The organism is Bacillus sp. OTU2372 (assembly GCF_038440275.1).
GTDB classification, from domain to species: Bacteria; Bacillota; Bacilli; order Bacillales; family Cytobacillaceae; genus Neobacillus; species Neobacillus bataviensis_B.
On sequence record NZ_JASATK010000001.1, the window covers coordinates 1 to 57671 of the forward strand.

The following is a 57671-nucleotide window of genomic DNA, read 5'->3' on the forward strand; positions in this document are numbered from 1 at the left end:
TGTTTTATGATTAAACTCGTTTTTGCTTCTTCTTCTACATTATCTAGTTTTGAGAGAATGAAAAAAATTTTTTCTCTTGCAAAATATGAAAAAGACATTATAATAAAATAGTGTCGAGAAAATAGTCTGGTAATAATGGCGAGAAGGTCACACCCGTTCCCATACCGAACACGGAAGTTAAGCTTCTCAGCGCCGATGGTAGTTGGAACTTTGTTCCTGTGAGAGTAGGACGTTGCCAGGCTGTAATATTATTCCGCAGTAGCTCAGTGGTAGAGCTATCGGCTGTTAACCGATCGGTCGTAGGTTCGAGTCCTACCTGCGGAGCCATTTTATGGAGAGCTGTCCGAGTGGCCGAAGGAGCACGATTGGAAATCGTGTAGGCGGGTAACCCTGTCTCAAGGGTTCAAATCCCTTGCTCTCCGCCATAATATATCGGGCCCCTTGGTCAAGCGGTTAAGACACCGCCCTTTCACGGCGGTAACACGGGTTCGAATCCCGTAGGGGTCACCAATGTTTTTTTCTAATATCGAAAATAACTCTTATTAAATGGAGGATTAGCTCAGCTGGGAGAGCATCTGCCTTACAAGCAGAGGGTCGGCGGTTCGATCCCGTCATCCTCCACCATAATATTTAAGTTTCTATTATCGCGGGGTGGAGCAACGAGCGTTGCTTCGGTGAATAATCTGCGAGTTGTATCAATCGAGCTTCTGCTTGAATAAGCATTCTGAGATTGATACAGTCCATGTAAACTTGGAGCATGGAAGAACTATATATTTTCTATTATCGCGGGGTGGAGCAGTCCGGTAGCTCGTCGGGCTCATAACCCGAAGGTCGCAGGTTCAAATCCTGTCCCCGCAATTCGGTCTGGTAGTTCAGTTGGTTAGAATGCCTGCCTGTCACGCAGGAGGTCGCGGGTTCGAGTCCCGTCCAGACCGCCATATGATGGCTCAGTAGCTCAGTCGGTAGAGCAAAGGACTGAAAATCCTTGTGTCGGCGGTTCGATTCCGTCCTGAGCCACCATTTATAAGGTTTTGCCGGTGTAGCTCAACTGGTAGAGCAACTGAATCGTAATCAGTAGGTTGGGGGTTCAAGTCCTCTCGTCGGCACCTGAAGCTGGCAAGTTTGTTTTTATAGTGGAGGGGTAGCGAAGTGGCTAAACGCGGCGGACTGTAAATCCGCTCCCTCCGGGTTCGGCGGTTCGAATCCGTCCCCCTCCACCATTTATAGGGGTATAGTTTAAAGGTAGAACGAAGGTCTCCAAAACCTTTGGTGTGGGTTCGATTCCTACTACCCCTGCCAATTATATTGTGGCGATTGTGGCGAAGTGGTTAACGCATCGGATTGTGGTTCCGACATTCGTGGGTTCGATTCCCATCAGTCGCCCCATAATATAACCAATTCTTATAAGCATTGGGCTATAGCCAAGCGGTAAGGCATCGCACTTTGACTGCGACATGCGTTGGTTCAAATCCAGCTAGCCCAGCCATTCTGCGGAAGTAGTTCAGTGGTAGAACACCACCTTGCCAAGGTGGGGGTCGCGGGTTCGAATCCCGTCTTCCGCTCCATAATATCCGGCGGCATAGCCAAGTGGTAAGGCAGAGGTCTGCAAAACCTTTACCACCGGTTCGAATCCGGTTGCCGCCTCCAAAATTTCTAAATAAGCAATAGCCATTATATTTTGCCGGGGTGGCGGAACTGGCAGACGCACAGGACTTAAAATCCTGCGGTAGGTGACTACCGTACCGGTTCGATTCCGGTCCTCGGCATTGCTTTAAACAACATAATACGCCGGTGTGGCGGAATTGGCAGACGCGCACGACTCAAAATCGTGTTCCTCTGGAGTGTCGGTTCGACCCCGACCACCGGTATCAGTTGGTTTGAAAAAACGTTTCCCACTAGGAAACGTTTTTTTGTTTTAACTTAAATTATGTTTGAGTGTATTTTTTATTAAATTAGGAATAATAATTAGATAAATAGATTGGCAGAAAAAAATTATTTCTAAAAAAGGCTCTTCAAAATATAAAGTTTGAGGGAAATCGACAAAATTTGCGGAAATCACTTGACTCCTTAATTCAATTTGTGTAATACTTATTAAGTCAGTTCGTTCAATATTTTGTCAAATATGCGGGTGTAGTTTACTGGTAAAACCTCAGCCTTCCAAGCTGATGTAGTGGGTTCGATTCCCATCACCCGCTCCATACATATTAACTAACGCAGTGTATCGTTACATTAAGAGAACGATGCATTGCGTTTTTTTATATTTACAGGAAACAATAACTGGCGGATGACATTTAATTACTATCTGCAGCAAATCAACTGGCAGCTAAACAAAAAGATGCCGATATTACTGGCATCCAACAATTTGATATGAAGCTTCTCCTCCATGTACCTGTGTAAACATGTTCATTAAGGATTCAGTTAACTTGGCAGCATCCTCATCACTGGATGACGGACGCAGATAAATTATTTGCAAGGCATTCCTTGTATTTACCGTAATAGGGGCCTTATCAGAATCAACAAACGGACTTCCAAATGGTCCAGTTGCATCGGAAGACAGAATTAAATGCTCCAAGGAGTTGCTCCTTCCGTTCAAGCCGTTGTATGCCTCGCCCTCCTTCCCAATCCGAATCACCACAGGAGCTTTTAACAGATCATAGTCGTAAACACCGATGGGAACTTGATATTGTAAGGAGAAAAAATTATTAATATCAATCGCACTATGGATAGAAGAAAGATAATTTTGCTTTTGTATCCTTCTAAATAATGCCTCAGCTGAATGACGATATCGGTTAGGATCCTTTCCTGCTTTTTTAAAAATATTTCTCCATTCCTTTATGCCGGGAAGATTTGTTAGCTGCTTGTTTTCCAAATCAAAAAAGATTGATTCTTGGAAAAGCTGGAGCCTGCCTTTCACCATTTGTGGAGAATCTCCTACCGTTATATTTCTATATTCAATTACCCCAATTTTAAAATCGGGTATTAGTTCGCAGATTTCCGCATTAAAACGAATTTCCAACCATTCCACCTCCAAAATTTAATGAAAATAGTTTATCATAAATAGATGTGCAACTAATAATTCAACAACCTAAATAGATAAAAGTCAAAGACGGAAGGAGGAGATAACAGTGGATATTCATGAATTAAAAGAAGAACTTATTGCCTATAGTAAAGAAATCGGTATTGATAAAATTGGGTTCACGACAGCGTCTCCATTTTCCCAATTAAAGAACCGTTTGTTGAGACAACAGGAACTAGGCTATCAATCGGGTTTCGAAGAGCCTGATATAGATAAGCGAGTAACCCCTGCAATGCTGCTGGAAGGTGCTCAGTCGATTATTTCCATTGCTCTTGCTTACCCCGCGAAAATGACAATGCGGGTTGAAAGCAAAAAGGGGGAAAGAAGAGGAATCTTTAGCAGAGCTTCATGGGGGCTTGACTATCATCATATTCTTCGAGACCGGCTCACTAAACTTGAAGAATTTATCATAAATAAAATACCTAATGCCAAGTTGAAATCAATGGTTGATACAGGAGAACTCTCTGACCGTGCTGTAGCAGAACGAGCAGGGATCGGCTGGAGCGGTAAAAATTGTTCCATTATAACCCCGGAATTTGGCTCTTACGTTTATCTAGGAGAAATGATTACCAATATACCTTTCGAACCGGATACACCGATTGAAGACAATTGTGGCTCTTGTACTAAGTGTTTGGATGCTTGTCCAACTGGTGCTTTAATACAGGGAGGTCAGATTAATGCCAATCGCTGCATTTCCTTTTTAACACAAACAAAAGAGCTTATTCCCGATGAATTCCGACAAAAAATAGGGAACCGTGTTTATGGATGTGACTCATGTCAAACAGCATGTCCGATAAACAAGGGGATAAACTTTCATTTTCATAAAGAAATGGAACCCGATCCTGTAGTGGCAAAACCCTTATTAAAACCAATCCTTAAATTAAGCAATCGTGAATTTAAAAAAAGGTTCGGCTCTATCTCAGGAGCTTGGAGAGGAAAGAAGCCAATCCAGAGGAATGCTATTATCGCACTAGCTCATTTTAAAGATGAAAGTGCCGTTCCCGATTTAATTGACGTCTTAGAAACCGAAGCTAGTCCGGTCACTAGAGGGACGGCGGCTTGGGCGCTTGGGAAAATCGGCGGTGAAACAGCTTATGCGGCCTTAAGAAAAGCCAAAGAACTAGAAACAGATATCGAGGTCCAATCAGAAATAGAAAAAGGCTTAAATTTTTATAACAATTAAAGGGCAAACCAATTGGTTTTGCTCTTTTTTAATAGTTAAATCCAACCTTCTTTCATATGTATGAAGGGAAGGGGGTGGATTGTCTTGCGGCATTTACTTCAAGACTTATTTGAAAAACGGGTAAATCAATTTGTTTCTAATAAGCGAAGTCATAAAATATTTTTTCCAAAGGCTGAAATAAAACAGGATTCGGCAGCGAAACGATCAGCAGAGATTGTAAAAGTGAAAGCGGCAGGGAAAATCATCGAAGAGTCTAAGGAGGATGAGTTCCAAACTGTCAAATATCATGCCCACTACCAATATTTAATTAAACAAAATGGAATTCTTTATATGGAAGAGGAAATGGAAGAAAGGTTAGCCAAGTTTTACAAAAATAGCTTAGTAATGGATGAGGAAATTAAGCCGAACCTAGAGCAAGATGATATTCCGACAACAGATACTAGAATCTTGGCTTATGAGAGCCAAGACGAACGGCTAAGCTATGAATATAACCGATTAAAAGCGGTTCAATATGCAGAACGCTGGTGGAATAGCTATAATCCTGCTTATAAAAAGTTTCAGAATGATTGTACCAACTTCATCTCTCAATGCCTTCACGCTGGGGGAGCTCCGATGCGAGGCTATCCAAAGCGGGATGCAGGCTGGTGGCTGCAACATAGTAACTGGAGCTATAGCTGGGCCGTAGCTCATTCTTTAAGGCTATATTTATCAAATTCAAGAAGCGGCCTTCGGGCAAAAGAAGTCAGCAGCCCGGACCAGTTAATATTGGGAGATGTCATTTGTTATGATTTTGAGGGGGATGGAAGGTTCAACCATAACACTCTAGTTACTGGTAAGGATGCTAACGGGATGCCTTTAGTGAATGCCCATACCTATAATAGCCGGATGCGATACTGGGCCTATGAGGATTCATCGGCCTATACTCCAAATATCAAATACAAGTTTTATTCCATCATCGATGAATGATTCTTGAAAGCACGGGACAGAGTGGTATAATTGCTTTTAGAGTTTTAATATGAGGTGAATCTTTTGGCTATACACGTAGTTTTATATCAACCACAAATTCCTTCTAATACTGGTAATATTGCTCGGACATGTGCAGGAACGAATACTCAATTACATTTAATTCGCCCTTTAGGATTTTCTACAGACGATAAGATGTTAAAAAGGGCAGGTTTAGACTATTGGGAACATGTAAATATCACTTATTACGATTCCCTGGATGAATTTTATGAAAAAAATGCTGGTGGTGCCTTTTTTTATATAACGAAATTTGGACAAAAACAATTTACCAGTTTTGATTATAGTGATACGGCTAAGGATTATTATTTCATTTTTGGGCGTGAAACCACAGGCCTTCCAAAGGACATTATTCAAAATAATCTTGATACCGCACTAAGAATTCCAATGATTGAAAATATCCGTTCTTTAAATCTTTCAAATACAGCCGCGATTCTTATTTACGAAGCATTACGTCAACAGGATTATCCAAATCTAAAATAAATTAGTACGGGAGGCCAACAGATAAGGCCTCCTTCTGCTAAAAAGAAAGGATTTTTGCTATGAATGATGTAATCTCAACCATTCTCAACCATCGCTCGATTCGCCATTTTGAGGATAAGCCTTTAACGGACGAGCAAATTCACACGATCGTATCCTGTGCCCAGGCAGCAGCAACATCGAGTTTTATTCAGGCATACTCCATTATTGGTGTGAATGATAAAGAAAAGAAGAAAAAATTGGCTGAATTAACAGGAAACCAAGAATATGTAGAGAAAAATGGGTGCTTTTTTGTTTTTTGTGCAGATCTTTACCGACATACGATAATTGGGGAAAAGGAGCATAAAAACGTGGCCCCATCGCTTGAGAGCACAGAAAAATTTATGGTAGCAATGATTGATACTTCCTTAGCGGCACAAAATGCTGCGATTGCTGCAGAATCTTTAGGGTTAGGAATCTGTTACATAGGTGGAATTCGCAATAACTTGGAAGAAGTGAAAAAACTTTTACACCTACCGGACCGAGTGATTCCATTGTTTGGGCTTGCTGTGGGCTATCCGTCTCATATTACAGATAAAAAGCCAAGACTTCCGCTTAAACATGTTTTTCATGTGGATCAATATGAACAGGATATGGAGAGATATAATGGTCAACTAGATGAATATGACCAGTTGATTTCAGATTATTATGAGACAAGAACAAACGGGCAAAGAAAGGATCGCTGGACCCAACAAATCGCCAATATGCTTTCGAAACAAAATAGAATGTATATGAAAGAGTTTATACAAAAAAATAAGCTCGATTTACACTAAAAAATGACTGCCAGCAAGTGGCAGTCATTTTTTACGAGATAAGAAAGTATAAAAGGTTTTAACTTCGAGAATTGTCCAGCTCCAGCGCCTAGCCCCTCGAGGTCACAAGTCAATCCGTACAAAAGGTTAAAAGGCAACCTTTCGGCCGGCTTGTCTTGTGCTTGTCGGGGCTGACCAAGGCGCTTGCGCTTTTCTTATTTATTAGTACCAGGTTTGTCGTTATACCCCGCTGTGAAGATAGCTGCCAAAAACGCAACCATTACTAAAATAACGATGAAAGTATTCATGTTATGTATTGCCCCCTTTGTCCCGTTTTTAAATAAGATTGTTTAGCTAAAGGACTACTTGATAAGTGGAACCCGCTAAACGGACGCTTTTCTGACACATACAATTTTATTATAGCCTAAGATTTTAAAATGAAAAGAGCAATATTCCTTTTAATGAAATAAAAAAGATAGACAATATCTCGAAATGGTTACGCATGTTCAAGTCTTTTAGTGCATAGAGTATATTAATCGTCTCTGATAACCTACAGGGGGAGGGCCATATGGACATTTTAAAAAAAATCGAGAGGTACCGTGAAGAAGAGGAAAAACTTCGCTGGGAAGGAACATTCGCTGACTATTTATTGTTGTTGAAGGAAAAGCCGTGGGTAGCACAATCTGCACATTCTCGAGTTTATAATATGATCAGGGATGCAGGAATTGAAGAAGTTAAAGGGACGAAGCAGTACAATTTCTTTAGTAATCAATTATTTGGCTTAGAAGAGTCGCTAGAAAGACTTGTTGAAGAATACTTCCATCCTGCTGCCAAAAGGCTGGACGTAAGAAAGCGGATTTTACTATTAATGGGTCCGGTGAGCGGCGGTAAATCTACCCTTGTTACCATGTTAAAAAGAGGGTTAGAAAACTACTCACATACGGATAGGGGTTCCGTTTTTGCCATCAAAGGATGTCCAATGCATGAAGATCCCTTGCATTTAATTCCGCATCATTTGCGGGCAGATTTCTTTGAGGAATATGGGATTCGAATTGAAGGAAACTTATCTCCATTGAACATGATGCGCTTAGAGCAGGAATATGGAGGTAGAATTGAAGATGTTTTAGTGGAAAGAATATTCTTCTCAGAAGATAAGCGGACTGGTATTGGAACCTTTAGTCCGTCTGATCCAAAATCTCAAGATATTGCTGATTTAACAGGAAGTATTGATTTCTCGACCATTGCAGAATATGGCTCAGAATCAGACCCAAGGGCCTATCGCTTTGATGGAGAACTAAATAAGGCGAACCGAGGGATGATGGAATTTCAAGAGATGTTAAAGTGTGATGAGAAATTCCTCTGGCATTTATTATCACTAACTCAAGAGGGGAATTTTAAAGCAGGCAGGTTTGCCTTAATTAGTGCTGATGAGCTAATTGTTGCTCACACTAATGAAACAGAATACCGTTCCTTTATTTCAAATAAGAAAAATGAGGCACTTCATTCTAGGATTATTGTGATGCCGATTCCTTACAATTTAAAGGTGTCTCAGGAAGAAAGAATTTATGAAAAGATGATTAATGAGAGTGATGTTTCGGATGTTCACATTGCACCGCATACGTTAAAGGTTGCTGCGATGTTTACGATCTTAACCCGCTTAAAGGAACCGAAAAAGGGCGATATTGACCTGCTGAAAAAAATGCGTCTCTACGACGGTGAGAATGTAGAAGGATTTAATTTGGCAGATGTGGAAGAACTGAAACGCGAGTATCCAGATGAAGGGATGAGTGGAATAGACCCTCGTTATGTTATTAATCGCATTTCATCGACCATCATTCGTAAAGAAGTACCGTCCATTAATGCCTTAGATGTATTAAGATCGTTAAAAGACGGACTTGACCAGCATCCATCAATTACGGCTGAGCTGCGAGATCGGTATATGAATTACATCTCATTAGCGCGGAAAGAATATGACAATATTGCCAAAAACGAAGTGCAAAAGGCGTTTGTATACTCCTATGAAGAATCAGCTAAAACATTAATGGATAATTACCTTGATAACGTTGAGGCTTACTGCAATAAAGCAAAGCTGCGTGATCAGTTAACAGGGGAAGAAATAAATCCGGATGAAAAACTAATGCGTTCGATTGAGGAGCAAATCGGTATCTCTGAAAATGCTAAAAAAGCCTTCAGGGAAGAAATTTTAATCAGGATTTCTGCTTTTGCAAGAAAAGGCAAGCGGTTTGATTACAATTCCCATGATAGGCTCAGGGAAGCGATTCAAAAGAAATTATTTGCTGACCTTAAGGACGTTGTTAAGATTACCACTTCATCTAAGACACCAGATGAGCAGCAATTGAAGAAAATTAATGATGTTGTCGCTCGCTTAATTGATGAACATGGCTATAATTCGACATCAGCAAATGAATTACTTCGCTATGTAGGAAGCTTACTAAACAGATAATTTGGGTTTAAAATAGTACGGACTGGCAGATAAAACACTGTCAGTCTCTTTTTTTCCAATAAATAAATTTCTATTAACCTAATCTTTTAGACAAAAATTTCTCTATGTGTTTATCTTGTCCAATTAATAGGCAATCAACCAATTGTCAAAATTATTTGTAAATTATTCGCTACTTCTGCATAGGATAAAGTAATCCATCATTTAATTGATTTTTTTCATTCGCGTTATTTTATGTATTTGTTAAAAAAATTGTGCAGTATGGAGTAAATTTTTAATTTAATAAGGAGGGGTTTATAGTGACTGTCGATAACCATCAATTTGTGATTTCTAGAGAAGATTGGTCCCTCCACCGTAAAGGCCACGATGACCAACAGCGCCATCAAGAAAAAGTCCAGGAGGCAATCCGCAACAATCTTCCAGAATTAATTACAGAAGAGAGTATTATTATGTCTAATGGTCGCGATATGGTGAAAATTCCAATTCGTTCATTGGACGAATATAAAATTCGCTATAATTATGATAAAAACAAACACGTGGGCCAAGGTGACGGTGAGAGTCAAGTCGGTGACGTAGTAGCAAGAGACGGTTCGAGCGGGCAAAAGGGGCCAGGAAAGGGTCAGGGTGCAGGTGATCAAGCAGGAGAAGACTATTTTGAAGCAGAAGTATCTTTAATGGAACTAGAGGAAGCACTATTTAAGCAATTAGAGCTGCCGAACTTAAAGAAAAAAGAGGAACAAGAACATCTAGTAGAAAATATTGAGTTCAATGATATCCGGAAAACCGGATTAATGGGAAACATCGATAAAAAACGTACGATGATGTCTGCTTTTAAGAGAAATGCGATGAGTGGCAAGCCTGCTTTCCACCCAATTTACAAGGATGATTTAAAGTTTAAGACTTGGAATGAAGTAGTGAAACCTGATTCAAAAGCGGTTGTGATTGCGATGATGGATACCAGCGGTAGTATGGGAATTTGGGAAAAATATATGGCCCGAAGCTTTTTCTTCTGGATGACACGGTTTTTACGAACAAAATACGAAACAGTAGAAATTGAATTTATTGCTCATCATACTGAGGCAAAAGTAGTTACAGAAGAAGACTTTTTCTCTAAAGGGGAAAGCGGTGGAACCATTTGTTCATCCGCCTATCGAAAAGCTTTAGAAATCATTGACGCTAAATATAATCCACGGAAGTTCAACATTTATCCATTCCACTTTTCTGACGGTGATAACTTAACATCCGACAATGCCAGATGCGTGAAGCTCGTAGAGGAATTAATGAAAGTATCCAACATGTTCGGCTACGGAGAAGTAAATCAATATAATCGCCATTCCACATTAATGTCAGCCTATAAAAACATCAAGGATGAACAGTTCCGATATTATATACTCAAGCAAAAAGCAGATGTTTTCCATGCGATGAAAAGCTTTTTCCAAAAAGAAGAATCCAAATTATACGCTTGAAAAAATTGACAGGAGAATACTCCTGTCAATTTTTTTTGCGTTGTGCGATAGATAAAATAGGGTAAAAATGGCTTTGAGAATTGTCTAGCTACAGCGCCTTTTTTCCCTGATCAAGGCGCTTACGCTTTTCAGACATTACCAATAATACTTTCCCTAAAAAAACTAACAATAAAAAGGCAAGATCATTTTGAAAAGAGGGGGTATTACCGTTGATAAAAAAACCAGTTGGATTACTATTAACAGCAGTCCTTACGATGGGGCTCGCTGCTTGTAATAATGATAACCGTAATGATATAAATGACCGTACAGACAATCGTGTCGGATTTGATTCAAATGACAGAAATAATCGTGTTGTAAATGTTCGTAATAATCGAGATAATGGCATCGATCATAACGGACCACTTACAGAGGATTATTCAAACCGTAACAATAATGAACCTGATTTAGATACAAATCTCTTTAATGATAAGCGAAAAGTCAAAAGGAATAACGATGATACGATTTCTGCCTATTATACAAACTTAAATAGCAGTCAATATCCACACACTCAAGCCGTTTTAATTAGAGATGCGAAATATCAGTATATTACGGTGGATCCTAGACAAAAAAACTGGTTCCAATTTGGCTTTATTCAACCAGGACAAACGAATACACAGCAGCAAAGACCTGCGGCACAGGCACCAGCTCAACAGCAAACAACACGGCAGGCACCGAACCAAGCACCTGCCCAACAGGCGACACCTGTACCTAGACAGCAGCAGACCCAAGCACCAAGTGGTGCTGCACAAAATCAAAATAATACGGTAACGTCAGGAACTGTGAGCCAATATGTCCAACAGGTCATCGATCTTACCAATCAACAAAGAACTAAAAATGGTTTGCCAGCCTTAAAAGCCGATACACAGCTTAGTGGTGTTGCTCAAAAGAAGGCAGTGGATATGCAGCAAAATCATTATTTTTCGCATACCAGTCCGACCTACGGATCTCCATTTGACATGATGAGAGACTTTGGCGTCACTTATAAGTCTGCAGGTGAAAATATTGCTCAAGGACAACGAACACCACAAGAGGTAGTAACCGCTTGGATGAATAGTGAAGGTCACCGTAAAAATATTTTAAGTGCTAACTTTACACATATTGGGGTAGGATTCGAACAAACGGGAAAAAACTGGTCCCAAATGTTTATTGGCAAGTAAGAAAAAACAAAAAACAAACCGACAGATTCTAAACTCTGCCGGTTTGTTTATTTCCTTTAATCGGAATGGTTGGGAATTGAAAGTGAAAAGTGGTTCCTTTTCCAACATCACTTTCCACCCATATGGATCCATCCATGGCTCTGACAATGCTATAAACCACCATCATGCCCAAGCCAGTGCCATTTTTTCCTTTGGTAGAATAGAATGGTTCCCCTAACCGTTCAAGCTGCTGTGGAGACATTCCAACCCCGGTATCCTTTACCTTAATGGTTACATCATTTTGACTATATTCGGTAGAAACATGTAAATATCCGCCATGCGGCATTGATTCTATCGCATTTTTCAGAACGTTTACAAAGCATTGTCTAAACTTTTGTCCATCTCCTTTAATAAATCCTATTATGGAAAAGTCAGTGATAATTTCAACTGAATTTTGGTTTGCTATAGGCTGCAGAATACTGATAATTTGCCGGAGTTCGCTTTTTACATTTAGTTCTTCAAGAGATTCGAGTGCGGGTTTTGCAAATGTCAAATAATCCTGAATAACCCTCTCAGCCGAAAATAATTCTTCCTTAACGATTGCTAGATATTCCTTTCTTTTTTGTCTTGATAAATAATCGTCTTGCAACAGTTGAACAAATCCACTTGCCGCTGTTAGTGGATTTCTAATTTCATGGGAGATAGCAGCCCCCATTTGCTCGACTGCCTTTAATTTCTCCGCCTTAATAAGCTCTTGCTGCATCTCGTTAGTCTTTCTTATAAATTCAATTCCATAGGAAATGATGCCAATACCTAGAGACGGGATTACAAGATAAGCAAACCATGCATCAACAAGGTTGAGCGGTGCATCATCAAAACTCATACCCAGCACTGTCAGTATACCAAGGATCATTCCCATGCATATGGTGCATAAAATTCGCCGGGCGGGAGCTTGTTTAAAAAACCAAGGGTGGAAGCGCCATAGGATAAATGCAAGTGGAATATAAAGAGCCAGGGTTTGCCAAAAGCCAATATTGATTCCATAAAATCCTCTTATAGCAACCATGGCTCCGATCAGTATAGGCCCGATACCGACATATAAACCGCCAAGAACTAAAGGAATCATTCGTAAATCAAATCTAGCGTATGAAACAGGTGCGTAGGAAAATTGAATGCATAACCATATCGTTAAAATAAACAATCCTATGTAAGAGGGCTTTGATAGGGAGAATTTTTTACTTTTTTCAAGATATAATAAACCAACAAATAGTAAAATAATCATAAGAGAAAGATTGAAGAAAAGGTGTTTCGTGATTTCCATTTTCTCACCATCCATAATGAGCTCATAGGAAAATTTTACATTTAATTTTGGCAAGTTACAACAAAATTCGCAAAATATTTTGAAAAAGTGACATATGCATAGTTAATATAAAAAAATAAACCTGGAAGCGATTCACGTTGGAATCCTTCCGGGTTTTTCGTTTATAGAAATGGTATTTCTGCCTCGTGTTTTAGAAAGGTATAAAGCAGAATCAGCTTCTTTAATTAATGAATCGGGAAGGATTGATTTGGTAGGATACATGGTGGCAATTCCAATGCTTAAAGTAATAATATCCGCTATTTCAGAACTTTTATGAGGTACTTTGAGTGAATGAACCGTATCTTTAAGCTGCTGTGCTGCTTGCAACCCCTTCTCTCTGTCTGTAGAAGGCAAAATCAGTGCAAATTCTTCACCGCCATATCGACAAAATGCATCTCGTGAATGTTCTGGAAACAACTGATTAACTGCTTGAGCAATCGTCTGTAAACACCAGTCTCCTTTTAAATGACCATATGAATCATTGTATTTTTTAAAGTAATCTATATCAAACATAACTAACGTAATTGGTGCATGTTGGTCTAGTGCATTAGACCATTCGCTAAGAAGGGTTTCATCGAAAAAACGGCGATTAGCGATTCCTGTTAACCCATCCATATAGGATAAACGGTTTAGCAGTTCATTTGCTTCTTGGAGCTTTTGTTCAGTTAGTTTTCTTTTTGTAATATTTCTTGAAACGATGATGACTTTTTTCTCGCCTTCTTCTTGATAAGGAACACTTTTTAAAGTTGATTCTATCCAAACGTAGTCACCAAACTTGGAACGGTAGCGATAAGTAGATTCGGCTGAACCTCTTTGCAGTGCTCTCTCGAACATGTTATTTGTTCGTTCAACATCGTCAGGATGAATAAAGGTCTCCAATCTTTTTCCTAAAAGCTCGGGATATTCAAATTGAATGACCTCTCTTACTGCTGGTGATATGTAAATATATTCTGATTGATCATTGTGCATGGTAATCATGTCACTGGAATACTCTGCAAGTAAACGAAAGCGTTCTTCGGTTTCTTTTACCCTGATAAGGCTATGTTTTAATTGACTTTGAGTCTCATTGGAATCGACGACAAATACAAAAAAATGATATCCAAACAAACCGCCTGCCAATGAGATAAGATTATGCATGGTTAACACATTTCTAAGGATTTCTGAATTATCAATACGGATCATGAAGATAATTGATATGATCACTAAACCGCATAGATTCATTATAAAAGCTTTTGCGGTGCGATGAATATTTAAGGCTGAAATAAAGCCGCAAACAATTCCTGTTAAAAATGCCCCACTGGCAGGAAGAATAGCAGAACTGTTGAAACCAAATAGTATAATTCTTCCGATAGCGATTAGTATGGCTGCAATAATTGCCGGAATATACCCGCCGAACGCTCCTGAAATCACTATCGCCAAGTGGCGTAAATCTGCATAAATGTTCGGACTAACCTGTATAGAAAACGACATTAAAACATTTCCAAGAATTCCAAAACATATCCCCCAATAAAGCTTAGAGGATAAGGGTGAGGTTGGATATAATGGCTTGTCTTTAAATAACACACCCATTAAAGAAAAAGAAGCAATTAAGAGTGCTGCATTTGAGACGAAATCTTTGAGCATGTAATTTCTCCTGAAATAGAATAAAAGTAAATGTTATGGTACCATATTTTTGTCGAATAATGACAAAGCATTCCAATTATACTATAATTTTGATATTTTTAACAAAGCAGTTAGGAAAACAAAGTGAAATAAAAAAGCTTCCTTCAAAAAGGAAGCTATCTTAACTCTGTACTAAACTTGAACCAATTCTTTCGAAAATACTTTTGCTGCTATTCGTGCATTTCTTTTACCTTGTTCCAGTAGTTCAGGTACTCTTTGCGGATTTAAATCAAAACCTTCGGCCACAATAGTATCACTTACTTCCATTCCTAAGAAGCGGAGAGCAATTTTTAAGTATCGATCCCCCGACTCCAATTCCTGCATTGGTGTTCCGGTATACTGGCCGCCTCTTGTTTGAATATGAATCGCCTTCTTATTAGATAAGAGACCTTTAGGGCCATAAGCAGTATGAACAAAAGTTTTTCCAGAAATAAATAAATTATCAATATAAGCCTTTAATATTGCAGGTGAATTCAAATTCCACATAGGGGAAACAAATACATAATAGTCATACGTAATAAACTCATCGGCAAGAGCATGCATCTTTGAAATTTTTTCTCGTTCCGATTCTAAAAGTTGATCAAGTGTATATCCATAACCTGCTAACTTTCCTCTAGCCGAAACCAAATCTGCATCCATTTGTGGAAATTCAAACGTAAACAAATCTATTCTGTTAATCTCAACATCCGGACATTCTTCCTTAAATACTTCTAGAAATGCTTCCCCAATTTTTAGCCCTTTTGATTTCTCTAAACCTTTTGGGTTTGCAGTAACATATAGTAATTTTTTCATATTAAGTCCCAACCTTCATAGTTAATAATACTTATTACTCCAATTATAGAAAAAATACAGTTCGTCAATATTGAACAATTGGTGAACTTCATGAATATTAAGTGACATGGAGATGTTTGGGAACCTGAAAAGACATTTAAAGATTGGCAAAATTTATTATACAAACGCTTACAAAAAGTTGTTGACTCCCTATATAGCGGATGATAAGATAAGGGTACACTAATTAGTTAGTTCAATAAACTAATTAATGGAATCTCGAGATGCAATTTATATTTTTTATTTAAGTATTTTTGAAAAGGTTTCCAAACTCACAAACTCAAACACTTAAGAAGATTATGGAGGGGAAAAAAATGGGTCAATCGGCACAAAAAGTAGAGACAAATCCAACTGCTGAATTCAGAAAGTTTGGTATGAAAGATAAACTGGGTTATATGTTTGGTGACTGGGGTAATGATTTCTTCTTTATTCTTGTAGCATCTTTCTTAATGGTTTACTATACAGATGTTTACCATTTGAATCCGGCTGTAGTCGGCGGATTATTCTTTTTTGCACGTTTGTGGGATGCAGTAGCAGATATTTCGTGGGGACGCTTTATTGATACAAGAAAAGCAGGGAAAAATGGAAAGTTTAGGCCATGGATTTTTAGAATGGCATTTCCACTAGTTATTGTTGGTGTGTTAATGTTTGTTCACATTCCTGGTATGTCAGATGGATTTTATCTTGCGTATGCATATGTAACGTATATTTTATGGGGAACATTGTATAGTACAGTAAATATTCCTTATGGATCAATGGCTTCCGTAATTACAGGTGATCCCGTTGAACGTACAGCTCTATCAAGCTGGAGAACATTAGGTGCAAATTTAGCAGGTTTAATTATTAACGTTGTTGGTCCTCTTATTTTGTTTGTAAACAATAAAGCAGATGCTAATCACTTCTTACTAGGTGCGGTTATTTTCGGTATACTTGCACTCGCTTGTTATATTGCTTGTTATAAATTATCGATTGAACGTATTGTCATGGATGAAACCACTAAACCAAAGATGAACTTAGGACAAACTATGAAGGGTCTTGTTAAAAACAGACCATTAATCTGGTTCCTTCTTGCTTCCTTATTGTTCATGATTTGCTTCATGTTAATTGGTGCTGTAAACGTTTACTTATTTAAAGATTACTTTGGAAATGCTAAAGCATTAAGTATGGTTGGTCTTCTTCAATCCGTAGCTGTATTTGTTGGTATGCCAATGGTGAAACCGTTAGTTGCGAAGTTTGGTAAGAAAGAAGTGGCTTCAGGCGGTCTATTACTTGCTGCTCTTGTATATGGTGTTTTATATTTCCTTCCAAATTTAACGGGAACACAATTTATCGGAATCTTAACAGTCGCTATGTTTGGTTATGGTATCTTCAATCTTGTTATTTGGGCTTTCGTTACAGACGTTATTGATTATCACGAGTATTTAACTGGTTTACGTGAAGATGGAACCGTTTACTCTATCTACTCAATGGCCCGTAAAATTGGTCAGGCAGTTGCAGGCGGATTGGGTGGTGCAGCCATTGGAGCAGTGGGTTATAATGCAACACTAAAAGCACAATCAGCTGAAACACTTCAGGGGATTCATACACTTGGAACGCTAGTACCCGCAATTACACTAGCTGTGGTGTTCCTAATTATTGTATTCCTATATCCATTAAACAAAAAGCGTACAGCACAACTTACCATTGATTTAGCTGAAAAGAGAAAAGGCAAAAATTAATTCATAGATCATCATGGAGATAGCTAAGATCCTTTAGCTATCTTTTTTTGTTTATCATTATTAATGATCTTTAGATTAAATCAATAAACTACTAGAATGAAAAAAATGTTGATAAACGCTTCCAAATTGGTATTGACGAATTATAAAGAGTGGTGTTATTCTAACTATGCAGCCAATTAGTTAGTTCAATAAACAAATTAATTAAACCGTTTTCCTTAAAAAATCTGCCTTCTATTATTGGTAGTTTTGTAAAGGGTTACAGGTAAGAGTAAATTACTTCACATGAGGGGAAGATGAACACAATGGATAATAGTGGCTCAAAGAAATTAACCTTAAAAGAGAAAGTTTCATACGGTTTAGGTGACGTCGGTAATGGATTTATGTTTGATATGGGGCAAATTTATTTGCTCAAGTTTTATACCGATGTGTTAGGAATTTCGGCTTATTGGGGAGGACTAGTATTTTTAGTTTCGAAAATTTTTGATGCGTTTGCAGATTCTACTGTCGGTGCCTTTGTGGATAAACGGAAGATAGGTAAAAGAGGTAAGTTCCGGCCGTTCATCTTATTTGGATCAATCCCACTTGCCATTATGACAGTCATCTCTTTCATGGCACCTGACTTTTCAGGCACCGGAAAAATTGTATTTGCGTTTGTTACTTATATGGCATTTGGGTTGGCCTATTCGATTGTGAATATTCCTTACGGATCACTCGCGGCTTCTATGACCCAAGATTCTGTTGATCGTGCCTCTCTTGGATCTTTTAGAGCCATTGGCAGCCAATTTGCAATGCTCATTTCTGGGATGGTCGTAATCCCAATTGTTTTATATTTTCCAAACCAAAAATTAGGATATACCGTGGGAATTGGTACTATGGCATTAATAGGGGTTATCTTCCATTATATTTGCTACCGTAATACAAATGAAAATGTAATCAGGGAGCCTAAAGTAGAGAAAGAAAAAGTTCCGATGTCAAAACTTTTTAAATTATTGCTTAGTAACAGACCGCTTATTGCTCTTTGTTTTGTTTGCTTATTTATGGTAGCAGCAAGTAACCTGCGTACGGCTGTTCAGTTATATTACTTGCAGTATAATTTAAAGAATACAGGTCTTATGACATTGCTTTCTTTTACTAGTATTGGAATCGCTGTCATTGGTTCGTTTTTTATTCCAGCACTTGTTAAAAGATTAGGAAAAAAGAATACATTCATCATGGGTCTTTTAATTGGAATTGTCGCAGATGCCTTGAACTTTCTTTTACCAGCAAGTGTACCAGCTTTCCTTACATTACTTTCAATAGGAAGCCTGGGTCTAAGCTTCGCGATGGGGTTACCATGGGTTATGGTGGCAGATGCAGTCGACTATCACGAATGGAAAACAGGACAACGGACAGAAGGGATTGTATACTCAAGTTACAGTTTTTTCCGTAAGTTAGCACAGGCACTAGCTGGTTTTATTCCAGGCGTTGCCCTTGGGTTAATCGGATATGTTCCAAATGCAGAGCAAACTGTCGGAACACTCCTTGGAATCAAAGGGTTAATGTTCCTCGTTCCAGCCGGACTAAACTTAATTGCAGCAGTAATTTTAATTCTTGTTTATAATTTAACAGAGGATCTTTATATAAAGATTATTGATGAACTAAAAAATAAACCAAAAACTAATGATAGTTTAAGCGCTTAATTGACATGAAAAACCCCCTTCCAGCAATAGCGGAAGGGGGTTTTTCTCGAAGAATCCCCTTAAATGGTTGCGCTTCCATCTTTATCTGTTTTCAAATGAAAAGGTAAATTTAACATGGGAACATCAAGAAATTGCTTGATCGCAAGGGCGCAGGCTCCAAGAATGCTTGATTTCCTGCCAATTGATGAGATCCTCAATTCACGGTAATGGCTGATAGATGAGTTCAGATTTTCTCTTATTTTCTTGAGAGAATCTGGATACATACGCAGAAGTTTACTATCAAGCACAATTACATCTGGGTTATACATGTTAATCATATTATTCAAACCAATTGATAAATAGAAAATAAATTGCTCCATTACATCAAGTACTTCTTCATCGCTTTCATTTAGCCATTCTTGAATTTGTTCATAAGTCAATTTCTCAATCTGTCTTTTTTCGGACAGATATTCAAAAATACTTGATTCTGATGCATATTTTTCCCAGCATCCTTTATTTCCGCAATTACACGGCTTACCTCCAGGAACGACAATCATATGACCAATTTCTCCTGCATACCCTTCGTGACCACGAAAAAAATCATTATTCATCATCATGCCAAGACCGATTCCTGAATAAAGGGTTGTACATAATAAATTGTCTGTTTCATGATGTAGAAATACACGCTCTGCAAAAGAGCTGAGATTGGCATTGTTTTCAAGATGAATCGGGATACCGATTTCTTTTTCTAAATCACTTTTTAAATTCATTTCATGCCATTTCAGCCGCGGAACATAGTGAATGATCTCTTCTTTTGATACCAAACCATGGATCGCGATAACTATTCCAACAATCCCATAGCGGCTTTCATTAAAATCAGCTTTGAAACTTTTGATTTGTTCAACCAGCAGCAGAAGAATGTCTTTATAGTCTGTAGTATTTATTTTGACACTATTTGATGAGATTGGACAACCAAGAAGATCTGATATTGTAAATGAAATTTCTCCATAATCAAGATCAATTCCAAGTGCATAGCCAGCATGTCCATTCAACGAAAGCATAATCGGTTTTCTTCCAACTGTATAATGCTCAAGATGGGTCTCTATAATGAGACCTTCTTCTAATAGATCTGCTACCTGGGCTGAGATGGTGGCTCTCGTCAGGTTAGTGGCTTTGGATAGATCGGCTCTTGATATCATGCCTTCTTTAACAATTTCTCTAATAATGAGAGAGCGATTAATTTTCTTTATGTATGCCGCATCACCGGTAACCATTTATATCCTCCATTTCGGGCATTTCCTTTTGTGTATATTCCTATTATATCAGTTCTTTTTAACAAATGACTGTTATAATTCAATTAATTACTAAATAGTTAATTGACTAAACATATTAAACGTGTTAAATTATCTATGTAATTAATTTGTTTATTAAACAAATTAAAGAAGTTGATGAACTTTAGTTTTTAAAAAAAGATATATTAACAATTCTGTAAGGGTTTACAGTGGGTAAGCTAATGATATGAATTTAAAGTAAAAGGAGAGAATTTCAATGAAAAATTTTATGGATCAGCACTTTTTGCTAGATACAAAGACGGCGATTAAGCTTTATGATAAAGCCGCAGCTGAGGCACCTATATTTGATTTCCATTGTCACTTGGATCCAAAAGAAGTATGGGAAAACAAGTCATATGAAAATATAACTCAGATTTGGCTGGGTGGAGACCATTATAAGTGGAGAACTATGCGGATGCATGGCATTGGCGAGCGCTACATTACAGGTGATGCCACTGATTGGGAAAAGTTTGAAAAGTGGGCAGAAACGGTTCCGCATTTAATTGGCAACCCTGTTTATCATTGGACTCACTTAGAATTAAAAATATTCTTCGGAATTGATAAGGTATTAAGTCCAGAAACAGCTCGTGAAATTTGGGAAGAATGTAATGAAAAATTACAGAAGCCTGACTTCAGTGCAAGAGGGCTAATTGAGAGATCAAACGTAAAGTTTATCGGAACAACTGATGATCCAATTTCTGCTTTAGAATACCATCAACTATTGCAAAATGATGAAACTTTTAACACAATGATTGCTCCAACATTCCGTCCGGATGGTGCGCTTTTTATTGAACGTCCAACTTTTACAAGCTGGCTTGAAAAATTGGCAAATGTTTCAGGTATTAAAATAGATTCCTTAGATGGGTTTTTAGCAGCAATGAAACAACGAGTTGAGTATTTTCATGAAAATGGGGGCCGTGCCTCTGACCATGATATTCAAAAAATGGAGTACGTAGAAACAACTAAGCAAGAGGCTGAAGCCATTTTTAATAAACGTGTAAGCGGTGAACAACTTTCAAATAAAGAATTGACTGCTTATCGTATTTTCCTCTTAAAGGAACTTGGAAAAATGTATGCAGAAAAGAAGTGGGTTATGCAGCTTCACATGGGAGCCATGCGGAACAATAACACAAGAATGAAAGATCTGCTTGGAACAGATGTAGGATTTGATTCAGTTGGAGAAGCTAATATGGCGGAGGGCTTATCTCGATTCCTTGATGCCCTTGACCAAGAAAAGGCACTTCCAAGAACTGTTTTATTTAACTTGAACCAAAAAGATAATGTCGTGTTAGCGGGAATGATGGGGAATTTCTATGAAGAAGGTGTTCCTGGAAAGGTCCAATTAGGTTCTGGCTGGTGGTTTGTTGACCATATCGATGGTATGGAAAGACAAATGAAAGATTTTGCAAATGTGGGTGTACTAAGCCATTTTATTGGTATGCTGACAGATTCTCGCAGTTTCCTTTCATATGCACGTCATGACTATTTCCGTAGAATTTTATGTAATATCCTTGGAGATTGGGTGGAAAAAGGGTTAGCACCAAATGATATGAATCACATGGAGAAAATGGTTCGGAATATTTGCTATGATAATGCTGAACGCTTCTTTTTGGAACGCTAAGTGTGCTGACGGATTTTCATTATTTTGATTATTATTTTAAATTATAAAAAAATAAGCACTTTTTTATTGTCATAAAGGAAAGAATATGGTTATCTATAAAGAATAACAACGAAAGAGGGATAGTATGTCAAAACAACAAATTGGTGTAATTGGTTTAGCAGTAATGGGAAAGAACTTGGCCTTAAATATTGAAAGTCGTGGATATTCAGTTGCTGTTTTTAACCGCTCATACGATAAAACAGAAGCATTCTTAAAGAATGAAGCTGAAGGAAAAAACTTTGTTGGTGCTCATACAGTAGAGGAATTTGTGAATTCCTTAGAAAAGCCACGCAAAATTTTATTAATGGTTAAAGCTGGTACCGCTACTGATGCAACAATTGATTCTTTAAAACCATACCTTGAAGAAGGCGATATCCTAATTGATGGAGGAAACACATTCTTCCAAGATACAATTAGACGTAACAAGGAATTAGCGAATGCTGGCTTCCATTTTATTGGTACAGGTGTTTCCGGAGGAGAAGAAGGGGCACTTAAAGGTCCTTCTATTATGCCTGGTGGGAATAAAGAAGCATACGAGCTAGTCCAGCCTATTTTAGAGGCTATATCAGCTAAGGTTGGGGGCGATCCATGCTGCACCTATATCGGACCAAACGGTGCTGGTCATTATGTGAAAATGGTTCATAATGGGATTGAGTATGGAGATATGCAATTAATCTCTGAAGCGTATTTCATTTTGAAAAATGTTCTAGGCTTAAATGCGGAAGAACTTCATAACGTATTTTCTGACTGGAATAAAGGCGAATTAGATAGCTACTTAATCGAAATTACTGCAGATATCTTTACAAAGGTAGACGAAGACACAGGTAAACCAATGGTAGATGTAATCCTAGATACTGCAGGCCAAAAAGGTACTGGTAAGTGGACAAGCCAAAATGCCCTAGATTTAGGAGTGCCACTTCCAATTATCACAGAATCAGTATTCGCTCGCTTTATTTCCGCAATGAAAGAAGAGCGTGTAAAAGCGAGTAAAGTATTAACTGGACCAGAGGTTAAGCCATTTGAGGGAAGCAAAGAAGAATTAATTGAAGCTGTTCGCAAAGCTTTGTACATGAGTAAAATTTGCTCGTATGCTCAAGGTTTCGCCCAAATGCGTGTTGCATCTGAAGAATATGACTGGAACCTTCGTTACGGGGATATTGCGATGATTTTCCGCGGAGGCTGTATCATCCGTGCTCAATTCTTACAAAAGATCAAAGATGCATACGATCGTGATTCGGAACTAGCGAACCTTTTATTAGATCCATACTTCAAGGACATTGTGGAGAACTATCAACAGGCGTTACGTCAAGTAATTGCAGTGGCGATTGAGCGTGGGATTCCTGTACCATCATTTGCAAGTGCAATTGCTTACTATGACAGCTACCGCACTGAAACACTTCCTGCAAATCTTTTGCAAGCTCAGCGTGACTACTTTGGTGCTCACACGTATCAACGTGTTGATAAAGAAGGCGTCTTCCATACAAACTGGATGGAGTAAATACTTCCTTTGTTAAAGTGATTTATAGAGACTAAACTGGCCCATAAGGGTTGGTTGGTCTCTTTTTTTGTACGTTTTGTTTTTGACTGGAATTTTTTTATAAAAAGCAATATAAGACAAAAAAGAGGGATTTTTGAGCATTTTTAGAGAATGATTTTTACTACAGGGTGCAATAAAATAAAAGTATGGTTCGTTGACAAATCAGTTGTTAACGCTTACTTATAGGGGCGTGGAACTAATGGATAAGTTGAGTTCATCTACTTATAGAAGAAAAGTAATGGATGAATGGATAACTGCTTTTTATCGGGTACAAGGTTTAGACAACACATTTAATTTTCACTCACACCAGGAATATGAGATTTATTTTTTTCATTCAGGAGATTGTAAGTACTTAATTAACAATCGAATTTATGAATTACAGCCTGGTGATATTATATTGTTGGATGGGATGACATTGCATAAACCAAATCCAGGTATAGGCAGCACCTACACAAGAAGTATGCTTCATTTTTCACCTACTTGGCTCCGTGAATTGTTGGGTACTCTTGGAATCCCTAATTTATTAGATCCCTTTAAAAAACTTAACAATTGCTTACTACGAACAGGTTATGATGAATCAGGGCAAATTGTTGATGGAAAGATTAAGGAAATAGCAGCTTCGTTGGAACTAATTGATGTAGACCTGCAAAGGACTGGTAAGAAAAATGAGCTATTAGAAGCCGAGGTCAAACTTGAGTTAATTCAATTATTGTTAAGAATCTATAAGATGAGTCAGAAGGAATTATCTCAAATACCGAGCAAAAAGACGGATAAGGAAGCTCATGCTGAGTCAATTGCATCCTGGATTAATGCACACTATGTCGAAAAGGTTAGTTTGGAGCGTATAGCGGCAGAATTAAATCTCAGTAAGTATTATACCTCACATGTCTTTAAGGAAGTTACAGGTTTTACGGTAATGGAATATGTAATGGGGTGCCGTCTCAACCAGGTGAAGTATCTATTGGAGATGGAACCCAATCTCACTCTAACAGAGGTCTCGCAGTCAGCTGGATTTGAGAGCGTCGCTCATTTTAGTCGTTATTTTAAAGAAAAAATGGGTAAAACACCGTCACAATACCGGAAGGAAAAACTAAAGTAAAAAATCCGCGTTATAGAAGGAGGAATAGGGAAAATGGATAATGATTTATTGATTTCCGGTTTTTCGGATGAAATCTCTTCTGATTTTGATACACAGCTTGAAGTGGTAGCAAAATTAGGGATGCGTTATATATCCTTACGGGGCGTAGATGGAAAAAATATTGGTGATTTTACTGTGGAAGGGATAAGAGAAAGTGTCCAGCCACGGCTTCAAAGAGCAGGGATTGGTGTTTCTTCGATTGGATCGCCAATCGGTAAGGTGTTCATCAATGATGAAGAGGGATTTGCCAAACAAAAGACCATGTTAGATACACTTTGCCAGATTGCTAACTTATTAGATTGTAAATACATCCGTATTTTTAGCTTTTATATTCCAAAAGGTGAAGAAGCTGACAACTACAGAGATGAAGTAATTGGCAAAATAAAAGAGTTTGCAGCTATTGCAGAAAAATTTGGTGTTATCTTATTACACGAAAATGAAAAGGACATTTATGGGGACATTGCTAGACGCTGTCATGAGATTTTAAAAGAGGTTGGCTCTGACCATTTTAAGGCTATCTTTGATTTTGCTAACTTTGTTCAATGTGGTGAGGATACCCAGGAGTGCTTCGATTTATTAAAAGATGAAATCGTCTATATACACATCAAAGACGCTGTCACAACAGATAGTCAAAACGTGGTCTGCGGTACGGGAGAAGGTAAAATACCTGAAATTTTGGCACAAGCAATTCAAAGCGGTTACAAAGGCTTCCTAACCCTTGAACCTCATCTTGTTCGCTTTGATTCTTTAAAGGACTTGGAACTGGAAGATGCTGCAGAGATTATTAAAGATAACAAAGGCCTTGATGGTGCAGGTGGATACAAACTTCAATATGAGTCACTATTAAATATTCTTGAAAAAATAGAAAGCGGGGAAAAATAAAATGGCAAATGTTAGATTAGGAATTATTGGCTTAGGAGCACAAGGTGGGGCTTACGCAGGATTTCTAGCAGATGGAAAAGTAAAAAACATGGTTCTTGGGGCAATCTGTGACAATGACCCAGCCAAAAAGGAATTGGCAGCAGAAAAATATCCTGAAGTTCCATTTTATGATAATTATATCGATATGCTTGAAAGCGGTAAAGTTGACGCTGTAGTAACTTGTGTTCCACATTACCTTCACCCTGAAATGGGAATTGAAGCACTAAAAAGAGATATCCATGCATTGGTAGAAAAACCAGCAGGTGTTTATACAAAACAAGTAAGAGAATTAAATGAATTTGCTGCAACAAAACCAGAATTAACCTTTGGAATTATGTTTAATCAACGGACAAATCCACTCTATCAAAAGGTGAAAGAGATTATTGATAATGGTGAAATTGGCCAAATTCGCCGTACAAACTGGATCATTACGACTTGGTGGAGACCACAAGGCTATTATGACCAAAGCGCATGGAGAGCAACATGGGGCGGTGAAGGCGGCGGTGTCCTTGTCAATCAGGCACCACACCAAATTGATTTGCTTCAGTGGATTTGTGGTATGCCTAAAAAGGTCTATTCTAATGTAAAATACGGCTACCAAAGAAATATCGCTGTAGAAGATGAAGTAACGACAATCTTAGACTATGGTAATGGCGCAACAGGAGTATTTATTACGTGTACGCACGATATTGTGGGAACTGACCGCTTTGAAATTTTAGGAGATAAAGGAAAAATTGTTGTTGATGATAGCAAAAAAATAACCGTTAAACGTCTAAAAAAATCTGAATCTGAAATGAGCGCAACAATGAGCTGGGCAGATGTAACAAAGATTTTCATGGGTCAGGGCTTATCTGAAATATATACAGAAGAAGTAATTGAATTTGAAAGTGTTTGGGGCGGTCAGCATATTGCTGTAATGGAAAACTTTGCAGCGAATATTGTGGAAGGAACTCCACTACTTGCACCTGGCAGTGACGGAATCAATGGCGTTGCCCTGGCAAATGCAATCCACCTATCGAGCTGGTTAGGTAAAGAAGTAGAACTTCCAATTGATGAGGAGTTATACTTTGCAGAGTTGAGTAAAAAAGTGGAAGAAGAAAAAGAGAATCCAATTAAATAATCAATTTTATTAATCTATAAATCTAAACGAACCCGGGGAGTCTTGTTTCCTCTCCGAGTTCATTTTAAAGGGGAATAGCTGATGCTCAAAATAGGAGTAATAGGACTTGGCGATATATCAAAAATTCATATTCCAGCTATACAAGCAAACCCTAATGCCGAGTTAGCGGCAGTATGTGATCTTGATGAATCATTAAGGAATACCGTACCTGATGTAAACTTCTATACTGACTATCAAGAAATGCTAAAAAGAGAATCATTGGATTGTGTGCATGTATGTTTGCCGCACTATCTTCATTATCCAGTAACAAAAGTCTGTGTTGAAAATGGTGTTCATGTTTTTCAGGAAAAGCCCTTGTCTTTAAATACAAAAGAAGGTTTGACTTTAGCGAAGCTAGAGGATATGCATCAGACTAAAATTTGTGTCTGCTTTCAAAATCGCTGCAATGAGTCCTTTGAATTGCTGCAAGAAATTATTGCTAGCGGTCAATTGGGCAAGATGATCGGGATAAAAGGATTAGTTACTTGGTATCGACCAAAAGAATATTACGATGTAAAACCTTGGCGGGGAAAAATGGAGCTTGCCGGCGGTGGAGTGATGATTAACCAAGCCCTCCATACAATCGATTTAATGCAGCTGCTTGGTGGTGAGATTGATTCGATTAGAGGGTCCATCGATCAATTATTGGATTATGGGATTGAGGTTGAAGATACAGCTTCAGCTCATATTCAATTTAAAAATGGCGCAAAGGGATTATTTTTTGCCACAAATGCCAATGCAGAAAATTCAAGTGTCGAGCTAGAGGTATCCTTTGAAAAAGGAAAATTCAACATCAAAGATAGTGTTTTAACAAAGATCAATGAAGAAGGAAAGAAAGAAAAATTGATTGAAGATGCAAAGATGCCAGGGACAAAATTCTATTACGGGGCAAGCCATATTAAACTAATTAATCAATTTTATACCGCAATAATAAACAACTCTCAGAATTATGTAAAGGTTAAAGATGCCCTTACATCGATTAAAATGATTGACGCAATTCGCCAATCCTCAGAAGAAAAAAGGATAATAAAAATGGAGGAATTACAGTATGCAAACAGCTAAAATTGGCGTTCAAATGTTTAACCTTAAAGAAAAAATCGTGGAGCTAGGTGCATATGAAACATTAAGAAAGTTAAGTGAGCTTGGCTATCATTATGTCGAGGTAACTCAAATTCAAATGACTGAAGAAAATGTAGCTGAATTAAGAAGAGCTAGTGTTGATTTTGGGATCAAAATCGCTTCCATTTCAGCTCCTTTAGATACCATGCCAGGCATGCCAGGTGAATCATTGACAAAGAACTTTGATAAAATTGTGAATGATTGCAGGCTTTTAGATTGCAATTTTATCCGAATTGGCATGATGCCGATCCAATTAATGGGTCATAAGGACCAAGTTATGGAGTATATTAGAAATGCAGAAGCGATGGCAGAAAGACTAGCGGGGCATGGAATAGAATTATATTATCATAACCACCATATTGAATTTGAGAAATATGATGGAAAATGTTTATTGGACATTATGAAAGACAACACTTCTAAACTGGGCTTCGAATTAGATGTTCACTGGGTTCAACGAGGTGGCGAGAATCCGATTAATGTAATTAATAGATTTGCAGGACGAGTCTCATTAATCCACTTAAAAGATTATCGAATTGGAAATATGAATGTAAGTGAAGAAGATTTTAAAGATATGTCTAAGTTCATGCAAAAGTTCACAAATATAATCGAGTTTGCGGAACTTGGTCAAGGTAACTTAGACATAAAGGGTATAATAGAAGCTGGTATTGAAAGCGGTGTACAATATTTCCTAATTGAGCAAGATGATACTTATGGCCGCGATCCATTTGATACGTTAAAAGATTCAGGGGACTATTTAAGAGAGTTAGGTTATGGAGATTGGTTTTAAATTCAATCAGGTATAAAAAAGGCAGGTGTCAGGCACAAGGTGTCTGGCACTTTTCTTTGGATAGAGTTTTAGACATAAACCAGTGGACGTTAATTAAAAAAGGCCCTCAGTGACAAGGGCTAATTGAGTGATCCTTATAAAGTTAAACTAAGCTCAGAAACCCCTAAAAACTTTTGAATTCCTAATGCACATGCTCCCATGATACACGCTTTTTTTCCGAACTCAGATACTAACAGCTCAGAGTAATGACTTATAGTAGAAGTAAGCTGGGCTTTAAGTTCTTCAGCAGCATTAGGATACAAACGAAGCAATTCACTATTCACGACCAAAATTTCTGGGTTATACAGATTAATAAGATTATTTAATCCGATGGCAAGATATTCTATAAAATGCTCCATTTCTTTAAGAATTGTTGGTTCTTGCTCTTTTAATCCAATCAGGATATCCTCGAAACTAAAATCAAGTATTTGTTGGTCTTGGCATACACGACGGGTAAGGCTATTTTCTGAGGCATACTGTTCCCAACAGCCTGAATTTCCGCAGCTGCAAGGCACACCATTAGGCACAATAATTATATGGCCAATTTCTCCTGCATATCCATGATAGCCCTTTAACAATTCACCATTTATCATAAATCCAAGTCCAATACCAGAATATAGGCTTACAGATAGTAAGTTGTTACTATGATGGTGTTTGTAGACCCTTTCCGCAAATGAACATAAATTTGCATTATTTTCAATGTAAATATAGATGCCAAGTTCATTTTCTAGATCTTTTTTTAAGTTTTTGTTTTTCCATCCATGTTGAGGAACAAAATAAATTATTTCATTGGTATCCACAATTCCATGAATTCCAATGACGACTCCAATAAGGCCGTAATGAGTTTGTTCACATTTGGATTGGTAATCTTTAATCTGCTGGCTTAGTATATCAAAAATGACTTCGTAATTAGAGACTGGCAGGTCGATAACATCCGTGTGAACGGGACAACCACCCAGATCAGCCAGAGTAAAGGTAATCGTAGTCTTATCAAGATCAATTCCCAAGGCGAAACCGGCTTTTTCGTTAATTGATAACATAATCGGTCTTCTGCCTAGACTTTTGTGTTCTAATTGTGATTCGACTATAAATGCATGATCCAATAGCTCTGAAACCTGGACAGAAATAGTTGCTTTATTAAGTCCGGTAACTTTAGCGATCTCTGCCCTCGAAATTGATTTATGCTCAATAATTGTACTTAAGATTAACGATCTATTCATTTTTTTGATTAGTGATGCATCACCAGTGAGCATAAAAAACCTCCTTGTCTTTTTAAAAGAAAATATCACATATTTATTTATTGACGTATGAAAGCCATAATGATATATTATACAGGTAATTAGTTTGTTTGGTAAACAAATTAATTGAGAGATCCAAGAATATTTAAAAAAAGGTCAATTTGAAAGGGATTACAATTAAGAACTCATGCTCCCTGTTCATACATTGAATAGATTACAAAGAGGTAAACTTAAATTAAACAAAGGAGTGATTTAAACTATGGGAATTCTTCAAGAACTATTAAAGGATATTCCGGTACCCAAAATGGCTAAAGTGAAAGTAAAGTTTGAAAACAATAAGATTGACGAACTTGGGCAAGATTTAAAGTTGAAATTAAACCGGGTACATATTCAAGAAAAAATTCAGCCTGGGATGGAAATTGCCATTGCTGTTGGGAGCAGGGGGCTTGACCGGCTCGTAGAATTAACAGCGGTAACGGTGCAATTCCTAAAGGAGCTGGGTGCTAAACCATTCATCGTTCCTAGTATGGGTAGCCACGGCGGTGCAACGGCCGAGGGACAACGTGAGGTATTAGCACATCTTGGCGTAACAGAAGCTACTGTAGGATGTGAAATCCGCTCATCGATGGAGGTTGTAAAAGTTGGGGAATTGCCTAACGGTTTACCAATCTATGTTGATAAGTTTGCGTCAAAAGCAGATGGAATTGTGGTCATTAATCGGGTAAAACCACATACAGCCTTCCGAGGACCGGTCGAAAGCGGAATTATGAAGATGATTAGTATTGGTCTAGGGAAGCAAAAAGGTGCGGAAGCATGTCACCAAATGGGCTTTAAATATATGGCTGAAAATGTGCCGGCAATGGCAAAGGTGATTATGGAAAAAACACCATTCCTGTTTGGAGTAGCAACAGTCGAAAATGCCTTTGATAAAGTGGCAGTGCTCGAAGTACTTACTCCTGAGGAAGTTTTGGAAAAAGAACCTGCGCTGCAAAAGCAAGCCAAGGAGTTATTGCCGAAGCTTTTCTTTGACCAGCTGGATGTCCTTTTGATTGATGAGATTGGTAAAAATATTAGCGGGGATGGCATGGATCCCAACATTACCGGGCGCTATCCGACTCCGTATGCATCTGGCGGACCTGATGTAAACAAAATGGTCGTGCTTGACATAACCGTTCAATCAGAGGGAAATGCGAATGGAGTAGGGACAGCAGATTTTACTACCCAGCGGCTGGTAGATAAGATGGATAAAGAAGGCACTTATGCGAATGGTTTGACTTCAACCGTTTGTGCACCTACAAAAATTGCTACCACCTTGCCAAATGATAAAATGGCGATTCAGGCAGCCGTTAAAACCTGCAATATCTTAGATTTTACAAAAGTTAAATTAGTAAGGATCAAAAATACATTAGAGCTTAGTCAGATTGAAGTCTCTGAGCCTTTACTTCCATACATTGCGCAGCATCCGAATATGGAGCAAATTTCAGATTTATATGAATTCCAATTTGATGATAAAGGAAATTTATTTTAAAGAAGAGGAGAGATAAAGAATGGCAAATTTATTTGATTTAACAGGGAAAACAGCAGTTGCAATCGGGGGAAATGGTGTATTAGGATCAGCAATGGCAAAAGGATTAGCGGAACATGGAGCAAGAGTAGCCATTGTGGGCCGTAATTTAGAAAAGGCTGAAGCTGTTGTTAAGGAAATTACCGCAAATGGCGGAGAAGCAAAGGCGTTTCAAGCAGATGTTAGTTCTCGTGACTCCTTAATGAAAGTAGCAGATGAAATTGACCAATGGTCAGGCGGTTGTGATATTCTCTTAAATGCACCGGGAACGAATAGTTCAACACCATTTCTTGAACTTGAAATGGATGAGTATGATAAAATTATGGAAATTAACCTTAAAGGAATTGTGTTAGCTTGTCAAATCTTTGCGAAAAGGATGATTGAACAGGATAGAAAGGGAAGTATTATTAATATTTCCTCTGTATCTTCAACCACACCGCTTTCTCGGGTATTTACGTATTCTGTATCAAAAGCAGGCCTTAATAGTGTGACCCAATATTTAGCTCGTGAGTTTGCACCAAATGGGATTCGCGTAAATGCCATTATTCCTGGATTTTTCCCAGCCGAGCAAAATCGAAAAATATTAGATGCAGAAAGAATTGAAAATATTATGAGACATACACCAATGAACCGTTTTGGGGAAGCGGAGGAACTTCAAGGTGCAACAGTTTGGCTTGCATCAGAGAAAGCTTCGAGCTTTGTGACCGGTGCTTTGATAAGAGTAGATGGCGGATTTGGAAGCATGACCATTTAGTTTAGAGTTCACATAAAATGGCTGTTTTCTAAATATGTTAAAGATGATCGTCATCAATAGAAAATTGGGGGAGTTGGGGAAATGCTGACAGAGAAGTATAAAAAATTACAATCCATTCTCCGTGAGATGAAATCAGTTGTTGTTGCATTTTCAGGAGGGGTAGATAGTACGTTTTTGTTAAAAGCTGCGGTTGAAACATTAGGTACTGAGCAGGTACTTGCGGTTACAGCAGACTCTGAAAGCTATCCCTCAAGTGAATTGGAAGAGGCAAAGAAACTAGCAGAAAAAATTGGTGCTAAACACCAAGTCATCGAAACATCGGAACTAGCAATCCCAGGATATGCAGAGAATAATAAAAATCGATGCTATTTTTGTAAGAGCAGTTTATTCGATCACTTAATCCCTGTGATGGATGAAAAGGGGTTTCAAAATGTGATTTATGGTGTCATCGCTGACGATATGAATGAATTTCGCCCTGGCATGAAGGCAGCTAAAGAAAAGGGGATTCGGGGTCCGCTGCAAGAAGCGGACCTCTATAAAGAAGAAATTAGAGAACTTTCCAAAGCATTTAATTTGCCAACCTGGAATAAACCATCTTTAGCCTGTCTTTCTTCAAGAATAGCCTATGGTGAGTTTATTACAAAAGAGAAATTAACCAAGGTTGAAAAGGCTGAGGATTATCTAAGATCACTTCAAATTCGCCAAGTACGGGTAAGAACACACCAGGATATTGCAAGGATAGAGGTAGAACCAAGCGATATGGCTATTATTTTAAATCAGCATGTACAAATAGTTAAACAACTTCAAGACTTTGGATACAAATACATTACCCTAGACTTAGTTGGTTATCAGAGCGGAAGTATGAACAAAGTTCTATCTAAATAGTATTTGCCTCGGGTTATGATAAGAGTAAAAGAGAAAAGGCTTTGGAAGAATCCAAAGCCTTTTCTCTTAAAAAATGGATGATTATAAATAAAGGAAGATGAAATTTATGTCAAGTGAATTTGTAATCGGGCTTGATATTGGAACAACAAGTGTAAAAGCGTGTGTGTTTACTTTAAACGGAAAATTAGTAGCCGATGTAGAGAAATTGAACACATCCTTTTATCCTCATCAAGGCTGGGTGGAGCAAGACCCTATTGAAATTGAACAATCTGCAATCCTAGCAATTAGAGAAGTCATAGAAAAAGCAGCCATCGACAGAAATGAGTTAGTTACAATAGGTTTTTCTGCTGCTATGCACTCATTAGTTTGTATCGATGAAGAAGGAACACCTATTTCTCCAGCACTCATTTGGGCGGATGGCAGGAGTTATGAACAAGCTGAAAAGATAATAAACACAAGGGGAGATAAGGTTTATTCCCAAACCGGAACTCCGATTCACCCGATGACACCTTTTGTTAAGCTAGTCTGGATGAAAGAAACAGAATATGAACCTTACAAAATAGCCCAATACTTTATGTCCATTAAGGAATACTTACTGCAATGCTGGTTTGGTAAAAGGGTGATTGACTATTCCATGGCATCAGCAACAGGATTATTCAACCCGGAAACACATAAATGGGAACAAGAATTATTAGAACTTGCTGGTATAAAAGAAAAGCAGCTTTCAGAAATTGTTCCTCCTACGAAAACCCTAACAGGCATTAATCAAGCAAAGGCTGAAGAAATGGGAATAAACCCGCAAATGCCCTTTGTTGTTGGCGCTGCAGACGGCCAATTGGCAAATCTTGGCATAGGAGCCATTCTACCTGGAGAAGTGGCTGTATCTGTAGGTACAAGTGGTGCTATCAGGCAGCTTACAAAAGGAGTAAGGATTAGTGAAAATCAAGAAACTTTCTGTTATTCCTTTACAGAGGACACCTCTATAATTGGCGGCCCAACTAACAATGGTGGAGTAGTCTTGCAATGGCTAAAGGACCTTTTAGAAGACGATCGAAGTTTTACAGATTTTCTAGCCGATGCAAAAAAGGCTGCGCCGGGGGCAGATGGAATTCTCTTTCTTCCTTATCTAAATGGTGAGCGAGCTCCTATCTGGAACCAACGGGCAAAAGGGAATTTCTATGGAGTTTCCATAACTCATAAAAAAGAACATTTTATTCGAGCCGTGCTAGAAGGGATTACTTTTAATCTCTATCAAATAGGAAAAACCTTGGAAAGGTTAGCAGGAGAGCCGCAAAAGATTTTTGTTAATGGCGGTTTAGCCAGATCTCCATTATGGCTGCAAATGATGGCGGATATTTTTGAAGCAGAGATTTATGTTTCGGAAAGCCACCACAGTGCTGCCTGGGGCGCTGCATGGACAGCCCTTGTCGCGATTCATAAAGTAGAATCTTTTGAAGATATTAAAAAGAATATACCGATGGGGAAAGCGACCTTACCAAATAAGGATACTAGTGAAATCTATAAGAGGATTTATCAGAATTACATCGAATTGGCTAAAGATATGAAAAAGTATTTTAGATAGGAAATTTAGGGGGAAGCTTATGCTTGATGAGATATTAAAACAAGTTCAAACAGGATCCCTTAGTATTACAGAGGCTAAAGAAAGATTAGCGACCTTTGAAAATTTAGGCTTTGCTAAAGTGGACCATCATCGTAAGAAACGTCAAGGCTTTGCTGAGGTCATTTATGGCGAAGGAAAAACAGCTGATCAAATCATCTCGATTGTTCAAGCTTTAAGGGCACGGAATAACGAAATCCTTGTCACAAGAGTTTCTAAAGAAAAGGCAGAAGTTATCCTGCAGACTTATCCTGAACTTACTTATAATGAAACAGCACATATTCTTTTTTGGAAAGATGAAACGGGGCCAATAAAAAAAAAACAAGGATACATTGCTGTAATAGCCGCAGGTACCTCGGATTTAAGGGTGGCCGAGGAAGCGGCGGTTACTGCAGAAGTTTTAGGCAGCAATGTTCATCGCATTTATGATGTAGGAGTTGCAGGAATACATCGTCTATTGAACCATGCTGAGGAAATTCAACAAGCAACTGTATCCGTTGTGGTTGCAGGAATGGAAGGAGCCCTTCCAAGTGTAGTTGGCGGTCTTGTCTCACATCCAGTAATTGCAGTACCAACAAGCATTGGTTACGGAGCAAATTTTCATGGGTTATCGGCCCTGCTAACGATGCTAAACTCATGTGCTTCAGGAATAAGTGTTGTCAATATTGATAATGGCTTTGGCGGCGGCTACAATGCAGTCTTAATTCACCAACTTGCACAAAAAGGGGAAACCGTAAAAAATGAAGACACTATACTTTGATTGTTTTTCAGGAATAAGCGGGGATATGGTCCTCGGTGCGCTAATCGATGCAGGAGCAGACCCGAATCTTTTAGTGGCAGAATTGAAGAAGCTGCAAATAGAAGATGAATATGATTTGAAATGGAAAAGAATTGTTAAGAATGGAATCACCAGTACGAAATTTGATGTGATTTTACTAAATAGCACTATTCAGCATCATAATCACCACGAGCACAGCCATGATCACGAACATGAGCACAGCCATGATCACGAACATGAGCACAGCCATGATCACGAACATGAGCACAGCCATGATCACGAACATGAGCACAGTCATGATCACGAACATGAGCACAGCCATGATCACGAACATAAACATACCCATGCTCATGAACACCATGATCACCATCACCATACACATCGTGCATATAAAGATATTGTAGAGTTAATTGAAGCAGCTGAATTTTCTATTCAGGTCAAAGAAACGGCTCTAAAGATATTTAAAAGAATCGGGGAAGCGGAAGGACATATCCACGGGATTCCTTTAGAAAAGGTTCATTTCCATGAAGTAGGTGCTATTGATTCCATTATCGATATTATAGGCGCAGCGATATTAATTCATCAATTAAACGTTGATACAATAAAGTCATCCCCTATCCCAGTGGGAACGGGAAGAATCCATATTGACCATGGAGTTTATCCTGTTCCAGCTCCTGCAACACTAGAAATTCTAAAAGGAGTTCCAATTGAGGAGTCAGACATAAGGGCAGAGTTAACCACACCAACTGGAGCGGCCATTATTGCTGTACTCGCTGAAGAATTCGGGCCCATCCCTTCAATGAAAATTTCTTCAATTGGCTATGGGGCAGGAACAAAAACCTTTAAACAGCATCCCAACGTACTTCGAGTAATTATCGGTAATTAAGAAAGGCGCAAGCGCCTTGATCAGCCCCGACAAGCATAAGACGAGCCGGCCGAAAGGTTGCTTTTTAACCTTTTGGACAGATGGGCTGTAGACCATCGAGGGGCTAGGCGCTGGAGCTAGACAATTCTCAAAGTTAAAAACATTTATACTTTCATATCCCATAAAATAAAAGCTGCCATATATTTGGCAGCTTTCTTTAAGCCCATTTGATCTCTTTTAATAGTTGCTGCCTAAATAATTGAATGATAAATTCATTGTAAAAATCATTTCTCACAATTACCTGATAGTTGTTATTCGGATGAATGTAATAATGGATATCGGTTAAAACTCGATTATCATCAAAATATTGCCGTACTTTCATAAGTTTTTTCTTTAACTCACTATCAAATAGCGTAATAAAAAACTCAATATCATTACCATTTGTCGTTTCATTTAGTTCAATAAGCTTTTTGTCGTACGTATACTCGACTTTCATCAAAATCCTCCTATATTAAGTATCTTAAATAAATGTAAATTGTACAAATCACAATAGAAAGGATCATTAATGGAAAAGCAATTAGCAGAAACTTTCCAAACGTAATCGGATATCCTTCCTTTGCGGCAAGACCTGCTACAATAACGTTGGCGCTTGCACCGATCAATGTACCATTTCCCCCAAGACATGCTCCCAGAGACAGGCTCCACCAGAGTGGTTCCAAATTTTGAATGCCCAATTCTCCCATATCCTTGATCATCGGAATCATCGTGGCTACGAATGGAATGTTATCGATAAAGGCTGAGGCAATCGCACTAACCCAAAGAATTAGAATTGAGGTGGATGCCACATCTCCGCCCGTCAAATGAACGGAGTAATCAGCTAGTAGAGAAATAACTCCTGTTTCGATCAATCCTGAGACAAGAACGAACAACCCGATAAAGAAGAAAATGGTTGTCCACTCTACTTTTAAAAAAGACTTATCCAAATATTCTTCCCCTGTTAATAGAAGTAAAAGAAAGGCACCTGCTAACGCAACGGTCGCCGATTCAATATGAAGCAGTTGATGCAGGAAAAATCCCAAAATTGTTAAAAGTAATGCTGTTAATGACTTGATTAATAGTGTTTTATCCGTAATTTCTTCCTTTTCGTCTAAGTCCATTAAACTAGCTTTCAATTCTGATGATGTTCGGAGCTGTTTACGATAGATAAAGGCTAGAATACCGACATTTACAAATAAAATGAAAAAAGAAATAGCAGTAAGGTTGTTGATAAATGCCATAAACGTTAATTCTTTCACTGCGCTTCCAAGCATGATATTTGGCGGGTCGCCAATTAAAGTAGAGGTTCCGCCAATGTTGGAAGCGATAATCTCGGTAATTAAAAACGGAATCGGATTTACCCGTAATTGCCTTGTGATACTGAATGTCACGGGAACCATTAGCAGGACGGTAGTGACATTATCTAAAAAAGCTGAGCCTAATGCTGTAATAATCCCAAGGGCTAGTAGTATCTTCAACGGATCGCCTTTAACCTTTTTAGCTGCCCATATGGCGATATACTTGAACAAGCCTGTCTCAGATGTAATGGCGACAATAATCATCATCCCCGTCAATAATCCGAGTGTATTAAAATCAATGTGATGTAAGGCCTTTTCTTGACCAACAATCCCTAACAGGACCATTATAATTCCACCAGCCATGGCGATAATTGTCCGGTGAATCCTTTCAGTGACAATAAAGGCGTAGGTAAATAAAAATACTCCTATTGCAATGATTGATTGTGTTGACACGTATGAACCACTTCTCCCTTTGTATTTTTACATTCATTGAAAAATGCAAAAAGGAGCCTGTTTTGACAGACTCCACCACAAATCAACATATGTATTATATGTCTTATTGTATTAAACTACACATAGGATGTAAAGGGTCTATTCCTAAAGTTCTGAGGTATTTACAAACCTAATTTCTTAATAAAATCAACCATCTCCTCATGCTCCTCTTTTACTAGTCTATATAATCCTTTATCTGTTTTGACTAGAGATTTTCCATTTTCGTCGGCAATTGATTTTGTGTATGATTTTTGGGCAACTATCTGCCATTTTCCGTTCCGATGGCTTAATTTAAGATCAATGATTCCAAGTCTGCTACCAAAGGCAGCAGCCATTACGACAGGTTTACCGTTGATTTCTCCTGTCTCCAAATTAGTATTTGGCAGATTTTTATAGACAGGACCTGGGAATACGCTATGTGAATGACCTGCTAAAACAACATCGATTTCAGGGATTTGAGTTAAGTAGTAAACGGAGTTTTCCGTATCATCTTGATATGGTTCACTACTAATCCCTGTATGGGCTAGTGCGATAATAATATCAGCCCCTTCTGCCTTTATAATTGGTACAAACTCCTTAGCTGTTTCAACCATTGGTTTCGCAAACACTTTTCCTTCAAGATTTGCCTTGTCCCACTTCATTATATGGGTAGGCATCAAGGCGATAACGCCAATTTTCAGTACATGTGGTTTACCGCTCTGATCGACTATTTTTCTTTTTAAAATGGTATATGGTTTAAAGTAGGGTTTATTTGTTTTTACCGAAAACACATTTGCATTAAGGACAGGCATCTTTGCCCCCTTTAAAGCAGTCTTTAAAAAGCCTAATCCGTAGTTAAATTCATGATTTCCAATCGCAATTGCATCATATTTTAAATAATTAAATGCCCGGTAAACGGGATGTGTTTTTCCTTTATGCATTCCTCTGATTCTGGCCAAATACTCGCCGAGTGGATTTCCCTTTAAATGGTCTCCATCATCAAATAACAAAGTGTTTTTACTTTCCTTACGTGCTTCCCTGATAAGTGTTGACGTTTTAACCAGACCTATTCGATTGTCTACTTTTGTTTGATAGTAATCATAATTTATCAAATCCGCATGTATATCAGTCGTTTCTAAAATCCGCAAATCGACCAATGTCTGACTAGTTATTCCTGTCTCGGCTGCAAAAGTATTAGATGTATAGGTAAAGAAAATAATCGGAAGAGAAAGTAAAATTATTATTCTTCTTTTCATAATAATTACCTCCTACATGTCTTGGTGTAGAGTAATCTTAGTATTGGTTTTTCTTTTCAATTTATCCACGTCAGTTGCATATGCATGCATGATACTCTAGAAAGTGATTTCGCTAAAAATATTTAAATCCAAACAAAAGCCAGCCAACTAACTGGCTGGCTTTTTACTCCGATTCTGCTGACGTTTTAAATGATGGCCAAAGAACCACCAATTCCAATCACCCAAAAGCTTCATTAAAGCTGGAACTAAGACCATTCTAATAATGGTTGCATCAATAAAAATGGCAATTGCTATACCCACCCCAAGCTGCTTTACCGGCATAACCCCTGTAAAAGCAAACGCCCCAGTTACGACAATCATGATAGCAGCCGCAGAGGTGATGATTTTACTAGTAAAGGTTAGCCCGGAAATAGTGGCTAAGGTATTGTCACCTGTTTGAAGGTGAAATTCCTGAATCCTAGAGATGAGAAAGACCTCATAGTCCATAGAAAGTCCGAAGACGAGAGTGAAGACAAATACAGGTAGAATTAAGGCAATATCAACAGGTCTCATTCCAAAATGACCCTGTTGGAAGATCCAAACTACAATCCCGAAAGTACAGCTCAAGCTCAATACATTCATTAAGATCGCCTTAAGAGGAATCAAAATGGAACGAAACGCAGTCATTAATATCACAATGGTTGATAACACAATTAACAGTAATCCATAGGGTGCCTTTTGATAGATCTCGGCAAAAATCTCTTGTTCAAATTTGATAGGGCCACCAAAAAAGGCTTGGACGCCAAGTTTTCTTTGTGACCAATCCTTTACCCAATCCCTAGCTTTTGCAGAATGCTCTTCAGTGTTTAAATAAACTTCCAAAAGTATTTCATTGTTTCTGATAAAGTATTCTTTTAATGGAGCAAGCTGCGCTGTGTCCCCATGTTGGAAAAACTGATATAGCTTTTCTTCATCCCTTATTCCTGTTGCAGAATAAGGGGAATAAACGGTATTAATGAGCTTATCCTTTTCAATTGAGCGGATAATTGTACTTATTTTTTTAAAATTATTCCTTTTTGTAACCGGCCCATTTGTTTTAAGCACAATCGTTACTTTTTTTTCGTCGCGTTTCTCGCTTGCAATAAATTGCTTCTGGAATGTTTCAAGTGCTAACCGAGAAGGGTAATCGGCTGGCAGAGAATCCGTACCAGGAATAGCCAAAACCAATTGCTTTACTGGTGCTAGTCCAGCTAAGAGAATGGTGAGTGAGAGGACAACCATGATAATCGGATGATTCATCACCATTTTGGCAAATCGGTACCAAATGCTATTTTCCTTTTCCGTAACTCGAAGCACACTAAATTTATTTATACTTTTCCCTAACAGTGAGAGTAATGCTGGTAGAAAGGTTAATGCTGAAAACGCAGAAATTAGGACGACCAGCATCCCCCCTAGGGCAACATTTTGAAAGATGTCGATTTTAATAAACCAAAGCCCAGAAAGGCCTATAAAAACACAAAGTCCCGAGAAGATAATCGATCTTCCAGCTGTCCTAACTGTTACTTCTATTGCTTTTTGAATAGATTTGGTTTGCAATTCCTCTTTGTAGCGGTTAATGAACAATAAGGCAAAATCAATACTTAAGGCAAGACCGATCATTGGAACAATGTTAAGAATAAAGATCGTTAAATCAAATTGATAACTAAAGAAGTAAACGGTGCCCATCGTGATTAAGATGGAAACCACTCCAATAACAATTGGAAGGGCGGCAGCGACAAGGCCTCCAAATGCAAAGATAAGCACTACTAATGCGATCGGCAGACCAATCATCTCTGCCTTTCGTAAATCTTCTTGGCTGGCAACATTTAAGTCCTGAACGATTATTGGTTCTCCAGTCATCGTAACCTTTAAACCATGTTGGTTTTTAAGAATCCTTTTTAATTTTGCGATTTCCTCTCCAAGATTCTCGGCCTTTTTCTCAAAAGTAAGCAGCCCATAGGCATAATTGTCTTTAATCATTCCATCTCTATCAAAGGGAGAGGTGATATCTCTGGCAGAGTCAAAGTTAGAAAGCCTACTAAATGTATTTTGGATAAACTGATGAAATTCCTTATCTTTGATTGTTTTTTCTCTCTCGAAAACCAGGATAATGGAGGATTTAGGATGCCCAAAGTCTTTTTCGAGGATTTTTCTTGTTTGATTATATTCTCCCTTGTATTCAAAGCCATTCCCACTTAAAACAGTAGGTAATTTAAGGGCAAAAAGGCCGAAAAAAAGAATAACCGCTATCCAAATGAGCAGTACCCATTTGCGATTCCTGTAGATAGAACTTCCTAATTTATCCAATGTATTGGCCTCCTTTAAAGAATTATCCCTTTTTGTTCTAAATCAGGATTTGAAAAAGGTGCTTCCGCTTTTCGTAAATTTTTCCCTAATTTAATTTGAAAATTCACTAGATAATTAATGTGAAAAAATGTTCAAAGTAAGTACCACAAATGTAAAAGATCAGTGAATTACATCCCAGTTATTTGTTACAATAAAGAAAATCAAAAACTATATAGGTGATAAAATGGAACAAGATAAATTGAACAAAGTTATTGAAGCGGCAAAGTTATATTATTTATTGGATTATAACCAAAATGAAATTGCTAAGATTTTGGGTGTTTCCCGTCCGACTGTATCACGTTTGTTACAGCAGGCAAAGAGTGAGGGCATAGTCAAAATTTCTATAATGGACCCGACTGAGAATGTTGAAAATTTAGCTTCCCAATTAGAAAAAAAGTTCCATTTAAAAAAAGCGATTGTCGCTTCTATACCACAATATGAAGACCATATTATTAAAAATTATCTTGGTGAAATGGCTGCGAATTACTTGGAGGGCATTGTTAAAGATGACGACATTATCGGAGTTACATGGGGGACGACTCTCTATCATATTGCAATTGAACTAAGACAGAAATTTGTAAAAAACGTCAAAGTTGTCCAATTAAAAGGCGGTGTAAGTCATGCGGAAACCAATACATATGCATCAGAGATTCTATATCTATTTGGTAAGGCATTCAATACGACACCACTAAATCTTCCCTTGCCTGCCATAGTCGATCATGTAGTTGTAAAACAAGCAATGGAGGCAGACCGCCATATCCGAAGAATTTTAGAAATGGGAAAACAGGCTAATATTGCTCTGTTTACAATAGGATCGATTAAGACAGACTCTTTATTGTTTCAATTAGGATATTTTACTGACAGTGATTTGGAATCAATTTCAGGCAAGGCAGTTGGTGATATTTGTTCGCGATTCTTTGATAAGGATGGGCAAATTTGTAATGAGAGCTTAAATGAAAGGACCTTGGGTGTGAATCTTGATGAGCTAAGTAAGAAAGAATATTCCATTGTTGTAGCTGGGGGACCCAACAAAATAGATGGAATTTATGGTGCCTTAATCGGAAAATATGCAAATGTTCTCGTTACCGATCAATTTACGGCAAAATTCCTGCTTGATAAATAGTCAATACATTTATTGTTGAATATGAAGATGTTGATTTTACATTTGTTCATATATGTGTTTACAAACGTTCATGTTGTTTGTTATAGTTATGTTGTTATAAAAATGGATATAGAATCTGTATAACAAAAAAATATCAGGGGGAAATTAAGATGACTCAAAATATTGTCAAAATGATAGATCATACATTATTAAAAGCAGATGCAACGAAAGAAGAAATCCTTAAAATTATTAATGAGGCGAAAGAGTATTTATTTGCATCTGTATGTGTTAATCCAACATGGGTTAAAACAGCAGCTGAACTGCTTGCAGATACTCCTGAAGTAAAGGTATGTACAGTGATTGGATTTCCATTAGGAGCATCAACTTCAGAAACAAAGGCATTTGAAACGAAAAATGCGATCGAAAACGGTGCGGATGAGGTGGATATGGTTATCAACATTTCTGCGCTAAAGGATCAACAGGATGAAATAGTTGAAAAAGATATTCGTGCTGTCGTTGAGGCGGCAAAGGGTAAAGCACTAGTTAAGGTAATTATTGAAACATGCTTACTGACAGACGCAGAAAAGATTAGGGCTTGTGAACTTGCTGTTAAAGCAGGGGCTGACTTTGTTAAAACTTCAACTGGATTCTCGACAGGCGGAGCAACTGCCTCGGATATCCGTTTAATGCGTCAAACAGTAGGGGCTAATGTTGGAGTCAAGGCTTCAGGCGGTGTTAGAAGCCGTGAAGATGCGTTGGCGATGGTGGAAGCTGGAGCTACCCGAATTGGTGCTAGTTCAGGTGTTTCCATTGCTAAGGGGGAACTTTCTAATAACAACTATTAATTAAATGTGAGGGTAACATTTATGAAAGAAGTTATATTGGCCTTAATTGCTGGATTAATTGTAGGAATGTTATTTAGGTTCTTAAAATTACCTTTACCAGCACCGCCTGTATTTTCTGCCGTAATAGGTGTATTTGGTGTTTATTTTGGCGGTGTTGTTCTAGATTGGATAATGAAGTTAGTACATCATTAATTTTTAGCTGAATGGCCAAATGAAAAAAGAGAAGCTATTTTTAATGAATATCTTCTCTTTTTTTTATTTATCGGAAAGAAGATTAATATGAAAAATTAAGGAATGAGAATTATGTTAAAAAGGATTGGTTTCATCGGGGCAGGAAAAATGGCTCAAGCTATGATAGAGGGAATAGTAAAAGCAAATGGGGTTACTAAAGACAATATAATGGCTAGTGCTGCAACTGAAAGGACACTAAAGGCCGTTTCTGAAAAATATGGTATTCTTGGATCATTAAACAATAAGGATGTGGCACGGTTTGCTGACATTCTCATTCTAGCAGTGAAACCTGACCAGCACGCAGGAATTATCAATGAAATTAAGAATGAAATAAATCAAGGTACTATTATTGTCACGATTGCAGCGGGGATTACTTTAGGAGACATTGAACGTTTATTTGGTTTACAGGTTAAATCCGTACGAACTATGCCTAATACCGCTTCGTTAGTGGGGGAAGGAATGAGTGCCCTTTGTCCAAATAAATATATCACTGAAGAAGAGCTAATGGCGGTAGAACAATTGTTTCAATCCTTTGGTCAAACGGAGCGTTTGGAGGAGAACCTAATGGATGCGGTACCGTCTATCAGTGGTTCATCACCGGCCTATGTCTATATGTTAATAGAAGCAATGGCGGATGGGGGAGTACGACATGGAATTCCACGAGATAAGGCCTATCGGCTGGCGGCACAAGCTGTACTTGGGGCTGCCAAGATGGTTCTGGAAACAGGCAGACACCCCGGAGAGCTGAAAGATCAAGTTTGTACACCCGGGGGAGCAACAATTGAGGCAGTTGCAACTCTTGAAAGTAAACAATTTCGGGGAGCAATCATTGCAGCAATGGAGAGCTGTACCAGTAAGGTGAAAATTTTAGGATGATATTATCTTGGATTCCATAATAGGAATCCTTTTTTTATATTTTTTTAAAAAAATTCGACCTTTTTCGACCTTTCCGTAGTATTTCTTATCAATTCATAATACACTCAAGATAAACACAAACTTATCACTAAAGAGTATTACCAAAGTGATCAGTTTCCCCTAATTAAATTGAGGTGCAGGCAGTTAATGGACTTAAATAAATATAAGTATTCACTTGTTCAAAAGGTAAACAGTCAGTTGTCTATGTGGTTTGACACCAAGTCCGAAATCAGCAATTTAGAAGTTTATCGATTTCTACATTCCCTTTACAGCAGTGCAGGGACGTTACAGTTAGTCGGTCTCCACCAGCTAATTGGATTTTTATTAGAGCAAATCAAAGTAGAAGAGGAAAAACTTTGGGAAAAAGAAGAATTACGAACGTTTTTAGAGGGATTATTTAATCTGACAAATGAATATGAAATTCACTCTAATAAGGAAGCGGTGAAACATATTGTGCGCCGCCATGACGTAAATGTTCCACTCATTCAAATCATCGATGATGATATTTCGATGCTCATTCTTCTCAAAGCTGCCTTGGAGGAAAAGGGTTGGATAGTAGTTGTAAATTCAGACCCTGCTAAGGCAATTTCGCAATACTACGATTTAAATCCTGACTGTGTAATTATCGATATAAATTTACCTGGAATCAGTGGACTTAAGTTACTGGAGGAGATTGAGCATCATACACATCAACCCTTTGTACCGAAAATTATGATTAGTTTGATGAATGACCGGGAAACAAGAATCAAGGCATTCAAACTTGGTGCCGATGATTTTATTGAAAAACCGATTGATTTAGAAGAATTGACTGTTCGAATTGCCCGTCATTTAAAAAGAAAAGAATTATTTAATCAAGCCCTATCAGCAACAAAAGCAGACAGCGATCCACATGAGGAAATCGTAAATGACTGGACGGACGAAATAACCAAAAGAAAATTATTTGTTTCTATCATTGATGATGATCCTATTATTAGGACCATGCTGATGCGAATTCTTAATGTAATGGATTTTTCTAATTTTGATGTAAGTTTAGCGGAATTTGGAGATGGGGTACAGTTTTTCAAATCAAATAGATTAGAGGAAAAAGGAGACCATTTTTTAATAATTGACGGTGTGATGCCAATAATGGATGGGATTGAAGTTTTACAAAAGGTCCAAAAGATAAAAGGTAGTCATAAAGTTCATGTCCTTATGCTGACCGGGAGAAAAAGCGTAGCAGATATTGAAAAGGCCTTAGCACTTGGCGCTGATGATTATGTCACTAAACCCTTTAGCATTAAGGAGCTGCAGGCTAGAATACAAAGGTTAATTAAAAGGATGAATTAATTTGTTTACAGATGAGTTGCTGTTCCTTTCCGTTTTAACCCTATCCTTAGTAGGGATTCTTGTGTTTTTGCTTGGGTATTTAACAATCAGAAAAATAATTGAGATTCAGAAAAGAAAAAAGATTGAACATTATCGTGAAATCTATAATCCTCTTATTTCTTCGATCTTAATTGAGGGTAGTTTTTCAAGGAAACTAACTCCAGAAACGGTTCTACAACAAAAGGCCCTTGAACAATTGCTAAGCAGGTACACAAAGGTAATTGAAGGGGATGAGGAAAAGAACCGTTTATCAAAACTAGCATCGATGTACTTATCGGATTATTATCAAAAACGGCTTCAAAGCCACAAATGGAGTACTAGAATGAATACACTTTATCATATTGAGGATTTTAATATGATAAACCTTATGGAAGATGTTTTCAGGTTATTAAACAGGAAACAACTTACACACCAAGAGAAGATACATATCTTGAGAATATTGGCTTTATTTCAATTTTCTAAGCTATTTGACCTATTGACCACTAAATATCAAGACCTCACCGAATTTGATTATCTCCATATCCTAATGCCATTAGAACAGAAGAAATTTGACCAATATGTACTCCATTTTCATCAAGCAGGCTTGCCGCTTCAAAAAGCAATAATGGATGTGATTGCAAGTAAGCGAGAGGTCAGCTATAACCATTTCTTAGAGAAAACTTTCTCGAGCTATTCTGGAGAAATAAGGTTAAGGGCCTTAAAGGCATTGGCCGAAATTGGATATGTAAAGAATAGTGATCCATACTTAGAACTCCTCTATTCAGATAAATGGGAAGAACGAATGGTTGCAATCAAATTAATTGGTTCATTGAAAGAAGAAAAAGCAATACCGAGGTTGATTGAGCTAATGCATGACAGGACATGGTGGGTTCGGTCACAGGCTGGACAGGCCATCAGTCAATTTAGTCACGGTAAAGAGATCCTTCGAACTGTTTTAGATTCGTCAAAAGATACATTTGCAAAAGATATGGCCTGGGAATGGCTGCATAAAGGGGTATAAACGGATGCCATTTATTCATTGGGGAGATATTGTAACGGCTTTTACCTGGTTTATTGCAGTTTATATGGTAATAGTCATTATTTTTTATTCGGTAATTCTTATTATCTCGTGTTTTCAACTTCGAAAAGAATACCAGCTTGATCGAATACAGGCTTACGAAGATTATTTAGAAGAAATTTATACCAAACCTGTTTCAATTATTGTTCCTGCTTACAATGAAGAAGCTGGTATTATTCAAAGTGTTCGCTCACTATTAAGTGTAAACTATCCATCCTTTGAAATAATTGTAGTAAATGATGGTTCCAAGGACCAAACCCTGGAAAAGATGATTGAATTCTATGATATGAAGGAAATCAAAAAAGTGGTTAGAATTCAAGTGAATACTAAACCAATCAAAAAGATATATCAATCAGCGATTCTATCCAACCTTTTCCTGATCGACAAGGAAAACGGAGGAAAAGCAGATGCCCTTAATGTCGGACTTAACTTCTCTCATTATCCTTATTTTTGCTCTTTGGATGGTGATTCGGTTCTTGAAGAAGATGCTTTTTTGAAGGTAATGAAACCAATTGTGGACTCGGCTGAAGAAGTAATTGCTTCCGGAGGCAGTGTGAGGATTGCCAATGGCTGTGAAATTCAAAATGGTCATCTTCAAAGTGTTGGCCTATCCAATAAGCCATTGGTAGTGATGCAGATAATTGAATACTTACGAGCATTCTTAATGGGGAGAATTGGTCTCAGCAGACACAATCTCCTCCTTATTATCTCTGGTGCCTTTGGTGTTTTTTCTAAGCATTGGGTAATTGCCGCAGGAGGCTATCGAACCGATACGGTTGGTGAAGATATGGAACTTGTGGTGCGAATACATCGTTTATTAAAAGAAAAGGGACTGAAAAAGAAGATCGTATACGTCCCGGATCCTGTTTGTTGGACAGAAGTGCCTGAGGACATGACATTTTTGCGGAGACAGCGAAGAAGATGGCATAGAGGGCTATTTGAAAGTTTATGGACCCATCGTAAATTAACCTTTAATCCTAAATACGGATCAATTGGTCTTCTTGCATTTCCTTATTTTTGGATTGTAGAGTTTTTCGGCCCGATTATTGAGCTATCTGGCTATATTTTTATGATATTATGCTTGCTTCTCGGGGGAACCTACATCGAATTTTCCATTTTGCTGTTTTTACTTTCTTGTTTGTATGGGTCGATTTTTTCAATGGCTGCCGTCCTTTTAGAGGAGTGGAGCTTAACCAAATATCCAAAGGTAACAGATATCCTTAAGCTTTTTCTATATTCATTAACAGAAACGATCTGGTATCGGCCTATGACCGTTTTATGGCGCTGTGAGGGGGTCTGGCAAATCATAAAAGGAGATACAAGCTGGGGAGAAATGAAAAGAAAAGGTGTATCAAAATGAAAAAATCAATCCACCTATTTGTCTATACTATGATTTTCTTGGTAGTTCTAACAAGCCCTTTTTGGTTATGGAAATTACAGCCAGAAAAAAATTTGAATGTGCTAATTGTAGATAAAACCGTACCTAATACGACATACCGGGAACATAAGGGATTGGTGTGGGTTTTAAACAATGCCAAGTATTTTAAGAAAGGGCAAGAACCCTATTCAGCAAAAAATGATTATAAAGGATTTGTGCCGAAAAAAAGTAAGCAATATACTATTGTCCCTTTACCCAAGGATTTAAAAAAATATGATGTTTTCTATTTGACAGATCAGTACGGTGTCTATAAAAACGAATTTTATGGACAGAATCCCACTGGTCGAAGGTCAGTCAAGGTTTATGGGGGTCTGACACTAAGTGAAGTTAACCAAATGAAAAAGGCACTTATTCAATCAAAATCCAAAACTTTAATTGCAGAATTCAATACATTTGCTAGTCCAACATCCGAACCGGCCAGAGCGGAAATTTCAAATTTGCTTAATGTGGAGTGGTCTGGATGGATTGGCAGATATTTTTCTGATTTGAATAGTAATGAAGTACCTCAATGGGTAAAAAAGAATTATCAAAAACAAAGAGAAAAATGGGCTTTCAATGGAGAGGGATTTGTATTTGTAAGTAAAAATAATTATGTGGTTGTAATAGGGGAAGATGACCTCCACCATTCAGGACTCAATTTTAAATTAACCAGTCTAGGACAAAAACACTTTTCGCAACAAATAGACGGGACGTATCAGTATTGGTTCGATATTATTGATGCGAAAAATAATAATGAGATCTTAGCGAATTATCAGCTGCCTGTTTCGAAAAAGGCCAGTGAGAAATTAAAGGGGTATGGAATACCCAATCAGTTTCCTGCTGTCATATATCACAAAAATGCGAGATACTCCTCCTATTATTTTTCCGGGGACTATGCTGATGAAGCAGATGTGCCGGGGATTTATCAGACACAAGGTTTGGATAAGTGGAAAAAGACATTCGGGCCAAATCATTCTTTTTATTGGACAGCCTATGTTCCGATGATGAAAGATATACTCAAAAATGGGTTAAAACACGTTGAGACCCAAGAGAAAATCGAACTGGTTGAAGAGAATGGAGTAAAGACTAATAGTAAAACCAATGCTTCCTATATCCAAATTCAAAAGAATGGAAAATGGGAGAACTTTTTAATTAAGGGAGTGAATATGGGGATTGGCAGACCTGGCTACTTTCCTGGAGAAGCGGCCATTACAAAAGAAGAATATTTTCGATGGTTTCAAGAAATTGGAGCAATGAATGCCAATGCCATTAGGGTTTATACTCTGCATCCTCCTCAGTTTTATGAGGCTTTTTACGAATACAACCAAATTGCGAAAAAACCGTTATATTTATTTCATGGAACGTGGGTTAATGAAGAAAATCTGATCAAGACACAGGATGCATTTGCAAAGGTAAATGTGGATGATGCCAAGCTGGAGATAAAGAATATGGTTGATATTATTCATGGAAATGCTAATCTTGCCAAACGGCCAGGTCATGCATCAGGTGTTTATAAACATGATATCTCAAAGTTTGTCATCGGCACGATTATAGGAACAGAATGGGACCCGGCAATGGTGGAGAACACCAATACCAAGCATTCTGGAATGGCTCAATTTAAAGGGGACTATTTTGAAACAGTCCATGCCAGTCCGTTTGAAATTTGGCTGGCCGAATTGATGGATTATGCAGCAGAGTATGAGTCAAAGCAATATAACTGGCAGCATTCGATGAGCTTTACGAATTGGGTTACAACGGATTTGCTCAAACACCCGTCAGAACCACTTGAAACAGAAGATATGGTTTCTGTTGATCCCAATCATGTAAAGGCATCAGGGTCTTTTAAAGCCGGGCTTTTTGCTTCTTATCATATCTATCCATACTACCCAGATTTTCTTAATTACGAAAAGAAGTTTCTGGATTATACGGATGCTGCTGGAAAGAAAAATAATTACGCTGGGTATCTGAATGATCTGCGTTCAGCACATCATATGCCAATTTTGGTGGCGGAATTTGGTGTACCTTCTTCAAGAGGATTAACTCATAGAAATCCTTACGGTATGAATCAGGGATTTCATTCAGAAGAAGAACAAGGACAGATTGATCAGCATTTATATCAATCCATTGTATCAGAGAAATATGCGGGCGGACTTGTATTTACTTGGCAGGATGAATGGTTTAAGCGGACATGGAACACAATGGACTTTGATAATCCGGACCGCCGCCCTTATTGGAATAATCAGCAAACAAATGAACAGCATTTTGGTTTGCTTGGATTCGAACCAGGGAAGAAGGAAACATCTATAGTTGTCGATGGTGCTTCAGAAGATTGGGAAATCGCCGGTACAAAATTAGGTTACCAATCTAAGGGGGATCAACGGGTAAAAGAGGTGCGTTTCGCATCTGACAGCGGCTACTTGTATTTCTTACTAAAATATAATCAACCTGTAGATTTTAACAGCGGAGGCACATATCTATTGCTCGATACCATTAGAAACCAAGGGCAAACAACGATTTCGATTAACCAGCGAGCAAAGATAAAAACGGATTACGGAATTGACTTCCTTATCAAGCTCCAGGGTCCAAAAGATTCACGAATCTTGGTTGATAGCTATTATGATACCTTCTATTATCAGTATGGAAAACTTTTGAAAATGATTCCTGAAGAGCCATATGCTCAAAGGAAGGATAATGGGGTGTTTAATCCTATTCGGCTGGCATTAAATAAACAACAAACAATCCCTTCAACAAAGAAAGTCATTCCGTTTCAGGATTATGAAACAGGGGTTTTACAATACGGTAATGCTAATCCAGCCAGCAAAGATTTTGATTCTTTAACAGATATAAGTATGAGCAAGGATAAAAAGGTAATAGAAGGAAGAATTGCTTGGCAGCTATTAAATGTTAAAGATCCCAGCTTAAAAGAAGTAATGGGGGATATTTGGAAACAGGGATTGTCAAGCTCTGTGGAGACTAGTGGAATTAGGGCTGCGGTTGTAACAACAGCGAAAGGCAGTGTACAACAAACCATTCCTAAGACGGTGAATGGGCAGCTCAAACAAAAGGGTTCACTATTTTATAACTGGAAATCATGGGACCAGCCTGAATTCTATGAACGGTTGAAAACATCTTATGAAATAATGCAAAAAACATTTGGTAACATGGATGAATCAAACTAAATAAAAAACCTTAAACCACCGGTGCTTTGCTTCGGTGGTTTTAAGGTGTTAAAGGTTTCTTCTAAATTGTAAAATCGAAACAAAAAAACCAGAGAAGGTTCTCTGGTTTAAAGTTAAAAGAACAAATTCAAAATAAAGTAAACAATGGCTGCAATCAATGCTGTAATTGGAAGGGTGATGACCCAAGTAATTAACATTCGTTGAGCTGTATCCCATTTAACGCCCTTTAGACGATGAGCAGAACCTACTCCTAGGATACCAGAAGAAATTACATGAGTTGTACTAACTGGTAAATGAATATACGTAGCACCAAAGATAATAGCAGCACCAGTTAAATCTGCAGCTACCCCATTAATTGGACGTATTTTCATAATTTTTCCGCCAACTGTTTTGATAATCTTCCAGCCGCCAATTGAGGTTCCTAATCCCATCGCAATTGCACAGGAAGCTTGTACCCAGAAAGGGATTCCTGCATCGGGTGAAAGATATTTACTAGATACAAGTGCTAAGGTGATGATCCCCATTGATTTTTGGGCATCATTTGTTCCGTGTGAATAAGATTGTAATGCAGCGGTTGCGATTTGGATATAACGGAATCTTTTGTTCGTTTTTGCTAAATTAAAATTTCTAAATGCCACTTTAAAGATACTATAAATAATATATCCCACAATAAAAGCTAAAATTGGTGATAAAATTAGCGCTTCAATGATTTTGATAAAACCAGTGTAGTTTAAGGCATTAAATCCTTCTGCTGCAATTGCCGCGCCAGCAATAGAACCAATAATTGCGTGAGAAGAACTGCTTGGAATTCCAAAATACCAAGTGAGTAAGTTCCAAAAGATAGCTGAAAGTAATGCAGCTAAAATTACCACTGACCCATTGTGCAATGTAAATGGATCAACGATATCCTTAGATACAGTTTTAGCAACCCCGGTAAACGTTAACGCTCCAACAAAATTCATTACCGCTGCTAATAGTATGGCTTGCCGCGGTTTTAACGCTTTAGTGGAAACGGATGTGGCGATTGCATTTGCTGTATCGTGAAAACCATTTATAAAATCAAATGCAAGGGCACCAATGACAATTAAGATTGTTAAAATTAGTACAAGACTCATCTTTTTGCTCCTTATGCATTTTTCATAATAATGGATTCAAGGGTATTAGCTACAGTTTGACAAAAGTCTGCGATATCCTCAAGATCTTCGTAAATTTCCTTGTATTGAATAATACGGATTGGATCTTTTTCCACAGTGAATAGATGTTTAATTGACTGTCTTAAAATATTATCGCATTTTGATTCAAAATCCTTAATTTTAATGGCATGTTCCCGTATTTGAGCTAGCTTTTTGTTGGATAGTAATTCAACAGCCTTCTGAATTTCGTGAACACTGCCTTGAATTGCATCGACAAACTGTAACATAAATTCATCGGCTTCTGTAATGGAGTACATTTCAAAAAGGGCCGCACATGCTTCAAGTCCGTCTAATACATCGTCCATGCTCATCGCAAGCTGGAGAATGTCCTCACGTTCAATTGGAGTTATGAAGGCATCATTTAGTTCTTTAATGACTTCATGAACGAAGGTATCACCTTTGGATTCATACTCTTTCATTTTCTCAGAAAAGATTTTTAAATCACTGATATTTTTTAATTTATATTCAGTAAAAAAATCCACACTTTCATCAAGATTTGATGAAATATTACTTAGTAATGCTGAGAATTTATCTACCTTTTTAGCCATAAGATTATACCTCCAATAATTTAAACAATGTATGTTTTCTTTCACACCCAAATCATTTTAGCTGAAATATGTCGGAAAGAGAAAGATTTTACGTTAAATTTACAAAAACTTAACATTAGAATTTTCTGAATTTATCTATTGCTGACTATATACCCAAGAAGTCCTTTATTACTTTTGCCTTGTATTATAAATTTATGTCGTGCAGATCTGTATTTTTTTAATCCATTATTTATTTTTTTATGAGTATAAATAACAAAAAAGGGTACTTTATAGGTACAGGCAGTAAACAATGGTTTAATTAATTAAACAACACTGTCTTAGGAATAAACAAAAAAGTGAAATGAAGAATACTAAAAAGGAGTGTTCTAAATGAGTTTCATTTGGTCATTAATTGTTGGTGGTATAATCGGCTGGTTAGCAGGTTTAATAGTCGGAAGAAATATTCCGGGGGGCATTATTGGTAATATCATCGCAGGTTTTGTTGGTGCATGGTTAGGAACAGCAGTATTGGGAGACTGGGGACCAGATGTGGCTGATTTCGCCATAATACCTGCTATCATTGGTGCCGCCGTATTAGTACTTCTTTTAAGCTTCATTATGCGTGCCTTTAGAAAAGCAGACTAAAACAAAATTAACAAAGAAAAAGGATGTCTCCCTAATCGAGGCATCCTTTTTCTATATTTTATTTATATCAATAGCATGAAATACTTCAGACAAATCGATAAATGGGGCATGACATATAATGGATTCTTGGGTAAATGGATTTGTGAATTCAAGCTTTACGGCATGGAGAGCCTGCCTGTTTGTGATCGGTTCACCTCCATATAAACTATCACCAATCAAGGGATGACCCAAATGACTAAAATGAACTCTAATTTGATGAGTTCTCCCTGTTTCCAGCCAACATTTTAGGAAAGTAAAATTCTTTTGTTTATTAATATCTAAGACCTGATAATGTGTAATCGCAGCCTGTCCATTAGGTGAGACTCTGCGTCTAGTCGCATGATGACGGTCCAGCCCAATCGGCATGTTTAAGGTGCCTTTCCGCTGTTTAATTTGACCGTGCACAGCGGCAATGTAAGTTCTTTTGATGTGGCGTTTTTCGAGCATTTTATCTAAGATCGCACCCGCTAGTCCGTGTTTTGCAAAAAGAATTGCCCCCGATGTATCCCGGTCTAATCGATGGATTTGGCGAACATTACCGGATTCTCCTTTTGATAGCAAATAAAAAGCTACAGCATTCATTAATGAATCCGTTTCTTTAACCGGGTCATTTGGGTGTGTATTCATAAAAGGCGGTTTATTGACAATTAAAACATGGTCATCTTCAAACAATATATTTAACTCATGATAGTTCGGGGTAACATGAGGATCTTCCTCTTCAAAAAGATGGAGTTGAAGTTTTGCACCGGCTGTAAATGGTAAGTTCCAATTAACTCGATTTCCTTCCATAAGTACCTTATTTTCAGATCGGAATTGATGCGTTAATTTTTTTGGAGCCTCCCAAACTTGTCGGAAAAGGTGTTCAACGGTAATACCTTCCCACTCCCTTGGAATAATGATTTGCAGCCATTCGCCAGTTCGTTTGGTTATGTACATTATTTTCTCCTTTTATCAATTGTCTAGGTCCAGCGACTTGGGGCTCGGGGTCATAAGCCACTGTTCAAGTCGCTTTCCGCTTTTCTTAAACTGTGGTGATAATTACCACCCAAAGTTCACTACGAATTATGTTATTCTTATGATATATATTACGACAGAAATAAGCGATGGCAAAGGTGGGTTAGATAAGTGAAAATAGTTTTTGCCTCGACACCAAGTCAAGAAGAAGAAATTAATGAACTGGTGAGGTACGTTTACTCTAATATTTTTCCTCTTTATTTTAGTGATGAAGAAATTAGTCAATTTGAGGAATTAAAGGTCTTGGATACGTCTTTGGATTTTAATACATTGAAAGATGCATTTCAAGTTATGACAAGCATACAAACAGTTATTTCAATTTTAGAGTCGTCACCGCTGGATGAACAATACGAAATGGTGTTTAACAAAAATGTTGCTACTCTTAAAGAATTTGGACTGTTTTTCCCTTTCGATTTTGAGCAGTTTATGGAAGGAAAAAGCCTAAAAAGTTCAATGCTGAGTATTTATAGCAAAGCAGACAATGAACTGATTATATAAAAGTAGTAAAGCAAAAGCCTGTAATTTTTTACAGGCTTTATTTATTTCTTGCTCTTATTGTGATATTTTTGAGATTATAGTATAAGTGGCTTTTCCTGTACTTTGCGAAAAATGTCGGTTTTTATCCTGTCATTTTTAGAGGAAAACGGAAGTTAAACTTCGAATTATTGTATGGACAAAAATAGGAGGGATTACATCTATGGAATGGAAAGCGATTGCGAAAAGTTGGCTCGATTTTGAAGGGCTAGACAATGAGTTAAAAAATGAATTAGAAACATTAAAGGGAAATGAAAAACAACTCGAAGAAATATTTTATAAAAATCTTGAGTTCGGTACGGGTGGAATGCGCGGAGAAATTGGTGCAGGAACAAATCGCATGAACATATATACAGTCCGTAAAGCTTCTGCAGGATTAGCAGCATACATAGAAGAGCATGGTGAAGAGGCGAAAAAACGCGGAGTAGTGATTGCCTATGATTCACGTCATAAATCGCCAGATTTTGCGTTGGAAGCTGCTAAAACTCTTGCTTCTAAAGGAATTCAAACATATGTATTTGATGAGTTACGACCTACACCAGAACTTTCATTTGCGTTAAGACATTTGAATGCTTTTTCTGGGATTGTGGTTACAGCGAGCCATAATCCACCTGAATATAATGGTTATAAAGTTTATGGCTCAGATGGCGGCCAGCTGCCACCTGAAGCGGCCGATATCGTAATTGCCAAGGTTAATGAAATTGAAAATGAATTACTAATTGAAGTTAGCAGCGAGGAAGAATTACGTAATTCTGGTCTAATCAAAACAATCGGTTCTGAAATTGACCAAGTCTATATTGAAAAGTTAAAAACCATATCTGAAAATCCAACTCTCGCTGAAGAGACCGATATTAAGATTGTATTTACTCCATTACATGGGACAGCCAATAAATTAGTCCGAGCTGGCCTTGCGGCATTAGGCTATCGTAATGTATCGGTTGTAAAAGAACAAGAATTGCCTGATCCTGAATTTTCAACTGTAAAAAGCCCTAATCCTGAAGAGCACGCTGCTTTTGAATTAGCGATTCGCGATGGAAAGAAGGTCGGAGCGGATATTTTAATTGCAACAGACCCTGATGCAGACCGACTTGGAATTGCCGTTCCTAATGAAGAGGGAGAATATATTGTATTAACAGGTAATCAGACCGGTGCTTTATTAGTGGACTATCTTCTTTCTCAGAAACAAGAAAAAGGAATATTGCCACAAAATGGGGTTGTATTAAAAACCATTGTTACATCTGAGTTAGGACGGAGAATTGCTGCTGCATTCAATTTAGAAACAGTTGATGTTTTAACAGGATTTAAATTCATTGCAGAAAAAATCAAGGAATATGAAACAACAGGAGAGCATACCTTCCTATTTGGCTACGAAGAGTCTTACGGCTACTTAATTGGGGACTTCGCACGTGATAAGGATGCTGTTCAAGCAGCGCTGCTCGCTACAGAGGTTTGTGCCCATTATAAAAAACAAGGATTAACCCTTTATGAAGGAATGTTGCGCGTATTCGAAAAATACGGTTTCTTTCTAGAGGGACTTCGTTCTTTAACACTGAAAGGAAAAGAAGGGGCAGAGATGATTCAACGCTTGTTAGCCTCTTTCCGTAATGAGCCATTGACAAGTTTGGGTTCACTTAAGACTCTTGCTAGCGAGGATTATTTGACTCGTACCAGAGCAACAAGAGATGGCGAAGAATCCATTGAATTACCTAAATCTAATGTTTTGAAATATATTTTTGAAGATGGATCATGGGTATGCTTACGTCCGTCTGGAACAGAGCCAAAAGTTAAATTTTATTTTGGTGTCAATAGTGCAAGTCTTGCAGAAGGCAAACAAAAGCTGCAAACCATTGAAAATGACTTTATGGAGTTAGTAGATAAGAAAGTAAAAATGGTTCAAACTATTTAATTTATC

At 37.9% G+C, this 57671-nt stretch carries 46 protein-coding genes, 17 tRNA genes and 1 rRNA gene; 51 read left to right on the forward strand and 13 right to left on the reverse strand.

Going from position 1 to position 57671, the window contains the following annotated elements:
• The first annotated feature begins 125 nt into the window (after positions 1–125).
• The 18 genes from rrf (at position 126) to AAHB15_RS00090 (ending at position 2198) form a co-directional block, all read left to right on the forward strand.
• Positions 126–241: ribosomal RNA gene (gene rrf, locus AAHB15_RS00005) — 5S ribosomal RNA — on the forward strand.
• 11 nt (positions 242–252) lie between these two features.
• Positions 253–327: transfer RNA gene (locus AAHB15_RS00010), tRNA-Asn, on the forward strand.
• A 6-nt stretch (positions 328–333) separates the two neighbouring features.
• Positions 334–425: transfer RNA gene (locus tag AAHB15_RS00015), tRNA-Ser, on the forward strand.
• A 10-nt stretch (positions 426–435) separates the two neighbouring features.
• Positions 436–510, forward strand: a tRNA-Glu gene (locus AAHB15_RS00020).
• Between the two features lie 38 nt (positions 511–548).
• Positions 549–624: transfer RNA gene (locus tag AAHB15_RS00025), tRNA-Val, on the forward strand.
• A 160-nt stretch (positions 625–784) separates the two neighbouring features.
• Positions 785–858 (forward strand) — tRNA-Met (locus AAHB15_RS00030).
• 3 nt (positions 859–861) lie between these two features.
• Positions 862–938: transfer RNA gene (locus AAHB15_RS00035), tRNA-Asp, on the forward strand.
• 6 nt (positions 939–944) lie between these two features.
• Positions 945–1020 (forward strand) — tRNA-Phe (locus AAHB15_RS00040).
• A gap of 13 nt (positions 1021–1033) precedes the next feature.
• Positions 1034–1106 (forward strand) — tRNA-Thr (locus AAHB15_RS00045).
• 29 nt (positions 1107–1135) lie between these two features.
• A tRNA-Tyr gene (locus AAHB15_RS00050) sits at positions 1136–1220 on the forward strand.
• A gap of 5 nt (positions 1221–1225) precedes the next feature.
• Positions 1226–1299 (forward strand) — tRNA-Trp (locus AAHB15_RS00055).
• Positions 1300–1310: 11 nt separating this feature from the next.
• Positions 1311–1386 (forward strand) — tRNA-His (locus AAHB15_RS00060).
• A 25-nt stretch (positions 1387–1411) separates the two neighbouring features.
• A tRNA-Gln gene (locus AAHB15_RS00065) sits at positions 1412–1486 on the forward strand.
• A gap of 4 nt (positions 1487–1490) precedes the next feature.
• A tRNA-Gly gene (locus AAHB15_RS00070) sits at positions 1491–1565 on the forward strand.
• Positions 1566–1573: 8 nt separating this feature from the next.
• A tRNA-Cys gene (locus tag AAHB15_RS00075) sits at positions 1574–1647 on the forward strand.
• Between the two features lie 33 nt (positions 1648–1680).
• A tRNA-Leu gene (locus AAHB15_RS00080) sits at positions 1681–1766 on the forward strand.
• Positions 1767–1787: 21 nt separating this feature from the next.
• Positions 1788–1868 (forward strand) — tRNA-Leu (locus tag AAHB15_RS00085).
• A gap of 256 nt (positions 1869–2124) precedes the next feature.
• Positions 2125–2198, forward strand: a tRNA-Gly gene (locus tag AAHB15_RS00090).
• Between the two features lie 146 nt (positions 2199–2344).
• Here the strand turns inward: AAHB15_RS00090 and AAHB15_RS00095 are convergent.
• On the reverse strand, positions 2345–3016 hold the full coding sequence (locus AAHB15_RS00095) for a B3/B4 domain-containing protein (protein WP_335574055.1): 672 nt from the start codon (positions 3014–3016) through the stop codon (positions 2345–2347).
• 109 nt (positions 3017–3125) lie between these two features.
• Here AAHB15_RS00095 and queG point away from each other — a divergent pair, with 109 nt between their 5' ends.
• From queG to AAHB15_RS00130, 7 genes are all read left to right on the forward strand, one after another.
• A complete protein-coding gene (queG, locus tag AAHB15_RS00100; protein WP_342041518.1) occupies positions 3126–4259 on the forward strand; it encodes a tRNA epoxyqueuosine(34) reductase QueG in 1134 nt (377 codons plus the stop codon).
• An 84-nt stretch (positions 4260–4343) separates the two neighbouring features.
• Positions 4344–5225 (forward strand): amidase domain-containing protein, encoded by an 882-nt coding sequence (locus tag AAHB15_RS00105; RefSeq protein ID WP_335574053.1) that lies wholly within the window; start codon positions 4344–4346, stop codon positions 5223–5225.
• 63 nt (positions 5226–5288) lie between these two features.
• Complete coding sequence (gene trmL / locus AAHB15_RS00110) at positions 5289–5762, forward strand: tRNA (uridine(34)/cytosine(34)/5-carboxymethylaminomethyluridine(34)-2'-O)-methyltransferase TrmL (RefSeq protein ID WP_420491189.1); 474 nt, start codon at positions 5289–5291, stop codon at positions 5760–5762.
• A 59-nt stretch (positions 5763–5821) separates the two neighbouring features.
• Complete coding sequence (nfsA, locus tag AAHB15_RS00115; RefSeq protein ID WP_335574051.1) at positions 5822–6571, forward strand: oxygen-insensitive NADPH nitroreductase; 750 nt, start codon at positions 5822–5824, stop codon at positions 6569–6571.
• Positions 6572–7118: 547 nt separating this feature from the next.
• Complete coding sequence (locus tag AAHB15_RS00120) at positions 7119–9014, forward strand: PrkA family serine protein kinase (RefSeq protein ID WP_144568398.1); 1896 nt, start codon at positions 7119–7121, stop codon at positions 9012–9014.
• 293 nt (positions 9015–9307) lie between these two features.
• Complete coding sequence (gene yhbH, locus AAHB15_RS00125; RefSeq protein WP_098529663.1) at positions 9308–10477, forward strand: sporulation protein YhbH; 1170 nt, start codon at positions 9308–9310, stop codon at positions 10475–10477.
• A 209-nt stretch (positions 10478–10686) separates the two neighbouring features.
• Positions 10687–11673, forward strand: coding sequence for a CAP domain-containing protein (locus AAHB15_RS00130; RefSeq protein WP_335574050.1), 987 nt, complete (start codon positions 10687–10689; stop codon positions 11671–11673).
• Positions 11674–11701: 28 nt separating this feature from the next.
• Here AAHB15_RS00130 and AAHB15_RS00135 read toward each other — a convergent pair whose 3' ends face one another.
• From AAHB15_RS00135 to AAHB15_RS00145, 3 genes are all read right to left on the reverse strand, one after another.
• Positions 11702–12973: a HAMP domain-containing sensor histidine kinase gene (locus AAHB15_RS00135; protein WP_335574049.1), complete on the reverse strand. Its 1272-nt coding sequence runs from the start codon at positions 12971–12973 to the stop codon at positions 11702–11704.
• A 132-nt stretch (positions 12974–13105) separates the two neighbouring features.
• On the reverse strand, positions 13106–14635 hold the full coding sequence (locus AAHB15_RS00140; RefSeq protein WP_342041519.1) for a diguanylate cyclase domain-containing protein: 1530 nt from the start codon (positions 14633–14635) through the stop codon (positions 13106–13108).
• A 171-nt stretch (positions 14636–14806) separates the two neighbouring features.
• A complete protein-coding gene (locus AAHB15_RS00145) occupies positions 14807–15466 on the reverse strand; it encodes an FMN-dependent NADH-azoreductase (RefSeq protein WP_335574047.1) in 660 nt (219 codons plus the stop codon).
• 350 nt (positions 15467–15816) lie between these two features.
• Here AAHB15_RS00145 and AAHB15_RS00150 point away from each other — a divergent pair, with 350 nt between their 5' ends.
• Both AAHB15_RS00150 and AAHB15_RS00155 read left to right on the forward strand, forming a co-directional pair.
• A complete protein-coding gene (locus tag AAHB15_RS00150) occupies positions 15817–17220 on the forward strand; it encodes an MFS transporter (protein ID WP_335574046.1) in 1404 nt (467 codons plus the stop codon).
• Positions 17221–17513: 293 nt separating this feature from the next.
• Positions 17514–18899, forward strand: coding sequence for a glycoside-pentoside-hexuronide (GPH):cation symporter (locus AAHB15_RS00155; protein WP_342041520.1), 1386 nt, complete (start codon positions 17514–17516; stop codon positions 18897–18899).
• Between the two features lie 59 nt (positions 18900–18958).
• On the opposite strand, the gene AAHB15_RS00160 is transcribed toward AAHB15_RS00155, so the two are convergent.
• The gene (locus AAHB15_RS00160) at positions 18959–20152 is read right to left on the reverse strand and encodes an ROK family transcriptional regulator (protein ID WP_335574044.1); all 1194 of its coding nucleotides are present in this window, start codon (positions 20150–20152) and stop codon (positions 18959–18961) included.
• A 274-nt stretch (positions 20153–20426) separates the two neighbouring features.
• Between AAHB15_RS00160 and uxaC the strand changes: the two genes are divergently transcribed.
• The 7 genes from uxaC (at position 20427) to AAHB15_RS00195 (ending at position 28530) form a co-directional block, all read left to right on the forward strand.
• Complete coding sequence (uxaC, locus tag AAHB15_RS00165) at positions 20427–21830, forward strand: glucuronate isomerase (protein WP_342041521.1); 1404 nt, start codon at positions 20427–20429, stop codon at positions 21828–21830.
• A gap of 124 nt (positions 21831–21954) precedes the next feature.
• On the forward strand, positions 21955–23367 hold the full coding sequence (gene gndA / locus AAHB15_RS00170) for an NADP-dependent phosphogluconate dehydrogenase (RefSeq protein WP_144568406.1): 1413 nt from the start codon (positions 21955–21957) through the stop codon (positions 23365–23367).
• A 238-nt stretch (positions 23368–23605) separates the two neighbouring features.
• Positions 23606–24505 carry an AraC family transcriptional regulator gene (locus tag AAHB15_RS00175; protein WP_342041522.1) on the forward strand — a complete coding sequence of 300 codons (900 nt, stop codon included), beginning with the start codon at positions 23606–23608 and terminating at the stop codon, positions 24503–24505.
• A gap of 33 nt (positions 24506–24538) precedes the next feature.
• Complete coding sequence (locus AAHB15_RS00180; RefSeq protein ID WP_335574041.1) at positions 24539–25426, forward strand: sugar phosphate isomerase/epimerase family protein; 888 nt, start codon at positions 24539–24541, stop codon at positions 25424–25426.
• A gap of 1 nt (position 25427) precedes the next feature.
• Positions 25428–26585, forward strand: coding sequence for a Gfo/Idh/MocA family protein (locus AAHB15_RS00185; protein ID WP_335574040.1), 1158 nt, complete (start codon positions 25428–25430; stop codon positions 26583–26585).
• Between the two features lie 81 nt (positions 26586–26666).
• Complete coding sequence (locus tag AAHB15_RS00190; protein ID WP_335574039.1) at positions 26667–27686, forward strand: Gfo/Idh/MocA family protein; 1020 nt, start codon at positions 26667–26669, stop codon at positions 27684–27686.
• Entirely contained in the window at positions 27673–28530 is an 858-nt protein-coding gene (locus AAHB15_RS00195) for a sugar phosphate isomerase/epimerase family protein (protein WP_335574038.1), read from the forward strand. Before AAHB15_RS00190 ends, AAHB15_RS00195 begins: the two co-directional genes overlap by 14 nt.
• 134 nt (positions 28531–28664) lie before the next feature.
• Here AAHB15_RS00195 and AAHB15_RS00200 read toward each other — a convergent pair whose 3' ends face one another.
• Entirely contained in the window at positions 28665–29822 is a 1158-nt protein-coding gene (locus AAHB15_RS00200; RefSeq protein WP_342041523.1) for an ROK family transcriptional regulator, read from the reverse strand.
• Between the two features lie 244 nt (positions 29823–30066).
• Between AAHB15_RS00200 and AAHB15_RS00205 the strand changes: the two genes are divergently transcribed.
• From AAHB15_RS00205 to AAHB15_RS00230, 6 genes are all read left to right on the forward strand, one after another.
• Positions 30067–31335: a lactate racemase domain-containing protein gene (locus AAHB15_RS00205; protein ID WP_342041524.1), complete on the forward strand. Its 1269-nt coding sequence runs from the start codon at positions 30067–30069 to the stop codon at positions 31333–31335.
• Positions 31336–31354: 19 nt separating this feature from the next.
• On the forward strand, positions 31355–32125 hold the full coding sequence (locus tag AAHB15_RS00210; RefSeq protein WP_335574035.1) for an SDR family oxidoreductase: 771 nt from the start codon (positions 31355–31357) through the stop codon (positions 32123–32125).
• Between the two features lie 81 nt (positions 32126–32206).
• The gene (gene larE / locus AAHB15_RS00215) at positions 32207–33010 is read left to right on the forward strand and encodes an ATP-dependent sacrificial sulfur transferase LarE (RefSeq protein ID WP_335574034.1); all 804 of its coding nucleotides are present in this window, start codon (positions 32207–32209) and stop codon (positions 33008–33010) included.
• A 106-nt stretch (positions 33011–33116) separates the two neighbouring features.
• Positions 33117–34592 (forward strand): gluconokinase, encoded by a 1476-nt coding sequence (locus AAHB15_RS00220; protein WP_335574033.1) that lies wholly within the window; start codon positions 33117–33119, stop codon positions 34590–34592.
• Between the two features lie 19 nt (positions 34593–34611).
• Entirely contained in the window at positions 34612–35388 is a 777-nt protein-coding gene (gene larB / locus AAHB15_RS00225; protein ID WP_335574032.1) for a nickel pincer cofactor biosynthesis protein LarB, read from the forward strand.
• Positions 35369–36292, forward strand: coding sequence for a LarC family nickel insertion protein (locus AAHB15_RS00230; RefSeq protein ID WP_342041525.1), 924 nt, complete (start codon positions 35369–35371; stop codon positions 36290–36292). Before larB ends, AAHB15_RS00230 begins: the two co-directional genes overlap by 20 nt.
• 196 nt (positions 36293–36488) lie before the next feature.
• Here the strand turns inward: AAHB15_RS00230 and AAHB15_RS00235 are convergent, their stop codons facing one another.
• From AAHB15_RS00235 to AAHB15_RS00250, 4 genes are all read right to left on the reverse strand, one after another.
• On the reverse strand, positions 36489–36767 hold the full coding sequence (locus AAHB15_RS00235) for a hypothetical protein (RefSeq protein ID WP_098529696.1): 279 nt from the start codon (positions 36765–36767) through the stop codon (positions 36489–36491).
• A gap of 10 nt (positions 36768–36777) precedes the next feature.
• On the reverse strand, positions 36778–38058 hold the full coding sequence (locus AAHB15_RS00240) for an ArsB/NhaD family transporter (protein ID WP_335573338.1): 1281 nt from the start codon (positions 38056–38058) through the stop codon (positions 36778–36780).
• A 161-nt stretch (positions 38059–38219) separates the two neighbouring features.
• Positions 38220–39332: a metallophosphoesterase gene (locus AAHB15_RS00245; RefSeq protein WP_335573339.1), complete on the reverse strand. Its 1113-nt coding sequence runs from the start codon at positions 39330–39332 to the stop codon at positions 38220–38222.
• Between the two features lie 147 nt (positions 39333–39479).
• On the reverse strand, positions 39480–41657 hold the full coding sequence (locus AAHB15_RS00250) for an MMPL family transporter (protein WP_342041526.1): 2178 nt from the start codon (positions 41655–41657) through the stop codon (positions 39480–39482).
• Between the two features lie 223 nt (positions 41658–41880).
• Here AAHB15_RS00250 and AAHB15_RS00255 point away from each other — a divergent pair, with 223 nt between their 5' ends.
• The 8 genes from AAHB15_RS00255 (at position 41881) to AAHB15_RS00290 (ending at position 51807) form a co-directional block, all read left to right on the forward strand.
• Positions 41881–42819, forward strand: a complete 939-nt coding sequence (locus AAHB15_RS00255) for a sugar-binding transcriptional regulator (protein ID WP_335573341.1) — start codon at positions 41881–41883, stop codon at positions 42817–42819.
• Between the two features lie 149 nt (positions 42820–42968).
• Positions 42969–43643: a deoxyribose-phosphate aldolase gene (deoC, locus tag AAHB15_RS00260; RefSeq protein WP_335573342.1), complete on the forward strand. Its 675-nt coding sequence runs from the start codon at positions 42969–42971 to the stop codon at positions 43641–43643.
• A 21-nt stretch (positions 43644–43664) separates the two neighbouring features.
• Positions 43665–43835 carry a XapX domain-containing protein gene (locus AAHB15_RS00265; protein WP_144568423.1) on the forward strand — a complete coding sequence of 57 codons (171 nt, stop codon included), beginning with the start codon at positions 43665–43667 and terminating at the stop codon, positions 43833–43835.
• Between the two features lie 111 nt (positions 43836–43946).
• Positions 43947–44750, forward strand: coding sequence for a pyrroline-5-carboxylate reductase (proC, locus tag AAHB15_RS00270; protein WP_342041527.1), 804 nt, complete (start codon positions 43947–43949; stop codon positions 44748–44750).
• A gap of 186 nt (positions 44751–44936) precedes the next feature.
• Positions 44937–46115, forward strand: coding sequence for a response regulator (locus tag AAHB15_RS00275; protein WP_335573344.1), 1179 nt, complete (start codon positions 44937–44939; stop codon positions 46113–46115).
• Position 46116: 1 nt separating this feature from the next.
• Positions 46117–47154, forward strand: coding sequence for a HEAT repeat domain-containing protein (locus AAHB15_RS00280; RefSeq protein WP_335573345.1), 1038 nt, complete (start codon positions 46117–46119; stop codon positions 47152–47154).
• Between the two features lie 4 nt (positions 47155–47158).
• Complete coding sequence (locus AAHB15_RS00285) at positions 47159–48571, forward strand: glycosyltransferase family 2 protein (protein WP_335573346.1); 1413 nt, start codon at positions 47159–47161, stop codon at positions 48569–48571.
• On the forward strand, positions 48568–51807 hold the full coding sequence (locus AAHB15_RS00290) for a hypothetical protein (protein ID WP_342041528.1): 3240 nt from the start codon (positions 48568–48570) through the stop codon (positions 51805–51807). Before AAHB15_RS00285 ends, AAHB15_RS00290 begins: the two co-directional genes overlap by 4 nt.
• 113 nt (positions 51808–51920) lie before the next feature.
• Here the strand turns inward: AAHB15_RS00290 and AAHB15_RS00295 are convergent, their stop codons facing one another.
• Together AAHB15_RS00295 and AAHB15_RS00300 are read right to left on the reverse strand one after the other, a co-directional pair.
• The gene (locus AAHB15_RS00295; protein WP_335573348.1) at positions 51921–52922 is read right to left on the reverse strand and encodes an inorganic phosphate transporter; all 1002 of its coding nucleotides are present in this window, start codon (positions 52920–52922) and stop codon (positions 51921–51923) included.
• Positions 52923–52933: 11 nt separating this feature from the next.
• Positions 52934–53548: a DUF47 domain-containing protein gene (locus AAHB15_RS00300; RefSeq protein WP_098529709.1), complete on the reverse strand. Its 615-nt coding sequence runs from the start codon at positions 53546–53548 to the stop codon at positions 52934–52936.
• Positions 53549–53917: 369 nt separating this feature from the next.
• Between AAHB15_RS00300 and AAHB15_RS00305 the strand changes: the two genes are divergently transcribed.
• On the forward strand, positions 53918–54172 hold the full coding sequence (locus AAHB15_RS00305; protein ID WP_335573350.1) for a GlsB/YeaQ/YmgE family stress response membrane protein: 255 nt from the start codon (positions 53918–53920) through the stop codon (positions 54170–54172).
• 51 nt (positions 54173–54223) lie between these two features.
• Here the strand turns inward: AAHB15_RS00305 and AAHB15_RS00310 are convergent, their stop codons facing one another.
• Positions 54224–55147 carry an RluA family pseudouridine synthase gene (locus AAHB15_RS00310; RefSeq protein ID WP_335573351.1) on the reverse strand — a complete coding sequence of 308 codons (924 nt, stop codon included), beginning with the start codon at positions 55145–55147 and terminating at the stop codon, positions 54224–54226.
• 189 nt (positions 55148–55336) lie between these two features.
• Between AAHB15_RS00310 and AAHB15_RS00315 the strand changes: the two genes are divergently transcribed.
• Positions 55337–55723, forward strand: coding sequence for a YhcU family protein (locus tag AAHB15_RS00315; protein ID WP_144568430.1), 387 nt, complete (start codon positions 55337–55339; stop codon positions 55721–55723).
• A 199-nt stretch (positions 55724–55922) separates the two neighbouring features.
• Positions 55923–57665, forward strand: coding sequence for a phospho-sugar mutase (locus AAHB15_RS00320; protein WP_342041529.1), 1743 nt, complete (start codon positions 55923–55925; stop codon positions 57663–57665).
• Positions 57666–57671: the final 6 nt, after the last annotated feature.

Excerpts from the sequence above, each read along its gene's own strand:
- nfsA (WP_335574051.1), top strand. The coding sequence starts at position 5,822 with ATGAATGATGTAATCTCAACCATTCTCAACCATCGCTCGATTCGCCAT.
- AAHB15_RS00120 (WP_144568398.1), top strand. The coding sequence starts at position 7,119 with ATGGACATTTTAAAAAAAATCGAGAGGTACCGTGAAGAAGAGGAAAAA.
- AAHB15_RS00135 (WP_335574049.1), bottom strand. The coding sequence starts at position 12,973 with ATGGAAATCACGAAACACCTTTTCTTCAATCTTTCTCTTATGATTATT.
- AAHB15_RS00140 (WP_342041519.1), bottom strand. The coding sequence starts at position 14,635 with ATGCTCAAAGATTTCGTCTCAAATGCAGCACTCTTAATTGCTTCTTTT.
- AAHB15_RS00145 (WP_335574047.1), bottom strand. The coding sequence starts at position 15,466 with ATGAAAAAATTACTATATGTTACTGCAAACCCAAAAGGTTTAGAGAAA.
- AAHB15_RS00150 (WP_335574046.1), top strand. The coding sequence starts at position 15,817 with ATGGGTCAATCGGCACAAAAAGTAGAGACAAATCCAACTGCTGAATTC.
- AAHB15_RS00155 (WP_342041520.1), top strand. The coding sequence starts at position 17,514 with ATGAACACAATGGATAATAGTGGCTCAAAGAAATTAACCTTAAAAGAG.
- AAHB15_RS00160 (WP_335574044.1), bottom strand. The coding sequence starts at position 20,152 with ATGGTTACCGGTGATGCGGCATACATAAAGAAAATTAATCGCTCTCTC.
- uxaC (WP_342041521.1), top strand. The coding sequence starts at position 20,427 with ATGAAAAATTTTATGGATCAGCACTTTTTGCTAGATACAAAGACGGCG.
- gndA (WP_144568406.1), top strand. The coding sequence starts at position 21,955 with ATGTCAAAACAACAAATTGGTGTAATTGGTTTAGCAGTAATGGGAAAG.
- AAHB15_RS00175 (WP_342041522.1), top strand. The coding sequence starts at position 23,606 with ATGGATAAGTTGAGTTCATCTACTTATAGAAGAAAAGTAATGGATGAA.
- AAHB15_RS00180 (WP_335574041.1), top strand. The coding sequence starts at position 24,539 with ATGGATAATGATTTATTGATTTCCGGTTTTTCGGATGAAATCTCTTCT.
- AAHB15_RS00185 (WP_335574040.1), top strand. The coding sequence starts at position 25,428 with ATGGCAAATGTTAGATTAGGAATTATTGGCTTAGGAGCACAAGGTGGG.
- AAHB15_RS00190 (WP_335574039.1), top strand. The coding sequence starts at position 26,667 with ATGCTCAAAATAGGAGTAATAGGACTTGGCGATATATCAAAAATTCAT.
- AAHB15_RS00195 (WP_335574038.1), top strand. The coding sequence starts at position 27,673 with ATGCAAACAGCTAAAATTGGCGTTCAAATGTTTAACCTTAAAGAAAAA.
- AAHB15_RS00200 (WP_342041523.1), bottom strand. The coding sequence starts at position 29,822 with ATGCTCACTGGTGATGCATCACTAATCAAAAAAATGAATAGATCGTTA.
- AAHB15_RS00205 (WP_342041524.1), top strand. The coding sequence starts at position 30,067 with ATGGGAATTCTTCAAGAACTATTAAAGGATATTCCGGTACCCAAAATG.
- AAHB15_RS00210 (WP_335574035.1), top strand. The coding sequence starts at position 31,355 with ATGGCAAATTTATTTGATTTAACAGGGAAAACAGCAGTTGCAATCGGG.
- larE (WP_335574034.1), top strand. The coding sequence starts at position 32,207 with ATGCTGACAGAGAAGTATAAAAAATTACAATCCATTCTCCGTGAGATG.
- AAHB15_RS00220 (WP_335574033.1), top strand. The coding sequence starts at position 33,117 with ATGTCAAGTGAATTTGTAATCGGGCTTGATATTGGAACAACAAGTGTA.
- larB (WP_335574032.1), top strand. The coding sequence starts at position 34,612 with ATGCTTGATGAGATATTAAAACAAGTTCAAACAGGATCCCTTAGTATT.
- AAHB15_RS00230 (WP_342041525.1), top strand. The coding sequence starts at position 35,369 with ATGAAGACACTATACTTTGATTGTTTTTCAGGAATAAGCGGGGATATG.
- AAHB15_RS00235 (WP_098529696.1), bottom strand. The coding sequence starts at position 36,767 with ATGAAAGTCGAGTATACGTACGACAAAAAGCTTATTGAACTAAATGAA.
- AAHB15_RS00245 (WP_335573339.1), bottom strand. The coding sequence starts at position 39,332 with ATGAAAAGAAGAATAATAATTTTACTTTCTCTTCCGATTATTTTCTTT.
- AAHB15_RS00255 (WP_335573341.1), top strand. The coding sequence starts at position 41,881 with ATGGAACAAGATAAATTGAACAAAGTTATTGAAGCGGCAAAGTTATAT.
- deoC (WP_335573342.1), top strand. The coding sequence starts at position 42,969 with ATGACTCAAAATATTGTCAAAATGATAGATCATACATTATTAAAAGCA.
- AAHB15_RS00265 (WP_144568423.1), top strand. The coding sequence starts at position 43,665 with ATGAAAGAAGTTATATTGGCCTTAATTGCTGGATTAATTGTAGGAATG.
- proC (WP_342041527.1), top strand. The coding sequence starts at position 43,947 with ATGTTAAAAAGGATTGGTTTCATCGGGGCAGGAAAAATGGCTCAAGCT.
- AAHB15_RS00275 (WP_335573344.1), top strand. The coding sequence starts at position 44,937 with ATGGACTTAAATAAATATAAGTATTCACTTGTTCAAAAGGTAAACAGT.
- AAHB15_RS00285 (WP_335573346.1), top strand. The coding sequence starts at position 47,159 with ATGCCATTTATTCATTGGGGAGATATTGTAACGGCTTTTACCTGGTTT.
- AAHB15_RS00290 (WP_342041528.1), top strand. The coding sequence starts at position 48,568 with ATGAAAAAATCAATCCACCTATTTGTCTATACTATGATTTTCTTGGTA.
- AAHB15_RS00295 (WP_335573348.1), bottom strand. The coding sequence starts at position 52,922 with ATGAGTCTTGTACTAATTTTAACAATCTTAATTGTCATTGGTGCCCTT.
- AAHB15_RS00300 (WP_098529709.1), bottom strand. The coding sequence starts at position 53,548 with ATGGCTAAAAAGGTAGATAAATTCTCAGCATTACTAAGTAATATTTCA.
- AAHB15_RS00305 (WP_335573350.1), top strand. The coding sequence starts at position 53,918 with ATGAGTTTCATTTGGTCATTAATTGTTGGTGGTATAATCGGCTGGTTA.
- AAHB15_RS00310 (WP_335573351.1), bottom strand. The coding sequence starts at position 55,147 with ATGTACATAACCAAACGAACTGGCGAATGGCTGCAAATCATTATTCCA.
- AAHB15_RS00320 (WP_342041529.1), top strand. The coding sequence starts at position 55,923 with ATGGAATGGAAAGCGATTGCGAAAAGTTGGCTCGATTTTGAAGGGCTA.